The sequence below is a fragment of the Pseudomonas sp. GW821-FHT09E12 genome (genome assembly GCF_059416085.1).
Map to the genome: position 1 here is coordinate 1 of NZ_JBWKOM010000015.1, position 56,068 is coordinate 56,068.

Annotated in this window: 49 protein-coding genes and 3 pseudogenes (1 of these 52 cut by a window edge); 30 read left to right on the forward strand and 22 right to left on the reverse strand. The window is 65.2% G+C overall.

The annotated features are described in order from the left end of the window. Positions 1-162 precede the first annotated feature (162 nt). Together AC07PQ_RS30310 and AC07PQ_RS30315 are read right to left on the reverse strand one after the other, a co-directional pair. Complete coding sequence (locus tag AC07PQ_RS30310; RefSeq protein ID WP_493184269.1) at positions 163-1,167, reverse strand: zinc-binding dehydrogenase; 1,005 nt, start codon at positions 1,165-1,167, stop codon at positions 163-165. Continuing rightward, positions 1,157-2,089 carry a TIGR03571 family LLM class oxidoreductase gene (locus AC07PQ_RS30315; RefSeq protein ID WP_493184270.1) on the reverse strand — a complete coding sequence of 311 codons (933 nt, stop codon included), beginning with the start codon at positions 2,087-2,089 and terminating at the stop codon, positions 1,157-1,159. Before AC07PQ_RS30315 ends, AC07PQ_RS30310 begins: the two co-directional genes overlap by 11 nt. A 243-nt stretch (positions 2,090-2,332) precedes the next feature. Here AC07PQ_RS30315 and mrdA point away from each other — a divergent pair, with 243 nt between their 5' ends. After that, positions 2,333-4,225, forward strand: a complete 1,893-nt coding sequence (mrdA, locus tag AC07PQ_RS30320; RefSeq protein WP_007928203.1) for a penicillin-binding protein 2 — start codon at positions 2,333-2,335, stop codon at positions 4,223-4,225. Between the two features lies 1 nt (position 4,226). Here mrdA and AC07PQ_RS30325 read toward each other — a convergent pair whose 3' ends face one another. Beyond that, the gene (locus AC07PQ_RS30325; protein WP_009044872.1) at positions 4,227-5,213 is read right to left on the reverse strand and encodes a LysR family transcriptional regulator; all 987 of its coding nucleotides are present in this window, start codon (positions 5,211-5,213) and stop codon (positions 4,227-4,229) included. 155 nt (positions 5,214-5,368) lie between these two features. On the opposite strand from AC07PQ_RS30325, the gene AC07PQ_RS30330 reads away from it, so the two are divergent. From AC07PQ_RS30330 to AC07PQ_RS30340, 3 genes are read left to right on the forward strand one after another with little or no spacing between them, the layout of a single operon-like run. Then, positions 5,369-6,670 (forward strand): MFS transporter, encoded by a 1,302-nt coding sequence (locus AC07PQ_RS30330; RefSeq protein ID WP_493184271.1) that lies wholly within the window; start codon positions 5,369-5,371, stop codon positions 6,668-6,670. Beyond that, entirely contained in the window at positions 6,667-7,422 is a 756-nt protein-coding gene (locus AC07PQ_RS30335) for a class II aldolase/adducin family protein (RefSeq protein WP_007928209.1), read from the forward strand. Before AC07PQ_RS30330 ends, AC07PQ_RS30335 begins: the two co-directional genes overlap by 4 nt. Beyond that, positions 7,419-8,348 carry a 2-hydroxyacid dehydrogenase gene (locus tag AC07PQ_RS30340; RefSeq protein ID WP_493184272.1) on the forward strand — a complete coding sequence of 310 codons (930 nt, stop codon included), beginning with the start codon at positions 7,419-7,421 and terminating at the stop codon, positions 8,346-8,348. The genes AC07PQ_RS30335 and AC07PQ_RS30340 overlap by 4 nt, the downstream gene beginning before the upstream one ends. On the opposite strand, the gene AC07PQ_RS30345 is transcribed toward AC07PQ_RS30340, so the two are convergent. Next, entirely contained in the window at positions 8,342-9,277 is a 936-nt protein-coding gene (locus tag AC07PQ_RS30345) for a LysR family transcriptional regulator (protein WP_493184273.1), read from the reverse strand. The two genes, AC07PQ_RS30340 and AC07PQ_RS30345, sit on opposite strands and share 7 nt — an antisense overlap. A 182-nt stretch (positions 9,278-9,459) precedes the next feature. Here AC07PQ_RS30345 and AC07PQ_RS30350 point away from each other — a divergent pair, with 182 nt between their 5' ends. From AC07PQ_RS30350 to AC07PQ_RS30360, 3 genes are all read left to right on the forward strand, one after another. Then, positions 9,460-10,764 carry an MFS transporter gene (locus tag AC07PQ_RS30350; RefSeq protein ID WP_493184274.1) on the forward strand — a complete coding sequence of 435 codons (1,305 nt, stop codon included), beginning with the start codon at positions 9,460-9,462 and terminating at the stop codon, positions 10,762-10,764. A gap of 169 nt (positions 10,765-10,933) precedes the next feature. Beyond that, positions 10,934-12,163: a Zn-dependent hydrolase gene (locus AC07PQ_RS30355; protein ID WP_493184275.1), complete on the forward strand. Its 1,230-nt coding sequence runs from the start codon at positions 10,934-10,936 to the stop codon at positions 12,161-12,163. A 10-nt stretch (positions 12,164-12,173) separates the two neighbouring features. Next, entirely contained in the window at positions 12,174-13,199 is a 1,026-nt protein-coding gene (locus tag AC07PQ_RS30360; RefSeq protein ID WP_493184276.1) for a histone deacetylase family protein, read from the forward strand. A 199-nt stretch (positions 13,200-13,398) separates the two neighbouring features. Here AC07PQ_RS30360 and AC07PQ_RS30365 read toward each other — a convergent pair whose 3' ends face one another. Then, a complete protein-coding gene (locus AC07PQ_RS30365) occupies positions 13,399-13,677 on the reverse strand; it encodes a hypothetical protein (RefSeq protein WP_007928223.1) in 279 nt (92 codons plus the stop codon). 515 nt (positions 13,678-14,192) lie between these two features. On the opposite strand from AC07PQ_RS30365, the gene AC07PQ_RS30370 reads away from it, so the two are divergent. From AC07PQ_RS30370 to qhpG, 7 genes are all read left to right on the forward strand, one after another. Beyond that, positions 14,193-14,390, forward strand: coding sequence for a hypothetical protein (locus AC07PQ_RS30370; protein WP_177323800.1), 198 nt, complete (start codon positions 14,193-14,195; stop codon positions 14,388-14,390). Next, positions 14,387-14,773, forward strand: coding sequence for a hypothetical protein (locus AC07PQ_RS30375; RefSeq protein ID WP_007928225.1), 387 nt, complete (start codon positions 14,387-14,389; stop codon positions 14,771-14,773). The genes AC07PQ_RS30370 and AC07PQ_RS30375 overlap by 4 nt, the downstream gene beginning before the upstream one ends. Before the next feature lie 21 nt (positions 14,774-14,794). After that, positions 14,795-15,181, forward strand: coding sequence for a hypothetical protein (locus AC07PQ_RS30380; protein ID WP_150052409.1), 387 nt, complete (start codon positions 14,795-14,797; stop codon positions 15,179-15,181). Positions 15,182-15,639: 458 nt separating this feature from the next. Beyond that, positions 15,640-17,556 (forward strand): sigma-54-dependent Fis family transcriptional regulator, encoded by a 1,917-nt coding sequence (locus AC07PQ_RS30385; protein WP_493184277.1) that lies wholly within the window; start codon positions 15,640-15,642, stop codon positions 17,554-17,556. After that, complete coding sequence (locus AC07PQ_RS30390; RefSeq protein WP_493184278.1) at positions 17,556-19,274, forward strand: ABC transporter ATP-binding protein; 1,719 nt, start codon at positions 17,556-17,558, stop codon at positions 19,272-19,274. The genes AC07PQ_RS30385 and AC07PQ_RS30390 overlap by 1 nt, the downstream gene beginning before the upstream one ends. Continuing rightward, the gene (gene qhpE / locus AC07PQ_RS30395) at positions 19,264-19,941 is read left to right on the forward strand and encodes a subtilisin-like serine protease QhpE (RefSeq protein WP_493184279.1); all 678 of its coding nucleotides are present in this window, start codon (positions 19,264-19,266) and stop codon (positions 19,939-19,941) included. The genes AC07PQ_RS30390 and qhpE overlap by 11 nt, the downstream gene beginning before the upstream one ends. After that, on the forward strand, positions 19,938-21,245 hold the full coding sequence (gene qhpG / locus AC07PQ_RS30400; protein WP_493184280.1) for a flavin-dependent monooxygenase QhpG: 1,308 nt from the start codon (positions 19,938-19,940) through the stop codon (positions 21,243-21,245). Before qhpE ends, qhpG begins: the two co-directional genes overlap by 4 nt. A 223-nt stretch (positions 21,246-21,468) precedes the next feature. On the opposite strand, the gene AC07PQ_RS30405 is transcribed toward qhpG, so the two are convergent. Continuing rightward, the gene (locus AC07PQ_RS30405) at positions 21,469-23,370 is read right to left on the reverse strand and encodes an amidohydrolase (protein WP_493184281.1); all 1,902 of its coding nucleotides are present in this window, start codon (positions 23,368-23,370) and stop codon (positions 21,469-21,471) included. A 220-nt stretch (positions 23,371-23,590) separates the two neighbouring features. After that, positions 23,591-25,081 (reverse strand): aldehyde dehydrogenase family protein, encoded by a 1,491-nt coding sequence (locus AC07PQ_RS30410; protein WP_007921874.1) that lies wholly within the window; start codon positions 25,079-25,081, stop codon positions 23,591-23,593. 231 nt (positions 25,082-25,312) lie between these two features. Between AC07PQ_RS30410 and AC07PQ_RS30415 the strand changes: the two genes are divergently transcribed. After that, complete coding sequence (locus AC07PQ_RS30415; RefSeq protein WP_007921876.1) at positions 25,313-25,702, forward strand: MliC family protein; 390 nt, start codon at positions 25,313-25,315, stop codon at positions 25,700-25,702. Between the two features lie 211 nt (positions 25,703-25,913). Continuing rightward, entirely contained in the window at positions 25,914-26,357 is a 444-nt protein-coding gene (locus AC07PQ_RS30420; RefSeq protein WP_493184282.1) for a hemerythrin domain-containing protein, read from the forward strand. Between the two features lie 236 nt (positions 26,358-26,593). Here the strand turns inward: AC07PQ_RS30420 and AC07PQ_RS30425 are convergent. The 4 genes and pseudogenes from AC07PQ_RS30425 to AC07PQ_RS30440 all read right to left on the reverse strand — a co-directional run. Then, positions 26,594-27,538: pseudogene (locus AC07PQ_RS30425) on the reverse strand (methyl-accepting chemotaxis protein); the annotation flags it as partial. 354 nt (positions 27,539-27,892) lie between these two features. Then, positions 27,893-28,159: pseudogene (locus AC07PQ_RS30430) on the reverse strand (PAS domain-containing protein); the annotation flags it as partial. A gap of 235 nt (positions 28,160-28,394) precedes the next feature. Beyond that, the gene (locus AC07PQ_RS30435; protein ID WP_007921881.1) at positions 28,395-28,799 is read right to left on the reverse strand and encodes a DUF1090 family protein; all 405 of its coding nucleotides are present in this window, start codon (positions 28,797-28,799) and stop codon (positions 28,395-28,397) included. Positions 28,800-28,929: 130 nt separating this feature from the next. Continuing rightward, a complete protein-coding gene (locus AC07PQ_RS30440; protein ID WP_493184283.1) occupies positions 28,930-29,595 on the reverse strand; it encodes an HAD family hydrolase in 666 nt (221 codons plus the stop codon). A gap of 434 nt (positions 29,596-30,029) precedes the next feature. Between AC07PQ_RS30440 and peaA the strand changes: the two genes are divergently transcribed. From peaA to peaD, 4 genes are all read left to right on the forward strand, one after another. Further along, positions 30,030-31,610 carry a quinohemoprotein amine dehydrogenase subunit alpha gene (gene peaA / locus AC07PQ_RS30445; protein ID WP_493184846.1) on the forward strand — a complete coding sequence of 527 codons (1,581 nt, stop codon included), beginning with the start codon at positions 30,030-30,032 and terminating at the stop codon, positions 31,608-31,610. 79 nt (positions 31,611-31,689) lie between these two features. After that, positions 31,690-33,123 (forward strand): quinohemoprotein amine dehydrogenase maturation protein, encoded by a 1,434-nt coding sequence (gene peaB / locus AC07PQ_RS30450; protein ID WP_101338622.1) that lies wholly within the window; start codon positions 31,690-31,692, stop codon positions 33,121-33,123. Position 33,124: 1 nt separating this feature from the next. After that, entirely contained in the window at positions 33,125-33,448 is a 324-nt protein-coding gene (gene qhpC, locus AC07PQ_RS30455; RefSeq protein WP_007921889.1) for a quinohemoprotein amine dehydrogenase subunit gamma, read from the forward strand. Between the two features lie 23 nt (positions 33,449-33,471). Beyond that, the gene (gene peaD / locus AC07PQ_RS30460) at positions 33,472-34,596 is read left to right on the forward strand and encodes a quinohemoprotein amine dehydrogenase subunit beta (protein WP_493184284.1); all 1,125 of its coding nucleotides are present in this window, start codon (positions 33,472-33,474) and stop codon (positions 34,594-34,596) included. 87 nt (positions 34,597-34,683) lie between these two features. On the opposite strand, the gene AC07PQ_RS30465 is transcribed toward peaD, so the two are convergent. Further along, positions 34,684-35,085 (reverse strand): lysozyme inhibitor LprI family protein, encoded by a 402-nt coding sequence (locus AC07PQ_RS30465; protein ID WP_493184285.1) that lies wholly within the window; start codon positions 35,083-35,085, stop codon positions 34,684-34,686. Positions 35,086-35,277: 192 nt separating this feature from the next. Between AC07PQ_RS30465 and AC07PQ_RS30470 the strand changes: the two genes are divergently transcribed. From AC07PQ_RS30470 to AC07PQ_RS30480, 3 genes are read left to right on the forward strand one after another with little or no spacing between them, the layout of a single operon-like run. Beyond that, on the forward strand, positions 35,278-35,733 hold the full coding sequence (locus AC07PQ_RS30470) for an SRPBCC family protein (protein WP_007921895.1): 456 nt from the start codon (positions 35,278-35,280) through the stop codon (positions 35,731-35,733). Further along, entirely contained in the window at positions 35,723-36,082 is a 360-nt protein-coding gene (locus AC07PQ_RS30475; RefSeq protein ID WP_493184286.1) for an ArsR/SmtB family transcription factor, read from the forward strand. Before AC07PQ_RS30470 ends, AC07PQ_RS30475 begins: the two co-directional genes overlap by 11 nt. A 15-nt stretch (positions 36,083-36,097) precedes the next feature. Further along, entirely contained in the window at positions 36,098-36,904 is an 807-nt protein-coding gene (locus tag AC07PQ_RS30480) for an aminoglycoside phosphotransferase family protein (RefSeq protein ID WP_493184287.1), read from the forward strand. Positions 36,905-37,125: 221 nt separating this feature from the next. On the opposite strand, the gene AC07PQ_RS30485 is transcribed toward AC07PQ_RS30480, so the two are convergent. Further along, the gene (locus AC07PQ_RS30485; RefSeq protein WP_007921926.1) at positions 37,126-37,530 is read right to left on the reverse strand and encodes a GFA family protein; all 405 of its coding nucleotides are present in this window, start codon (positions 37,528-37,530) and stop codon (positions 37,126-37,128) included. Positions 37,531-38,038: 508 nt separating this feature from the next. On the opposite strand from AC07PQ_RS30485, the gene darA reads away from it, so the two are divergent. The 3 genes from darA to darC all read left to right on the forward strand — a co-directional run bounded on the left by darA (position 38,039) and on the right by darC (position 40,477). Continuing rightward, a complete protein-coding gene (darA, locus tag AC07PQ_RS30490) occupies positions 38,039-38,980 on the forward strand; it encodes a 2-hexyl, 5-propylresorcinol biosynthesis aromatase DarA (protein ID WP_007921927.1) in 942 nt (313 codons plus the stop codon). 7 nt (positions 38,981-38,987) lie between these two features. Next, a complete protein-coding gene (gene darB, locus AC07PQ_RS30495) occupies positions 38,988-40,139 on the forward strand; it encodes a beta-ketoacyl synthase DarB (protein WP_493184288.1) in 1,152 nt (383 codons plus the stop codon). A gap of 80 nt (positions 40,140-40,219) precedes the next feature. After that, positions 40,220-40,477, forward strand: coding sequence for a 2-hexyl-5-propylresorcinol biosynthesis acyl carrier protein DarC (gene darC, locus AC07PQ_RS30500; protein ID WP_146021800.1), 258 nt, complete (start codon positions 40,220-40,222; stop codon positions 40,475-40,477). 89 nt (positions 40,478-40,566) lie between these two features. Here darC and inhA read toward each other — a convergent pair whose 3' ends face one another. Further along, positions 40,567-41,253, reverse strand: a complete 687-nt coding sequence (gene inhA / locus AC07PQ_RS30505; RefSeq protein ID WP_007921933.1) for an isonitrile hydratase — start codon at positions 41,251-41,253, stop codon at positions 40,567-40,569. 114 nt (positions 41,254-41,367) lie between these two features. Here inhA and AC07PQ_RS30510 point away from each other — a divergent pair, with 114 nt between their 5' ends. Next, a complete protein-coding gene (locus AC07PQ_RS30510; protein WP_493184289.1) occupies positions 41,368-42,360 on the forward strand; it encodes a GlxA family transcriptional regulator in 993 nt (330 codons plus the stop codon). Here AC07PQ_RS30510 and AC07PQ_RS30515 read toward each other — a convergent pair. From AC07PQ_RS30515 to AC07PQ_RS30535, 5 genes are all read right to left on the reverse strand, one after another. After that, entirely contained in the window at positions 42,346-43,248 is a 903-nt protein-coding gene (locus tag AC07PQ_RS30515; protein ID WP_493184290.1) for an alpha/beta fold hydrolase, read from the reverse strand. The genes AC07PQ_RS30510 and AC07PQ_RS30515 overlap by 15 nt on opposite strands. Before the next feature lie 124 nt (positions 43,249-43,372). Continuing rightward, positions 43,373-43,843, reverse strand: coding sequence for an isochorismatase family protein (locus tag AC07PQ_RS30520; RefSeq protein WP_493184291.1), 471 nt, complete (start codon positions 43,841-43,843; stop codon positions 43,373-43,375). Positions 43,844-43,945: 102 nt separating this feature from the next. Beyond that, the gene (locus AC07PQ_RS30525) at positions 43,946-45,766 is read right to left on the reverse strand and encodes a glycoside hydrolase family 15 protein (RefSeq protein ID WP_493184292.1); all 1,821 of its coding nucleotides are present in this window, start codon (positions 45,764-45,766) and stop codon (positions 43,946-43,948) included. Beyond that, positions 45,759-46,559: a glucose 1-dehydrogenase gene (locus AC07PQ_RS30530; protein ID WP_053262027.1), complete on the reverse strand. Its 801-nt coding sequence runs from the start codon at positions 46,557-46,559 to the stop codon at positions 45,759-45,761. Before AC07PQ_RS30530 ends, AC07PQ_RS30525 begins: the two co-directional genes overlap by 8 nt. A 119-nt stretch (positions 46,560-46,678) precedes the next feature. Beyond that, positions 46,679-47,266 (reverse strand): TetR/AcrR family transcriptional regulator, encoded by a 588-nt coding sequence (locus AC07PQ_RS30535; RefSeq protein WP_493184293.1) that lies wholly within the window; start codon positions 47,264-47,266, stop codon positions 46,679-46,681. 132 nt (positions 47,267-47,398) lie between these two features. Between AC07PQ_RS30535 and AC07PQ_RS30540 the strand changes: the two genes are divergently transcribed. Then, positions 47,399-48,592, forward strand: coding sequence for an MFS transporter (locus AC07PQ_RS30540; RefSeq protein ID WP_493184294.1), 1,194 nt, complete (start codon positions 47,399-47,401; stop codon positions 48,590-48,592). 101 nt (positions 48,593-48,693) lie between these two features. On the opposite strand, the pseudogene AC07PQ_RS30545 reads toward AC07PQ_RS30540, so the two are convergent. Continuing rightward, a pseudogene (locus tag AC07PQ_RS30545) lies at positions 48,694-49,323 on the reverse strand (cupin-like domain-containing protein); the annotation flags it as partial. Between the two features lie 57 nt (positions 49,324-49,380). Next, positions 49,381-49,785: an SCP2 sterol-binding domain-containing protein gene (locus tag AC07PQ_RS30550; protein WP_493184847.1), complete on the reverse strand. Its 405-nt coding sequence runs from the start codon at positions 49,783-49,785 to the stop codon at positions 49,381-49,383. A 251-nt stretch (positions 49,786-50,036) separates the two neighbouring features. Here AC07PQ_RS30550 and AC07PQ_RS30555 point away from each other — a divergent pair, with 251 nt between their 5' ends. Next, a complete protein-coding gene (locus tag AC07PQ_RS30555; RefSeq protein ID WP_493184295.1) occupies positions 50,037-50,780 on the forward strand; it encodes a thioesterase II family protein in 744 nt (247 codons plus the stop codon). 172 nt (positions 50,781-50,952) lie between these two features. Here AC07PQ_RS30555 and AC07PQ_RS30560 read toward each other — a convergent pair whose 3' ends face one another. Then, positions 50,953-51,921: a siderophore-interacting protein gene (locus AC07PQ_RS30560; RefSeq protein ID WP_007930120.1), complete on the reverse strand. Its 969-nt coding sequence runs from the start codon at positions 51,919-51,921 to the stop codon at positions 50,953-50,955. Between the two features lie 211 nt (positions 51,922-52,132). Between AC07PQ_RS30560 and AC07PQ_RS30565 the strand changes: the two genes are divergently transcribed. After that, the coding region annotated (locus tag AC07PQ_RS30565) for an amino acid adenylation domain-containing protein (RefSeq protein WP_495072399.1) crosses the window boundary (this coding region is incomplete at its 3' end): on the forward strand, positions 52,133-56,068 show 3,936 of its 4,928 nt. 992 nt of the annotated region lie beyond the right edge of the window.

Here is a 56,068-nt window from a genome sequence, read left to right on the forward strand (position 1 = left end):
CCCCATGTGAGAGTAGGTCATCGTCAAGATTAAATTCCGAAACCCCAATTGCGAAAGCAATTGGGGTTTTGTTTTTGCGCGCGGAAAAACCTTTCCAGTCACCGGAGAGCAGTGCGCTTCGACTCAAGAACTACCTCAAGCCGAAGGCACCCTTGGCGGGCGTTAACGTCCCAGGCTGTTGTGGGTCAGCCGGGCTACCCACTTGCCATGCTGCTCACCATTCTTCAATGCCCGCAGTTTCTCCGGCAGTTGGTTGAAGTCGAACTCAATCAGCGGTGCAGGTTGCAGCAGACCCGATACAGTCCCGCTCATCAGTTGCTCGGCGTACTGACGTAGCTGTTGCCAGTCGGCTCGGCTGCCGTAAGCGTGAATACTGTTGAGGGCCACCTCGTGGAGTGAGATCGCGGTGCTGAACGCCGGCAATGGCGCTGCCTCCTGACGATCCTGAATACACACCAAGTGCCCGTTGTAACCCAGCAGTGCTGCCAGCCTGCGCGCCTGAGCCCCGCTGACGGTATCGAACAGCGCATGCAGGCAACGTTCGCCCAGTCGCGATTGCAGCTCGGTTTGCCAGGTGCCTGCCCGATAGTCGAAGACCCCGACCGCGCCTTGCGCCAGCAACCGCGCATGGTGCTGGGCAGACGCCGTCGCCCACACCCGCAAACCACGTTGCGCCGCCAACTGAACCAGCAGTGAACCCACTGCCCCGCCAGCTCCCACGATCAGCACATCACGTGCACCTACAACGGGGACTTTATCCAGCGCCTGCAAGGCGGTCAGGCCGGGGCAGGGCAGGCTGGCGGCAACTGCGTCATCCAGTGACTCAGGAACCGGCAGCGCCGCATCGGCATCGAGCAGGCAATACTCGGCGAAGCTGCCATCACGGCTCAGCGACTGGTGATAAGCCCCCCGCGTACCGATCTTCAGCGTCACCGCGGAACCTGCGGCCACCACCACACCAACGCCATCGACACCAGGCACGCGGCCGGTATGCCAATCGGCATGTCCCCACTCGATGATCTTCCAGTCCACCGGGTTGAGAGCGATCGCGGTATTGGCGATCAGCACTTCATTCGCTCCCGGTTGTGGCAATGTCTTGCGGATCAGTTGAAGGCCTTCCAGGCCGGCTCCTGCGGTCCAGCCCCAGGCGTTGTATTCAGTTGGCATGGTGAAACCTCGGCAGTACGAATTCGGCAATTTCCTCGATGGCCTCGGCCACCGGGCGTTCACTGCGGCGCAGATGCAGGCCGACATGCTGCACGCCTGCCTCTCGCAGGGCCTGCAGTTCCTCAATCAGTGCCTGGCGCCCACAGCGGCCACCAAAGCGCAGGCGCTGCATGGGTGCATGTGGGTCAGCGGCAAGGTCCAGGTGGACGAAGCTGATATAGGGTTTGTCGCCACCGACCTCACGCCAGAGCGCGACGCGTCGGCGATGTTCGTCCGGGATGCCCGGGTAGGCGAGCCAGCCGTCCATGTGTTCACCGATCCAGGCCGGCGATTGCTGGCCCAGCCCGGCCACCAGCAGCGGTGCGGCTTCAGGACGCTGTGGCAGCAGATGAGCGCCCTCGGGCAAGCGATCCTGTCCCTGGCTGTGCAACAGCTCGACAGCATCGCGAAAGAGTTCTCCGCGCTGGGCGTAATCGACACTGAACAGCGGATACTCCATCGGCCGGTCACCACTGGCGACCCCCAGCAGCAAGCGACCATCGCTCAACTCGTCGATGCTGTTGGCGGCCTTGAGGGTCAGCCACGGCTGACGCAACGGCAGGACCACCGCGGCGGTTCCGAGCATGATGTTCTGCGTGATGCCGGCCAGATAGCCGAGGTAGGAAAAGGTTTCGAAGACCTGAGCGGCATCGCCGAAATTCGGGTCGTACACTGGTACGTCACGTACCCATAGCGCGCGAAAGCCGGCCTGGTCCGCCAGGCGGGCGAGGGTTGCGTGCTGCTTGAGGTCCGGCATGCCGAAGGGGCGACCTTCGATCTGGCGCAGGCGTTGGCCATCGCTGGACCAGTCGTTATCGAGCGGCAGTTCCAGGCCGACGGAAAAGTTGTTCCTGCCAAGCAGGCGTTGAAAACGAGGGTGCATGAAGGGCTCCGGAGTCTCGCCCGTGGCAAGACGGTCATAGGGATCACAGCGCAGCAGTATCCCCAGGCCCGGCCCACGGAAAAATGCATGAATCGGAACAACAATCTTGAGCGGGCATCACGAATCGGCCGAATTCTTCATGAAAGCGCCGGGACGGTTTTTGGTATGGTGCAGCTCGTTTTTCAAGGGACCGACATTCACCCGCACGGATCAGCGTTCACTATTCCACGAGAAGCTGTAGCAATGCCTGAACCGATACCGATCAAGGACCACGAAAAAGAGACGCGTCTGGTCAACAAAAGGCTGTTGGCCTGCGCGCTCCTGGTGGTCGCCATCACCTGCACCCTGATCGGGCGCCTGTACTTCCTGCAGGTGGTCGAATTCGACTATCACTCGACCATCTCCGAAAACAATCGGGTGCACGTGCTGCCCATCACCCCGACTCGCGGCCTGATCTACGACCGCAACGGCGTGCTGCTGGCCGACAACCGCCCCAGCTTCAACCTGACCATCACCCGCGAGCGCACCACCGATCTGAAAGGCGAGCTGGACCAGGTGGTCAGCCTGCTGCACCTGCCCGCTGAAGACCGTGCGCTGTTCGACAAGGCGCTGAAGCAGTCACGCCACCCGTTCGTGCCGGTCACCCTGTTCTATGAGCTGACCGAAGAGCAGATCGCCGTGCTGGCGGTCAACGAGTACCGCTTGCCGGGGCTGGAGGTCGAGGCCCAGTTCGTGCGGCACTATCCGATGGGCGCGCACTTCGCCCATTCCATCGGCTATGTCGGGCGCATCAACGAGAAGGAAGCCAAGGTCCTGGACTCGGTGGAGTACCGCGGCACCCAGTCGATCGGCAAGACCGGGATCGAGCGCTTCTACGAGTCCGAACTGCATGGCCATGTCGGCTATGAAGAGGTGGAAACCAACGCCCAGGGCCGGGTCATGCGGGTGCTCAAGCACACCGATCCGATCCCTGGGAAAAACATCGTGCTCAGCCTCGACGTGAAGTTGCAGGAGGCGGCCGAGGCGGCCCTGGGCGACCGTCGCGGATCGGTGGTGGCCCTCGATCCGCAGACCGGCGAAGTGCTGGCCATGGTCAGCAAGCCGAGCTTCGACCCTAACCTGTTCGTCACCGGCATCAGCTTCAAGGAGTACAGCGCGTTACGCGACTCCATCGACCGGCCGCTGTTCAACCGGGTGCTGCGCGGCCTGTATGCGCCGGGTTCGACCATCAAGCCGGAGGTGGCGATCGCCGGGCTGGACTCCGGGGTGGTCAACGCCTCGACCCGAGTGTTCGATCCGGGTTACTACCAACTGCCGGACGTCGACCACAAATACCGGAACTGGAACCACAGCGGCGACGGCTGGGTGGACCTGGACGCGGCGATCATGCGTTCCAACGACACCTACTTCTACGACCTGGCGCACAAGCTCGGTATCGATCGCCTGCACGATTACCTGGCGATGTTCGGCCTGGGCGAGAAAGTCTCCCTGGACATGTTCGAGGAGGCGTCGGGACTGATGCCGTCCCAGGCCTGGAAGCGCGCCACCCGGCGTCAGCCGTGGTTCCCTGGCGAGACGGTAATTCTCGGCATTGGCCAAGGGTATATGCAGGTCACGCCGCTGCAGCTGGCCCAGGCGACGGCGCTGATCGCCAACAAGGGCGTGTGGAATCGCCCTCATCTGGCCAAGACCGTCGATGGCGTGGCGCCGGTGGACGAACACCCGATGCCGAACATCCGGCTCAAGGACCCGGTCGACTGGGACCTGGTCAGCCACGGCATGCAGATGGTGATGCACGCGCCCCGGGGCACCGCGCGCGACGCGGCGGCCGGCGCACAATACCGCATCGCCGGTAAGAGCGGTACGGCGCAGGTGGTGGCGATCAAACAGGGCGAGCGTTACGACCGTCTCAAGACCCGCGAGCGCCATCGTGACAATGCCTTGTTCGTCGGCTTCGCGCCGGCCGAGCACCCGCAGATCGTGGTAGCGGTGATGATCGAGAACGGCGAGGCCGGCGGTCGGGTCGCGGGCCCCGTGGTTCGTCAGGTCATGGATGCCTGGCTGCTCGATCAGCAAGGCCACCTGAAGCCGCAGTACGCCAGCCCTGGCAAGGGGCCGGACGTTCCCCACGCCTGAGTCATTTGAACATCAGGCTGTCCGGCACCTGCTCACGAATACTGAGCATGTGCTGGATGCTGTCCAGGAACAGGGTTTCGGCCTGGCTCATTTTCTGCTCCCGGTGCCACAGCAGCTGGATATCGAAATCCACCACGCCCTCGTCCGGCGGCAAACGCCAGAGCAGCCCTTGCTCGACATCCCGCCTGACCAGGTGGATCGGCAGGCAGCCGATCCCGAACCCTGCGCAGATCAGGCGATAGATCTCTTCAAAGCTGGTGGAGGAGGCAACGATCTTGCCGGTAAAGCCCTGCTGGTCGCGAAACAGCGTCAGCGGTGACAGGTTGCCCCCCAACTGGTCGCTGGTGAAGCTGACGAAGTTCTCGTTGGCCAGCTGTTGCAGGCTCAGGTCCTGCTGGCCGAACAGCCGGTGGCGCTGGCCGCAGAAGTAGGCATACCGCTCGCGAAACAACACCCGCTGTTCCAGCCTGGGTTGTGGCAGGCGGCACAGCCCGACCCCCAGGGTCGCGGTCTTTTGCAGCAGCGAACTGATGATGTCCGAGCTGCCCATCACCTCGACTTCCAGCTCGATTTTCGGGTGGGCCTCATGGAAATCGGCGAGGAACTCGTCGTAATGCGGCGCCTGCACACCGCTGACGGTGAGGATGCGGATCTTGCCCACCACGTCGTCGTTGCGGCTCTCCAGCACCGTGCCCAGGCGCGAGATATCGCCGTAGATATCGGTGGCGATACGCAGCACTTCCTCCCCGGTTTCCGTCAGCTCGAAGCGCCGTCCGCTGCGCGCGATCAACACGCAATCGAGCTGTTCCTCCAGGCGCTTGAGGGCCTGGCTGACCGCCGACTGGGTGATGTGCAGGCGTGCGGCGGCCCGGCTCATGCTGCCTTCCTGGCCGATTACCAGGTAGGTGCGCAGCAGGTTCCAGTCCAGGCGATCGTTGAGGAAACGCCGACCGACCCAGGGGTTGGAGGTGGAGAGCGGTGCGGGCATGGCGGCTCCATGTAGTAGCGGTGCTAATAGCAAAGATAAGGATTTGAAAATTGACTAATCCTGGCATGACGGCGATAAAGCCCACAAGCGCCAGAGAGCGCCGCGTGATCAGCCTTCCGCACCTGCCCAAAACTACAAATACACAGGGTCCTTGCATGCACAGCACTCCTCAGCCGCGCCGAGCCGCGGCGGCGGCCTTTATCGGCACGACCATCGAGTTCTACGACTTCTACATCTACGCCACGGCCGCGGCCCTGGTCCTCGGCCAGGTGTTCTTTCCCAGCAGCGACCCGGTGATGAGCACCCTGGCAGCCTTCGGCAGCTTCGCCGTGGGCTTCATCGCCCGGCCCATGGCCGGCATGGTGTTCGGCCACCTCGGCGATCGCCTCGGGCGCAAGAAAATGCTGCTGGTGACCATGGCGCTGATGGGCCTGGCCACCACCGGCATCGGCTTGCTGCCCAGCTACGCCAGCGTCGGCATCTGGGCGCCCATCAGCCTGATCGTGCTGCGCATCATCCAGGGCATTTCCGTGGGCGGCGAGTGGGGCGGGGCGGTGCTGATGGCCAGCGAACATGCCCCGGCCAAACGCAAGACCTTCTACGCCTCCTTCGCCCAGCTCGGCAGCCCGGCCGGCCTGCTGCTGGCGTTGATCGCCTTCCGCCTGGTGACCGGGCTGGACCAGCAGGACTTCCTCGACTGGGGCTGGCGCCTGCCGTTTCTCGCCAGCGGCGTGCTGATGATGTTCGGCCTGATGATCCGCTCCGGCGTGCACGAGTCGCCGGAGTTCGCCAAGGCCCGGGACAACAACGAAACCGCCAAGTACCCGGTGATGGAAGTGCTGCGCAGCTGCTGGAAGCAGATCCTGTTCGCCGCCGCCGCGGTGACCATCGGTTCGGCCGGCTTCTTCTTCACCAACACCTTCATGATCACCTACGTCACCCAGTACCAGGGCATTTCCCGGGCGACCATTCTCGATTGCCTGTTCCTGGTGACGATCATCCAGCTGCTGTCCCAGCCGGTCTCCGCGCTGCTGGCCGAGCGTATCGGCGAAGGGCGTTTCCTCAAGTGGGTGGCGTTGCTGTGCATGGCCACGCCGTACCCGATGTTCCTGTTAGTCGGCACCCAGAACATTGTGCTGATGACCCTTGGCATCGCCCTGGCGGTGGTGATTCTCTCGGCGCTGTACGCGGTGATCGCCGGCTACATGACCCAGGCCTTCCCGGTGCACCTGCGCTACTCGGGGATCTCCATCGCTTACCAACTGGCCTGCGCGGTCGCCGGTGGCAGCACGCCGCTGATCGGCACCCTGCTGGCCAGCCAGTTTTCCGGACAGTGGCTGCCGCTGGCGATGTTCTTCAGCCTGCTGTCGGCCCTGTCATTGATCGGCGTCTGCGGCCTGGCCCGGCTGCGCGCCAACCCGACTGTCCACCACGCTGCCAAAGAGGTGTATTCGTGAGCAAACCCGAACACATGAGCCCGATTGAATGGCAGGCCCGCTGCGAGCTGGCGGCCCTGTATCGACTGGTCGCGCACTTTCGCATGACCGACCTGATCGACACCCACATCACTCTGCGCATTCCAGGGCCCGAGCATCATTTTTTGATCAACCGCTACGGGGTGATCTTCGACCGCATGCGTGCCAGCGACCTGGTGCGCATCGACCAGGAGGGGCGCATCGTCGACCCGCACTACGCCGGGCACCGGGTCAACGCCGCCGGCTTCGTCATCCACTCGGCGATCCACATGGCGCGCCCGGACCTCAACTGCGTGATCCACACCCACACCGCCGCCGGCATCGCAGTGGCCGCGCAGAAACAGGGGCTGTTGCCCATCAGCCAGCACGCGCTGAAGTTCTACGGCAAGCTGGCGTACCACACCTATGAAGGCATCGCCCTGTCCCTGGACGAGCGCGAGCGCCTGATCGCCGACCTTGGCCCGCACAAGGCGATGATCCTGCGTAACCACGGCCTGCTGGTGGGCGGTGCCAGCGTCGCCCATGCGTTCCAGGAGATTCATTTTCTCGAGCGTGCCTGCCAGGCCCAGGTCCAGGCGCTGGCCGGCGGTTGCGAGCTGAACTACCCGTCGCCGCAGGTCTGCGCCCACACCGCCGAACAGTTCGAACGCGACGACGCCGACCACATCATCGAGCTGGCCTGGGAGGCCGCCCTGACCTTGATCGAGTCCCAGCGCGAGTCCTATCTGTCATGAGCCTCGTGGTGCTGCTGTCCCGTGACCGCCTGTTGCTCAAGCAATTGCAGGCTGCCTTCGCCCGTTGTGCGCCACAGGTGCAGGCGGTGCTGGCCGACGATCCGCGTGCCGCCCAGGCGCAGGTCGCCGCTTGCTGGTTTCCACCCGCCGGCAGCCTGGGGCGCTTGCCCAGCCTGCAAGTGATTCATTCGGTGGCGGCGGGCATCGACCACCTGGAACACGACCCTTCGTGCCCGGACCTGCCGGTGTGCCGGGTGGTGGACCCGGGCCACCGCCAGGGCATGACTGAGTACCTGCGCTGGGCGGTGATCCACTATCACCGCGGCTTCGACCGGGTGCTGGAGCAGCAGCGCGAACGGCACTGGGAGCGGCCGCTGCAACGGCCGGCGCGGCAGTTCAAGGTCGGGGTCATGGGCCTGGGTTCCCTGGGCAGCGCCATCGCCCTCGACCTGGCCGCCGCCGGCTACGACGTGCGCGGCTGGGCTCGCAGCGCCAAGTGCCTGGCGGGGGTACAAACCTTCGTCGGGCCGGGGCAACTGGAGCCCTTTCTCGACCAAGTGGAACTGCTGATCAACCTGCTGCCCCTGACCGCCGAGACCCGCGGCATTCTCGGGCGCGACAGCTTTGCCCGGCTGGCCCATGGCGCGGCGCTGGTCAATGTCGGGCGCGGCGGCCACCTCAACCTCGACAACTTGCGCCAAGCCCTGGCCAGCGGCCAACTGCGTGGCGCTTTGCTCGATGTGTTCGAACAGGAGCCGCTGCCGGCCGATCATCCGTTGTGGAGCACCCCCGGGGTCACTCTCACCCCGCACATGGCCTCGGCGGCCTCCCACGATTGCATCGCCGAGCAGGTGGCGGACAACCTGCGGCGCCTGCAAGCCGGCGAGCCGCTGTTGAACGAGGTGGACAGGGCCCAGGGTTACTGAGCGCCCAGGCCGGCCTGCAAGGCCTCGATAAAGACTGTCTCGGCGCGGCTCATGCGCTGTTCGCGGTTCCACAGCAGATGGATGTCGACGTCGGCGATGCCTTCGTCGGGAGGCAGGCGCCACAGCAGCCCGGCTTCGACATCGGCCGCCACCACATGCTCGGGCAGGCAGCCGATACCGTAGCCGGCGATCACCAGGCGCCGCACTTCTTCCAGGCTCGGCGACGAGGCGACGATGCGCCCGCTGAAACCCTGTTGGTCGCGAAAGATGGTCAGCGGCGAGAGCATGCCGCCGATCTGGTCGCTGGTGAAGCTGACGAAATTCTCCCGCTGCAAGTCGCCTTCGGACACGTCCTGCTGACCGAACAGCCCATGGTGCTTGCCACAGAAAAACGCATAGCGCTGGCGCAGGAACAGCCGCTGTTCCAGGCGCGGCTGGGGCCGGCGGTTGAGGCTCAGGCCGAGGGTCGCGGTTTTTTCCTGCAGGGCGCTGACGATGTCCGAGCTGCGCAGCACCTCGATCTCCAGGTTGACCCGCGGATGCTGGCGGTGGAAGTCGGCGAGGAAGTCATCGAAACGCGCGGAAAAGATCCGGCTGATCATCAGTAGGCGCACCTTGCCGATCACCTCATCGGCCGGCTGCTCCAGCACGCCGCTGACCTGGGACATCTGCCCGTAGATTTCGCCGGCCAGGTGGAAGATCTGCTCGCCGACTTCGGTCAGGGCAAAACGTGGCCCGCGCCGGGCGATCAACTGGCGGCCCAACTGTTCCTCCAGGCGCTTGAGGGCCTGGCTCACCGCCGGCTGGGTCAGGTGCAGGCGAGCGGCCGCGCGGCTGATGCTCAGCTCCTGGCCGATCACCCGAAAGGTGCGCAGCAGGTTCCAGTCCAGGCGGTCGTTGAGCAGGCGGTCGGGCAGGCGGTTGGACATGGCGCGGGGCTCTGGGTCGAAGGACAGGGCTGATAATAAGTAGAAGTAATAATCAGCATAATAAATAGAAAATTGACTAATTATAGGCCCGCGACGATAAATCCCTCCCAGACAGGCGCCGCCAGAGCGCCTCTGCGTTCCCGTTCTCTCCTGCCAGAAAAATAATCAAAGGAGCACGATCCATGAAGCCTTCAGCTTCGCCCCAGCCGCGCCGTGCGGCCGCCGCCGCCTTTATCGGCACCATGATCGAGTGGTACGACTTCTACATCTACGCCACCGCCGCGGCGCTGGTGTTCGGCGCCTTGTTCTTCCCCTCCGACGACAAACTGTTCAGCACCATGGCGGCCTTCGGCACCTTCGCCGTGGGCTTCTTCGCCCGACCATTGGGCGGCATCGTGTTCGGCCATATCGGCGACCGTATCGGGCGCAAGAAATCCCTGGTGATCACCCTGCTGATGATGGGCGTGGTCACGGTGTGCATCGGCCTGCTGCCGACTTATGCACAGATCGGCGCGGCGGCACCGGTGCTGCTGATCCTGCTGCGCATCGTCCAGGGCATCGCCGTCGGTGGCGAGTGGGGCGGGGCGGTGTTGATGGCTGGCGAGCATGCGCCCAAGGGCCGGCGCAACTTCTTTGCTTCCTTTGCGCAGTTGGGCAGCCCGGCGGGGTTGATCCTGTCGCTGCTGGCCTTCAGCGCGGTCACCCGCCTGCCCGAAGAAGACCTGATGAACTGGGGCTGGCGCCTGCCGTTCCTCGCCAGTGCGCTGTTGCTGGTGGTGGGCCTGGCGATTCGCCTGGGGGTCAATGAGTCGCCGGAATTCCTCGCCAGCCGCGAGCAGGCGCAGAAGAATCTGCGCAAGGAACAGGCGCCGGTGATGGAAGTGCTGCACAGCGCCTGGCGTCCGCTGCTGCTGTGCATCGGCGCCAACACCTTAGGCATCGCCGGGGTGTATTTCACCAACACCTTCATGATCGCCTACAGCACTCAGCAACTGGGCTTGCCGCGCTCGCTGATCCTGGAATGCCTGTTCGTGGTGGCGATCATCCAGTTCTGCATCCAGCCCCTGGCGGCCTGGACCGCCGAGAAGATCGGCGCCACGCGCTTCCTGTGCCTGGTGTCGTTGCTGGCCATGGCCTCGCCCTACCCGATGTTCGTGCTGGTGAGCAGCGGCCAGGCGCCGCTGATCATCCTCGGCATCGCCCTGGCGGTGGTGTGCATGGCGTCTTTCTATGCGGTGATCGCCGGCTACGTCAGCGGCATGTTCGAGACCCGCGTGCGCTACACCGCGATCTCCCTGGCCTATCAGATCTGCGGCGCCGTAGCCGGTGGCCTGACGCCGCTGATCGGCACCTGGCTGGCCCATCAATTCGCCGGCCAGTGGTGGCCGATGGCGCTGTTCTACAGCCTGATCGCGACCATTTCGCTGCTCTGCGTGCTGGCCCTGGCCCGTCGCCATGCAGCCGTCCACCGCCTGGAAATGGCTTGAGCCCCGGCTCTGTACGAAAAGTGGCTGCGCTCGGTCATGCTGCGTTAAAAACAGGCTCGGAATGCTCATTTAGGCCCCTAAACTCCGCTTCCTCGCCTGTTTTTGCCTTGCCTGACCTTCGCTCGCCGACTTTTCGTACAGACCCTAATCGAATCCGGAGAACCGAAGCATGTTGAAGATCAACGGTGAACGCCTGTGGGCGAGCCTGATGGCCATGGCCGAAATCGGCGCGACCGCCCGTGGCGGCAGCTGCCGCCTGGCCCTGAGCGAGGACGACAAGGCCGGGCGCGAGCTGTTTGCAAGCTGGTGCCGCGAGGCCGGCATGAGCCTGAGCGTCGACCCCATCGGCAACCTGTTTGCCCGCCGTCCGGGCAGTGACCCCGACGCCGCCCCGGTGATGATGGGCAGCCACCTCGACACCCAGCCCGAAGGCGGGCGCTTCGATGGCGTGTACGGCGTGCTCGCCGGCCTGGAGGTGGTGCGCCGCCTCAACGATCTGCAAATCCAGACCCGCAAGCCGCTGGAGGTGGCGGTGTGGACCAACGAGGAGGGCGCGCGTTTTACCCCGGCCATGTTCGGCTCGGCGGTGTTCACCGGGATCATGGACCTGGAGACCGCCCTGGCGGTGCGCGACGCCGACGGCATCAGCGTCGCCGAGGCCCTGCACGCCACCGGCTACGCCGGTACGCGGCCCCTGGGTGGGGCGGTGGATGCCTACTTCGAGGCGCATATCGAACAGGGGCCGATCCTCGAAGACAACACCAAGAGCATCGGCGTGGTCAGCGGCGGCCAGGCGATCCGCTGGCTCGACGTGCAGGTCGAAGGTATGGCGGCTCACGCCGGCACCACGCCGATGCCGCTGCGCAAGGATGCGCTCTACGGCGCCGCGCAGATGATCCTGGCGATCGAAACCCTGGCCACGGACTTTGCCCCCGAGGGCCTGACCACCGTCGGTGAGCTGAGCATCGCCAAGTCTTCGCGCAACACCATTCCCGGCCTGTTGCAGTTCACCGTCGATCTGCGGCACCACCGCGACAGCGCCATCGCCGCGATGGAGCAGGAGGTCCGCGCGCGGCTTGGCGCCATCGCCGGACAACGCCAGCTGAAGGTGACCATCAGCCCGCATTGGATCAGCCCGGCCACGCCCTTCGATGCCGACTGCGTGGCGGCCGTGCAACAGGCGGTGGACGGCCTGGGCTACGCTCAGCAATCGATCGTCAGTGGCGCTGGCCATGACGCGATTCACCTGGCGCGATTCTGCCCCACGGCCATGGTCTTCATCCCGTGCGTTGGCGGCCTGAGCCACAACGAAGCCGAAGACGTATTGCCCGAGGACGTGCGCCAGGGCACCGACGTATTGCTCAACGCCGTGCTGGCCCGCGCCGGCCAGGTCGAATAAGGAGAAGGTCATGCGCAGTTTTTTCCACCCCGAACAGTTGCTGCACCATCCGCGCAGCTATTACTCCCGCGGCCAGATGCGCACCCCGCAGGAAGTGCCCGAGCGCGCCCAGCGCCTGGTCCAGGCTGCGCACTCCCTGGGCTTTGAGGTGCTGCAACCGGAGGATGCCGGCCTGCAACCGCTGCTGGCGGTGCATGGCGCGGCGTACCTGCAATTTCTCAAGGAAGCCCACCAGCGCTGGAAGGAGATTCCCGAGGACTGGGGCGACGAGGTGATGTCGAACATCTTCGTCCGCGAGCCCAACGCTCTGCGCGGCATCCTCGCCCAGGCCGCGCGTTACCTGGCCGATGGCAGCTGCCCGGTGGGCGAACTGACCTGGCGTTCGGCCTACTGGTCGGCGCAAAGCGCGATTGCCGGCGCCCGCGCCTTGCTCGACGGCGAACCGGCGGCCTACGCCCTGTGCCGCCCGCCGGGCCATCACGCCCGGGCCGAAGCCGCCGGCGGTTTCTGCTACCTGAACAACGCGGCGATCGCCGCCCAGGTACTGCGCGAAAAATTCGCCCGGGTCGCGGTGCTGGACTCCGACATGCACCACGGCCAGGGCATCCAGGAAATCTTCTACGAACGCGACGACGTGCTGTACGTCTCGGTGCACGGCGACCCGACCAACTTCTACCCGGGCGTCGCCGGTTTCGCCGACGAGCGCGGCAGCGGCGCGGGGCAGGGCTACAACCTCAACCTGCCAATGGCCCACGGCGCCAGCGAAGCCGATTTCCTCGCCCAACTGGAAACCGCCCTGGCGGCGGTGAAAAGCTTCGACGCGCAAGTGCTGGTGCTGTCCCTGGGTTTCGACATCTACGAGCTCGACCCGCAAAGCAAAGTGGCGGTAACCCGCGCAGGTTTCGCCCGCCTCGGCGAACGCATCCGCAGCCTCGGCCTGCCGTGCCTGATCGTGCAGGAAGGCGGCTACCACCTGGAAAGCCTGGAAGACAACGCACGGGCGTTTTTTGCCGAAGCAGGGGCCTGGAAGCTCTGAGCGCGGTGGCTGTCAGATCGTTTCGCATTCCTACAGGACGGCGATGGCCATGGCTCTGCAGGAGCGAGGCTTGCCCTCGATAAACCTCAACGATAACGCGTTGCTTCTGTGTGTCCTCATACGAAAGCCCCTGAATCAAAAGATCCAGGGGCTTTTTAATGCCTGCAACAGACTGTCGCAGAGGACGTCGGGAAGGGGCTCAAGCGCTTAGAGACGGCCCTTGCATCGCCTTGCCCTGCGCCACATCCAGCAAGGCCACGCCATCGCTCAGCAGCAGCGAGGCGATATCGGCGATCTGGAACAAATCACTTTCATCCGCGGTACGCGCGGTCATGCAAGACAGGCTGTTCATCAGTTTGTGAATGGCGCGAACGCGCCGGTCGGCGCAGGCCAGCAAGTCCACCAGCGAGGCGCTGGAATCGATCAGCAGGACAGGATGCTCGGTGGCAGTGCTGTGAAGCGGGATATATCCGTTCATTGATGTAGCTCCGTGTGTTAGGTGGGCCACCACCAAACCCTCCTACAAGCTGGGTGGCAGCTGTACGCGGGGTAGGAGACCGGTCACACGACCCGGCCACGCCGAAGCGTGCCCGCGCACAGCCGCCATAAACACAGGGCAGCAAAAAGCACCCAGAAAAAGCTGGGCGCTCGTGCACGGTGTGATACTCGGGCTCCTACACCCGGTCGCTGATTTGGCAGCGACCGGCGCAGAGTAATGACGCGCCTTCATGAGCGCAAGCCCCGACTCAATGACCGAACGTAACAACAGAGTAGGCGACCAATACGCCATCTCAGACCTTGATCCGGCTCCAGCGTCAGACAAGTACAGGCACGCTTGTAGGACTCTCCTGAAATACACGTTTTTACCCTGTTCAAGTGTTCTATCCGCTTGAGCCGACAGATGACGGTCAGCACCATCCCCCCGCCTTATCAATAGCGCCAACACGCTCAACGGCTTGCTTGGACGCGTCGTTTATCAGGGAGGAGGGGGGTATGTGGCTGCGCCTTGAAGCCTTTTTAACGACGCCTATTGTCGGAACACTGTGCGTCGCACTGGGTGTTCCAACTGCTGGCTTAGCCTCGTTGGCTTGTGGTGTCGTGGTTGTAGGAAGTGCTTCTTTTACGGCTGGTGTCGTTGGTAACTCTGCCGGGGAAGCAATGGCCGAGAAAATTTATGAGGCGGTCAAATGAGCCTGAATACGGCAGACAAAATATTTCTGGTGGTCGGACTCGTCGATTTTGCAGGGATATTTATTGTGCTTGGTATCTGCTTGCACATGGCCTACACCAAGATGGACTTGATGTTGGATCATCTGAAAAACAGTGCTGTGCTCAGCACGCTGACCACGCTCAGGCACGGTGGCCCATGGGGGAAACTGATTCTGGTCGGGAGCATTTCCGGTTTTGTAACCTTCCCCCATTTTTACCTTAAGCGTGGCTGGGTCAGTGCCGAGGACTTGCTGGGTTTTCCTGCGGCGCTTAAGCGCAAGTTGGTCGTGCTGCAGTGGAGTGCGCTAGCGCTGATAGTGGTCATGACGGGCCTTGCGGCGGTGGTCAAGCTGGGTGTTGTTTGAGGTTATTTACGAGAGCCACAAATGAGTACCCCTGAGATTGCTTTCGGGTATCTGGGTGGCGTCGTGATTCTCGGCACACTTGTCTGGATTGGTGTCGCGTTGCACATGGCCTATACGAAAATGGATGAGCTCTTGGACCATCTGAAAAACTGTTCCGCCATCATGGCCCGCGCTCCGTTAAAACACGGCGGTCCCTGGGGGAAGCTGTTGCTGATTGGGGGGATCTCCGGGATCGTGACGTTTCCCGGTTTTTATCTCAAAAGGGGGGAGTTGAGTGCCGAGGATTTGAACAATTTTCCCCTGCCATTTAAACGAAAGCTGGCCGTGTTGCAGTGGAGCGTTATCGGGCTTCTGGGCTTTGCTGCTCTCCTATGGGTGATTGGCAAAGTTGTAGGTTGGCACCCATAAATCGTGTGTATTTCGGCCTGCCTGCCTGCCTGCAAAACAAAGTGGCAGTGGCCCGTACAAGTGCGCCTGTCTCGGCGAATGCATCTGTAGCCTCGGCCTGGCAGTGCTGATTGCTGTGGTTGTGAGATCGCTTTGCGGGCAAGCCTCGCTCCTACGGAAACAGCAGCATCCGTAGGGCGGCAGGGCGGTGCTCGATGGCCCGCGATGGGCGATAACGCGGGCGTCTTCTTTGCGCCATGCGGCTCTTGCCATCCGCTTTACGTTAACGTCAAGATGCTCTGGCGCGGTTTTTCCCGTGGCGCAGGTTTTGCTTCTGTGAATGGCAGGGCTGGCCGCGGGCCAAACTTCCCTTTACTGCCTTCTGAACCGGGTGTAGACATTGCCCATGGCTTGCGTGCCCCTCGCAACCCAAGGGAATGGACCGGGGAGGTGCCGGGCGGACCGATTCGGAGCGCTTGATGACTCTTATAAAAACAACAACCGGCGAGCTGCAGCACCAAGCCGGGCTGGCCCGCAGAAAACTCCATCTGGAAGGCGCAGTCCCCGATGGCGTATTGCGTGCGGAAATCGATGCGTCATGGCGGCGCAGCCTCAGCCATGGCGTGCACTTCAATGGCCAGCCGGAGCTGACCCTGGAGTCCGGCGCCAGCCTCGAGGTGCTGCTGGCGAGCAATCGCCTGCTGCTCGACGCGGCAATACCCGCCATCGACTACCTGGCCGAGCGCCAGGGCAAGGACGGCCTGATTATCCTGGCCAATGCCGACGCCACCATTCTTGCGGTCGAAGGCCGGGCCGACCGGCTCAAGGGCAGCGGCGTGCAGGACATCACCCTCGGCGCCTGCTGGAGCGAAGCCACCCGTGGCACCAATGCCCTGGGCACGGCGCTGGTGGAAGCGCGCACCACCCTGATCGACTGCGGCGAACATTACCTGGACCGCCTGAGCCCTTTTTCCTGCACCTCGGTGCCCATTCACTGCCCCCAGGGCGAGATCCTCGGCGTGCTCGACCTGACCCGCGAAGGCCCGCTGGGCCGTATCCACGACAGCACCGCGCTGCTGAGCATGGCGGTCAGCCAGATCGAGAGCCGGGTGTTCAACAACAGCTTTCCCGAGCAGATTGTCCTGGCGTTCCACAGTCGTCGGCAGTATCTCGAATCGCCGTGGCAAGGCTTGCTCGCGGTCAGTCTCGGCGGGCAGATCCTGGCGGTCAGCGCCCAGGCCTGCCAGTTGTTGCGCGCCGAGCGTTCGGCACTGGTGGGGCGACGTTGCGAAGAGTTTCTCGGCGTGGATGGCGTGCAACTGCTCGGCCGTTTGCAACAGGGCGGCATCGGCAGCCTGCAGACCGCCAAGGGCGAATTTTTCTACAAGACCCTGCGCGCCCCGCAACGCTCGATCAATGTCAGCAGCGTGCCGCGCGGCACGTCGAAAAGCGCCCCCAGCCAGGCGCAGCCCGACCCGCAACTCGACACCCTGGCCGGCAGCAACAGCCGTTATGCCCGGGCCTTGCGCATGGCCCGGCAGGGCCTGGCCAATGCCTTGCCGGTGTTGCTGCTGGGGGAAACCGGCACCGGCAAGGAGGTCATCGCCCGCGCTCTGCACATGGCGGGCAGTCGCGCCGACAAGCCCTTTATCGCGGTGAACTGCGCGGCGATCCCCGAGGGCCTGATCGAGTCGGAGCTGTTCGGTTATCGCGAGGGCGCCTTCACCGGTTCGCGCCGTGGCGGCATGATCGGCCGCCTGCAACAGGCCCATGGCGGCACGCTGTTCCTCGATGAAATCGGCGATATGCCGCTGGCCTTGCAGGCGCGCCTGTTGCGGGTGCTGCAGGACCGCAAGGTAGCGCCGCTGGGCGCCGGCGAAGAACAGGACATCGATGTGGCGCTGATCTGCGCCACCCACCGCGACCTCAAGCAGCAGGTGGCCGACAAGCAGTTTCGCGAGGACCTGTTCTACCGGGTCAACGGCATCAGCGTGATGCTCCCGGCGCTGCGCGAGCGCGAGGACTTCGACGCGTTGCTGGAGGTCCTGCTGGCCAAGCTCGGCAGCCCCGGCGCGGCCCTGGCCGAGGACCTGCGCCAGTTGCTGGCCGGCTATCACTGGCCGGGCAACATTCGCCAGTTGGAGATGGTCCTGCGCACCGCCCTGGCCATGCGCGAGGCGGGCGACGTGGTCCTGGGCCTGGAGCACCTGCCCGACAGCATGCTTGACGATCTCAACGCCAGCGAACGCCCGGCCAGCGGCAGCATCCGCGAGAACCAGCTGGAGCTGATCCGCCAGGCGCTGGACAGCCACCAGGGCAATGTCTCCGCCGCCGCCGATGCCCTGGGCATCAGTCGCGCGACCCTGTACCGCAAGCTCAAGCAGTTGCGCAGCTGATGGCGCGCCTGCTCAGCCGGCTGGTGGACAGCCCCGACCCCGCGGCCCTGCAAGCCGCCTTGCGCTGGCTGTACGGGTTTGTCCGCCCGCAGCGCCTGGCCATCGCCGGGTTGCTGGCGCTGTCGGTCTGCGCCTCGTTGCTGGTGCTGGTGCAGCCGTGGCTGACCAAGCTGCTGATCGACGATGGCCTGCTGGCGCGCAATTTCCCGAGGCTGGCGTGGATCGCCGGGCTGATGATTCTCGCCGGGCTGCTGGGCACCGCGCTGTCGGGCATCAACCGCTACCTGCACACGCGCCTGTCGGGGCGGATCCTGTTCGCCCTGCGCGACGACCTGTACCGGCATTTGCAGCGCCTGTCGCCGGGCTTCTACGGCCAGCGGCGGATCGGCGACCTGATGTCGCGGCTCGATGGCGACGTCGCGGAGATCCAGCGTTTTGCCGTCGATTCGCTGTTCTCCGCGGTGTCCAGCGTGATCGGCCTGGTGGTGGCCCTGGCGCTGCTGGTGACCCTGTCCTGGCAGCTGTCGCTGCTGGCGCTGCTGCTGATTCCGCTGGACGTGCTCTGGCTGCGCTGGATGCGGCGCAAGGTCGAGCGCGATGTGCGGCAATTGCGCGAGCGTTCGGCGGACATGTCGTCGTTCATGGTCGAGACCCTTCCGGTGATGAAGTTCATCCAGGGCGCCGGCCAGCAGCAGCGCGAAGCCCGGCGCCTGGAGCAGTTGGGGCAGGGCTACATGAGCCAGTTGCTGCGCCTGCAGGTCAGCGAGTTCTTCACCCAGGCGGTGCCCGGCACCCTGACTTCGCTGTCGCGGGCCTGTGCGTTCCTGATCGGCGGCTATTGGGTGGTGCAGGGCACCTGGCAGCTGGGCGCGCTGATTGCCTTTTCCACTTACCTGGGCATGGCCGTGGGGCCGGTGCAGAGCCTGCTGGGGCTGTACGTGGCGATCCAGCGCATGAGCGTCAGCCTGGGCCGGGTCATGGAGCTGCGCGGCGAGCAACCGAGCGTGACCACGCCGGCGCAACCGTTGCCGATGCCCAGCGGCGGCGAGCTGTATTTTCGTGATCTGCACTTCAGCCACCCGGGGCGGCCGAGCACCCTGCGCGGCATCGAGGCACGCATTCCCTATGGCCTGAAGGTGGCCCTGGGTGGCGGTTCCGGGGTCGGCAAATCGACCCTGATCGACCTGCTGCAACGCCACCACGACCCGCAGTCCGGGCAGGTGCTGCTGGACGGTATCGACCTGCGCCAGCTCGACCTGTTCGAGCTGCGCCGGCGCATCGCCGTGGTCAGCCAGGACATCGTGCTGTTCCGCGGCAGCCTGGCCGACAACCTGGCCTACAGCGTGCCCGACGCACCGCGCGCGGCGGTGGCCGAGGTGGCGCGGCTGGCGCAACTGGACAGCCTGATCGAATCGCTGCCCGAGGGCCTGGACAGCCCGTTGGGCGAGCGCGGCCAGCAGCTGTCCGGCGGGCAGAAACAACGGATCGCGATTGCCCGCGCGCTGCTCCAGGACCCGTTGATCCTGGTGCTGGACGAAGCCACCTCGGCGGTGGACGAAAGCACCGAGCGCGAAGTGATCGAGGCCATCGACCGGCTGTTCGCCGGGCGCACGCGGATCCTGATCAGCCATCGGCCGTCGACCCTGGCCGACGCCGACTTGCGTTTCGAGCTGGTGGACGGCGTGTTGCACTCCGTGAAGGTGCCCCATGAAGCCTGAGCTGCGGATCGGCGTGGTCGACAGCGGGCATACGGCCGTGCAACGCCCGCAGGTGGTGGCCGGGCGGCGCTTCTACCTGGTGGAAGACGGGGTCGGTGAGGGCGACTTGCGCGAAGACCCCCTCGGCCACGGCAGCGCGATCATCGAGGCGATCAGCGCGCGGGCGCCCCAGGCGCGTTTCTGTGTGGCCCAGGTGTTCGACCAGCGCGGGGTGACCAGTGCGCTGCAGATCGCCAGCGCCCTGGACTGGCTGGTGAGCCAGCAGGTGCGGCTGGTCAACCTCAGCCTGGGGCTGCGCCAGGACCGCCGCCTGTTGCGCGAAGCCTGCGCGGCCGCCCTGGCCCGTGGCGTGCTGTTGTGCGCCTCGACGCCGGCCCAGGGCGAGGGGGTGTACCCGGCCCGTTACCCGGGGGTGCTGCGGGTCACCGGCGATGCCCGTTGCACCCCCGGCGAATGGTCGTGGCTCGACAGCCAGCAGGCCGACTTCGCCGCCTGTGTGCAGGGCAGCCACCCCGGCCAGTCCGGCGCCAGCCTGGGCTGCGCGGCATTGAGCGGGCATATCGCCCGCTACCTCGGCGAACACCGCGACGCCGACAACCTGCAGGTGGTCCAGTGGCTGCGGACCCACGCCCGCTATCACGGCCCCGAACGGCGCGGCTGGACATGAGGCCGATCCTGGTGCTCGGCGCCGGCCCGGCGGGGGCTGCGGTGGCCCTGGGCTTGCGCCGCCTGGGCTATGAGGTGGCGCTGGTCAGCGAGTGGCGGCGTTTCCCGGCGCTCGAAGGGGTGTCGCTGCGAGTGCTCGAAGCCCTGCGTGGCGCCGGCCTTGGGCGTGGGCTGGAGGCGGCGTTGCAGGCGTCCCAGCGTCAGGTGGCGTGGAACGGCCAGAGCCATGGGCAGAACGTCGAATACCTGCTGGATCGCCCGCGTTTCGATCGCGGCCTGCGTGAGGATTTGCGCGAGGCCGGGGTCGAGCTGATCGAGGGCCGGGTGCTGGAGGTGCAGTCGACGGCGAGCGGGCATCGGCTGCGGATCGAGGGGCAGGCCGAGCGTTTCGCGGACTTTCTGGTGGAGGCCCGCGGGCGCCAGGCGCCTGCATTGAGTAAAGAACTGGGCAAAGGCCTGCGGGGCCCGGAGACGCTCAGCCTGCTCAACCGCTGGCAGGGCGCGCCGGGCAGCACCGCCAGCGCCGTGCACAGCCTGGAGGATGGCTGGGCCTGGATGGCGCGCCAGGCCGACGGCCAGTGTTACTGGCAACTGACGGTGGACGTGGCCAGCGCCGCGCTGCCGGGCAAGGCGCAGTTGCTGGATTACTGCCGCCAGCGACGCCAGGCTTCGGCCCTGGCGCGGGCGTTTTTCGCTGACGGGCCGCAGCACGATGTGCAGCTGCACGCACGCAGTAGCACGGCGATCCTCTGCCCGCAGGTGTGTGGCGCCAACTGGATTCGCGTGGGCGATGCGGCCATGGCCGTGGACCCGCTGTCGGGCAACGGGATCTTCCAGTCGCTGTCCTCGGCGTTGCAGGCGCCGGCGGTGATCAACACGCTGCTGCAACGGCCCGAACGGGCGGCGCTGGCGCAGCGCTTCCATGCCCAGCGGGTGGAGCAATTGTTCCTGCGTTTTGCCCGCATCGGCCGCGATTTCTACGCCGACGAGCAGCGCTGGGCCGAACAGCCGTTCTGGCAGGTGCGCCGGCAATGGCCGGACCGCGAGCCGGCGCATCGCGTCGCGGACTTTTCCGCCCTGCGCATCGAGCGCGCCCCGGTATTGCGCGACGGCCTGGTGGACGAAGCCGAGGTGGTGATCACCCCGGACCAGCCGCTGGGCATCTGGCATGTGCAAGGGGTGGAGCTGGCGCCGCTGTTGCGCCGCTTGCCCAACGAGCCGGCGCAACAGCTGCTGGCGGGTCTGAGCGCGGAGCAGGACAAGGCCGTGCGCGGCTGGTTGCTGGGGCAGGGATACCAGCCTTGAGGCGACGGTGGCGGCTTTTGTAGCCGCTGCCGCAGGCTGCGATCGGCGGCGCAGCCGCCGCAAAGGCACCCGCGATCGATCGTCGGATGTGTGGCGCCTGGGCGAATGATCGCGGGCAAGCCTCGCTCCTACAGGGGCTCTCATCTTCCGTAGGAGCGAGGCTTGCTCGCGATCCGCGCAGCGGCCATCCAAACCCCGCCGCCCGGCTTGCGACAGCTGACGATCAGCGATCGGGATTGACGTACACCCGGTGGCCGCCTTTCCAGGTTTCACAGACCTTGATGTCCCTGATGCTGGTGGCCGGCACTTTCTCGTCGAGGGGATCCTGCTCGAGAATCACCAGGTCCGCGAAATAACCGTCCTGCAGGGACCCGGTCCAGCCCTCGGCGTGGCACTGCCAGGCCGCGTCATAGGTGATGGCTTTCAAGGCCTGCTTGCGCGTCAGGCACTCGGCTTCATTGAGGATCGGTTGCAGCCTTGGGTCGTGGACGAACCGCCCCTGGGCATCGCGAATGCCTTCCATCTTGCGGGTCACCGCCTGCTCCATGGAACGCAGTGGCCCCAACGGCGTTACCGAACAGTCGCTGTGCAGGGTCATTCTCAGGTTGTGGTCCAGGGCCGACTGGCACAGGTCGAGCATCTGTTCGGCCTTGCCTTCGAAGATCGCCTGTTTGAAGGCGTAGCCCCAGTAGCCGACATGACCGATCAGGAAGCTTGGCGACAGGCCCAGGCGCTGCAGGGTCTGCAGGGTGCCCGCGGTCAGCAGCGAGCAGTGCTCGATGCGGTGGCGTTTTTCCAGGGCGCTGCCGCCCTGCAAGGCCGCCTCGTAGGCTTGCAGGGTGAACTCGATGGCCCGGTCGCCGTTGGCGTGGATCATCAGCGGCCAGCCGGTTTCGACGGCATTGCGCACCACGGTCTTGTAGGCATCGGGTGGGGTCACCGGGGTGTGGTCCTGGTCGCAGAAGTTGAAGTTGCCCACCGGCCGCGTCGCCTCGCAGCAGTAGCGCGTGGCCTGGTAGCCCGTCAGCCCCTGGTTGGAACCGTCCGACACCAGCTTGACCGAGCCCTGGTAGAAGCGCTTGGCCTGTTCCCGGCTGACCGGCTGGTAGCGCGGCAGCTTGCCGATGGCCTCGGGCGTGCCATCGCAGGCGGCGGCATAACCGATCCGCAGCTTCCTGGGGCGGGTCAGGAAGTAGGCGCCCAGTACCCGCTTCGACTGGGGGTCCATCATCGCGTCGTAGAGCAGGGTGATCCCGCGGCGCGACGCCTTGTCGAAGTAGTCTTCGAGGTGCTTGAAGATATTGAGTATTTCCAGCTGCTGCCTGAGGGGAATGCTCTTGATGGCGGCCAGCACCTGGGCTTCCTGCAGGACACCGTTGTCGGCCCTGACGCCGGTCTTCTTGAACACCGCATCGCTGGCCGCGGTGTTCAGGTAGGCGGTGTGCATGGACGCGCTGATCAGCAGCATCGGATGCTGCTTGTCGATGGTGTCCAGGTTGCCGATGTCGTCGCCGGGGCCGCAGTGGAAGGTGATGAGTCTGTTCAGGCCGTGGGGTACGACCTGGAAGGGCATCAGCGCCGGATCGACCTGATGGCCGAGGATCCAGGTCGAGTTGTCCTTGGGCAGGTTGGCCTGGATGGTGCTTTTCAACCAGAGCCAGTCATAGGTGGGCCGTAGCCGCTGGTTCTTGTGCTCATCGGGGTTGTCGGTATCGATGGCCCCCAGGTTCAGCCAGCCTTCCATGGCACAGCTCTGCACGATATGGGCGTGGGGTTCAATCAGGCCGGGCAACAGGGTCTTGCCGTTCAACGACTGCTTTTTGTAGGTGATGCCCAGGGTGTTCATGCGGGCTTCGACGGCGGCCAGGGTGCCGGATGCGACCACGTCGCCGGCGTGGATGCCCAGGGCCTCGACCCGTTCGTCCATGTTGCCGTCGCGCAAGGGGTAGATGGTGCCGTTGGTAAAGATGATGGACTCGCCGGCCGGTTCCTTGGCCAGCTCATTGGCGTCCTGTGGCTGGCTGGCGGTATGGCTGGCCGGGTCGAGTGTGTCCTTCAGAGCGTTCCAGATGGGGTTGTGGCATCCGCATTGGACCCCGTCGTGATCATATCCATTTGATCCCATGATGCTTCCCTCGGGTTTTCGGTGGTGATGAGGTGTGGGTTGAAGGTGGGTGAGCCAGGTTCGCAGGGCAACTGTCGAGCCGGCTCGGGCTGAGCGTAGCAGCCGTTCGGGGCGCAGGCTGGGCAGCGGGTCGGCGACCCTGAACCAGTCGTCGGGAGACGCCGGACAGACCCCGGCGCCGCCGTTGAGGAGCGCTTGCGCTATGGGCTATCGCGGGTCGTCAGAGCTTGATCAGCACCGATTTCAGCTCGGTGTAATGCTCGATCGCCGCGTAACCCATTTCCCGGCCCACGCCGGACATCTTGTAGCCACCGAACGGCAGCGCCGGGTCGAGGGCGCTGTGGCAGTTGACCCAGACCGAGCCGGACTTGATCCGCGGGATCATCCGGTGCACCGCCGCCAGGTCGTTGGACCAGATGCTCGCGCCCAGGCCGTAGGGGCTGTCGTTGGCCATGCGCAGGGCATCGGCCTCGTCGTCGAAAGGAATGGCCACCAGCACCGGGCCGAAGATCTCTTCCTGCACCAGCGAGTGCTGCTGGTCGACGTCGACGATTACCGTCGGCTTGACGAAATAGCCGGGGCCGAACCGCTCGCCGCCGCAGGCGATAGTGGCGCCGCTGTCCCGGCCCATCTCGATATAGCGCCAGACTCGCTCCTGCTGCCGGGCGGAGATCAGCGGGCCCATGTCGACGCTGGCGTCCAGGCCGCTGCCGAGTTTCATGGCGTTGGCAATGCCGGCGATATCGGCCACCACATTGTCGAAGTGCTTGCGCTGCACATACAGCCTGGAGCCGGCGCAGCAGACCTGGCCCTGGTTGAAGAAGATCGCGCTGGCGGCGCCGGCCGCGGCGCTGCCCAGGTCGGCATCGGCCATGACAATGGTCGGCGACTTGCCGCCCAGTTCCAGGGTGACCCGGGTCATGGAATCCATGGCGATCTTGCCGATTTCCTTGCCCACCGCGGTGGAGCCGGTGAAGGTCAGCTTGTCCACCCGTGGGTTGTGGGTCAGGGCGGCGCCCGCGGTGATGCCGGTGCCGGTGACCACGTTGAACACGCCGTCGGGGTAGCCGGCTTCCTGCACCAGCTCGGCGAGTTTCAACGCGGTCAGCGGGGTTTCGTCGGCCGGCTTGAGCACCACGGTGCAGCCGGTGGCCAGGGCCGGGCCGAGCTTCCAGCAGGCCAGCAGCAGCGGGAAGTTCCAGGCGACGATGGCGCCGACCACGCCCACCGCTTCGCGGCGGATGAAACTGTGGAACTGCTGGTCGGGCATCAGCGGTACGGAGACCTCGACGCTGCTGCCTTCGATCTTGGTCGCCCAGCCGGCCATGTAGCGCAAAAAATCGATGGCCAGTTGCACGTCCATGACCTGGGCCACCGCGGCGCTCTTGCCGTTGTTCAGGCACTCCAGTTGCGCCAGCAGCTCGGCGTCGCGCTGCATCAGGTCGGCGAGTTTCCACAGCAGGTTCTGCCGTTCCCGCGGGCGGGTGCGGCTCCAGGGCGAATCGTCGAAGGCCTGGCGCGCAGCCAGCACCGCGCGGTCGACATCGTCCACCGTGGCCCGCGGCACCACGCACAGTTGCTCGCCGGTGGCCGGGTTGTGCAGCGGCATGGTCTGGCCGTCGGCGGCCTCGACCCATTCGGCGCCGATCAGCATGCGCGGGGCGCGCTGGATAAAGGCGGTGGTGGCGGGGAGCAGGGTTGCAATAGCCATGACAGAACCTCTTGTTATGCGTGAGGCGAGGGCTTTCGCAACCGCTGTGCCAGTTTTTAATTTCGATTAACTATATGATTTTAATAGGGTTTATTTGATGTGACGGAAGGGCTGCGGATACAAGCTGTCGCAAATTGCGAATGCCTTGAGACACCCCGGCCTGAACTTATGGGGGCCTGCTTCGTCGTAAAGGGGCCTGTCATGAAAGTGCACTGAACAAGGAGCTGTACATTGAAGATTGCAACGATTCTGGGAACCACCTTGCTGCTGGCGCCGTTGTTCGCCCAGGCCGCGACGACCCCGGCCGAGCCGGAACTGCCGGCGTACCAGAGCAGCCTGGCCAGCTACCGCTGCGAGGGTGGGGTAGAGGTGCAGGCGGCGTACCTGAACATCGATAACGGCGCCTCGTTCGCCACCCTGTATTACAAGGGCCAGCTGATACCGATGCATATCGCCCGTGCAGCCTCCGGCGCGCTGTATGTCGCCGACGACGAGCAGAACAGCTACCGCTGGCACACCCAGGGCGACAGCGGCCTGTTGAGCTTCCTGGAAGCCGACCACACCGCCAAGGAACAGCAACTGCTCAAGGACTGCCAGGAGCAGAAGACCGAGGAGCAGTAACGCCTGGCCCCCATCCGCCTGTAGGAGCCAGCTTGCTGGCGAGAGGTCGGCACGGACCCTCTGGTTTTCGCGTCGAACGCCAGTCCGTCATCGCGAGCAATCGAGCGTCGACCGGCTGCTCCTACAGAGGGGGGACGGCCATTATCTGCGGTTGAACTGCCGTCGAACGGCCAGTGTCTAGTCAAGACAAGCCTGCCGTGGAGATGTGCCCGTGAACATATTCGAAGCCCTGCGTGAGAGCCATGAACGCCAGCGCGGCTACGCTGCCGAACTGATGCGCACCTCGGGGGACAGCCCCGAACGCAGCGCGGCCTACGCCCAGCTCAAGGCCGAAGTACAGGCCCACGAGACGGCGGAGGAACGCTTCTTCTACCTGCCGTTGATGGAGCACGACAACGGCGTCGACCTGAGCCGGCACGCGATTGCCGAGCACCACGCGATGGACGAGCTGATGGAGGCATTGGACGACACCGAGATGTCCAGCCCGGCCTGGCTGGCCACGGCGAAGAGGCTGGTGGACAACGTGCATCACCACCTGGAGGAAGAAGAACAGAAGTTCTTCCAGATGGCCGGCAAGATCCTCGACGACAAACAGAAGGACCAGTTGGCCAACGGTTACGTGAAGGAGTACCGGCAGCAGTTGGCGGCCGACTGAGACGGCCCACGAAGAATAAAAAAGCCCGCGCATTGGCGTAATGCCGATCAGTTAAGGCCTTTTGTAAGCGCGAGCTTGTCTCCGGGCGGCGTTCCGACGAAGAGCTCCAGCACACCGCGTTAAACCGGGCAATACGCGTTATCGTTGACGTTTTTCGCGAGCAAGCTCGCTCCTACAGGGTTTGCGCATTACTTGTAGGAGCGAGCTTGCTCGCGATAAACCCGTACACCCCGAACCTAGCGGTTGAAACGCTCCACCAGCGAGTACTGGGTGGTGGCGGTGCGGGTCAGTTCCTTGCTCAGTTCGGCCGAGTGATGGGCCTGCTCCGAGGTCTGGTCGGCCAGTTGCGCGATGGTGCTGATATTGCGGCTGATTTCCTCGGCGACCGCGCTCTGCTCCTCGGTGGCCGCGGCGATCTGGGTGGTCATCTCGGTGATGTTGGCCACCGCCTCGCTGATGCCCAGCAGCGCCTGGTCCGCCTCCAGTACCCGGGCCACGCCTTCCTCGGCCTGGCGCTGGCCGCTTTCCATGCTCTGCACGGCGTTTTGCGAGGAACTCTGCAACTGGGTGATCAGTTCATGGATCTGCTGGGTGGATTGTGCGGTGCGCTGGGCCAGCTGGCGCACCTCGTCGGCCACCACCGCGAAACCGCGGCCCATGTCACCGGCGCGGGCTGCTTCGATGGCGGCGTTGAGCGCCAGCAGGTTGGTCTGGTCGGCGATGCTTTTGATCACATCGACCACGGTGCCGATCTCGTCGCTGTCCCTGGCCAGTTGCGCCACGTTCTGCCCGGTTTCGCCGACCACCTGCGACAGGCGTTCGATGGCTTCACGGGTATCGCGGGCCACTTCGCGCCCACGCCCGGTCAACTGGTTGGCTTCCTGGGTGGCGTCGGCGGTGCGCTGCACATGGCTGGCCACTTCCTGGGTGGTGGCGGCCATCTGGTTGACCGCGGCGGACACCTGCTCGGTTTCCACCCGCTGGCGGTCCAGGCCACGGGAGCTGTCGCTGGCCAGGGTATCGGAGCGGCTGGCCAGGGCATTGAGCTGTTCGGCGCTGTCCTGCAGGCGGGTAAGGCAGGTTTGCAGCCGCGCGTCCTGGCTGACGAAGGCGGTTTCCAGGCATGCCTGGGGGCCGTGGGCGTCGCTGTACATCTGCGCGATCAAGGGGTCGCAGGTGGACGAGTCGGCCAGTTGCAGCAGGCGCCGGGCGGCATTGCCCTGGCGCTGCATCGCCAGCAGCGCCAGGGGCACGGAGAGCCCGGCGGCCACCGCCAGCGCCAAAGGCGGCGCCAGCCAGAGTCCGCTCAGGCCACCGGCCAGGCCCGTGGCCAGGAACGGCGTCCAGCCCAGCAGGGCCGGTTGCCAGCGATGCCGACGGGGGATGGCCGGCTGCTTGCGGTTGAGACGCTGGTAGAGGCCTTGCGCGCGGCGGATCTGTTCGGTGCTGGGTTTGACCCGGACCGATTCGTAGCCGACGATCCGGCTGCCCTCGAAAATCGGCGTGACGTAGGCGTTGACCCAGTAATGGTCGCCATTTCTCGAGCGGTTCTTGACGATGCCCATCCACGGCTGGCCCTGTTTCAGCGCCGCCCACATATGGGCAAATACCGCGGGGGGGACATCGGGGTGACGGACAATGTTCTGTGGAGCGCCGATCAGGTCGTCGCGGTCGAAACCGCTGATGTCGACGAAGGCATCGTTGCAGTAGCTGATGACGCCATGGGCATCGGTGGTGGAGATGAGTTTCTGGTTTGACCCTAAAGCCACTTCACGTTGTGTAACGGGCTGATTGTTTCTCATTTCCAGATTGCTCCCTGTGTCCTACAAAATCCATCGGCACGAGTCAGAACAATCTTAGCTAAATATTAGAAAATTCCTTGCATAACAATTGGTTGCATTCCCATTCACGAGGAATTCTGAATACTCCCGAACGGATTTCGCAGGTCGTTGAATCTGTTGGGAAAGTCTGGCGCTGAAGGAGGCCCGGGCTCGCCGAAGCGAGCCGGTGATGAAGCTTATCGGGCAAGAAACCGCTTCAGTTGCCGTGGGCGCCAAGGGCGTATTGCAGGACTTGCAGGGCGTGGGTCAGCCGGGCCTTGCGTTTGTCGATGATGCGCGGGTCGCCATAACGCTGCGCGGCGTCGAGTTCCATCTGGCGCAATATCACCTGGTATTCGGCCTGGCGCAGGGGCGGGTTGTGCTCGAAGTGCAGGCCGTCGCAATAGTCGCTGAGCGGTTCCAGCGCCCGTTGCAGGCCGGCCAGTTGGCGCTGCTCAGGGTCGGGCAGGAGTTTTTCCAGGCTGCTCTTGATGGCTTCGCCCCGGGTCAGGCAACTGCTGGTGGCTTCCGGCGGGGCCGGTTCGAGGTCTTCCTGGGCGTGGCCCGTGCTGGCTGCAAGGCCCAGCAGGGCCAGCAGGGAAAGGGAGGTGAGGGCGTTCATGAAGGTCCTTGATACGACAGGCGTGCGGGGCGCTATCTTCAAGAGCCAACGCGCGCCGGACCATCAGACACAACTGAAAAAGCCTAGGGATATTTCTGGGTTTGCCGATCGGACCGGGCAGTGCCCGGTCTCAGCGTGGGCCGAGCATCCGCTCGATCACCGCCCACAATCGCGGGTCGTTGAAATCCTCGACCACCAGATGCGCGCCAGCGGCCAGCAACGCCTCGGGGCTCTGGCTGGTGGCCAGGCCGACGGTGAAGACCCCGGCCCCGACCGCGGCGGTCAGGCCGGGGATCGAGTCCTCGAAGGCTATCCCGGCCTCGGCGCTGGCGCCCAGGCATTCCAGGCCGGTGAGATAGGGCAGCGGGTCGGGCTTGGCCCGCGGCAATTCCTCGGCCACCAGCACGCTGTCGAAGCGATCGCCCAGCCCCAGCACGTCGAGCATGTGCTCGGCATTGGCCCGTGGCGCATTGGTCACCACGCAGACGCCGATGCCGCGTTCCCGGGCGAAATCCAACAGGCGCAGCAGGCCCGGCATCGGCGTCAGTCGTGGCGACAGCTGGCGAAAGCGCACTTCCTTGCGGTCGGCGAAAGCCTCGTGCTCGGCCACCGAGCGCTGCGGGAACAGGTAGCGGCACATGTTGGCGTTGGCCTGGCCACTGACATGGGCCTCGAACTCTTGATGGGTGAACACCCGGCCCTCTTCCTCCAGCAACAACTGCTGCAACGCCAGCAGGTGCAATTGGTCGGTGTCGGTCAGGGTGCCGTCGAGATCGAAAAGCAGGGCATTGAGCATGGCGCGATTCCTGTCAGGGCCGGGGGCTGAAGCGGTTAAGCCAGGCATCGTAGCAGCTGCCGAGGAGGGCGCCACAGCCATTTCTCGGGGTGATTCAGAATGCTGTCCCGCCGCCAGCCATCTCTCCCTTCCTGTGCTTAGCTCTCAAGACTCCTCTGCTTTTGCGGGTGTAGGCGGGTCTCGTCTCAGAGTGGAACAGTTGTCGCGAAATTAAACGCGGTCGGCCGGCGGTTGCCTGGGAGATGTGTCCTTGAACTTCAGCAACTCATTGATAAAACACATCATTTGTAAGCTGGCACGCTCCGTGTATTGCTCAACCCAGCCGTTTCTCTTGCCTCCGTGCCCAGCGCCACCGGGCATGGCAGAAACCATAAAAACGACGCACAACAATAATAAAGCTCGCTAATAAAAAGCTCCGTGGAGGTCCGACCTTGATCAAGAGAACACTCCGAGCAGGCACGTCCAGCGGCCTGCTGGCGCTGGCGGTCTGCGCCGCCTTGCACTCCCCTCCCAGCCTTGCGGCGCGTGATGCCCAGGCCATCCTCAAAGAAACCTGCCAGGGCTGCCATACCCCGGAAACGGCGGGCGGCCTGAGCCGCATCAGCCACCAGCGCAAGACCCCGGAAGGCTGGTTGATGAGCATCGCCCGCATGCAGGTCATGCATGGCCTGCAGATCAGCGACGACGATCGCCGCACCCTGGTCAAATACCTGGCCGACACCCAGGGCCTGGCGCCGAGCGAAACCGACGGCGTGCGTTACGCCCTGGAGCGGCGCCTGAACACGGTGGAGAAGTTCGACGAACCAACCAGCCAGATGTGCGGCCGCTGCCACTCCGGCGCGCGGGTCGCCCTGCAACGGCGTCCGGCCCAGGAGTGGGAACGCCTGGTGAACTTCCACCTCGGCCAATGGCCGTCCCTGGAATACCAGGCACTGTCCCGCGACCGCGACTGGTTCGACCTGGCGCGCAAGGAGATGGTGCCGCTGCTGGCCAAGCGTTATCCGCTGGACAACCCGGCCTGGGCCCAATGGCTGGCTAGCGCGCCCAAGGCCGAGACCCTGGTGGGCGACTGGAGCTTCAGCGGTCACCTGCCGGGCAAGGGCGAACTGGCCGGGGTGATGAGCGTCGCTGTCGATGGCAACGACAGCTTCAAGGTCAGCATCAAGGGCCAGTACGCCGACGGCAGCCCGTTCAACGGCGAGGGCAGTGCGATCCTCTACAGCGGCTACGAATGGCGCGGCAATGTCAGCATCGACGGCGTGAGCATGCGCCAGGTGTTCGCTGCCAAAGGCAATGCATTGCAGGGCCGGATGTTCGAGGCCGAGCACGACGAGCGCGGCCTGGACTTCGTCGCTGCCAGACAGGGCAGCAGCCGTTTGCTGGCGGTGCAGCCGGGTTATCTGAAGGCCGGTGCTGAAGCTGAAGTCACCCTGATCGGCAGCGGCCTCACCGGCAAGCCGGGCTTTGGCAAAGGCGTGGAAGTGGTCGAGGTCATCGAGCAGAGCGCGGAGCGGATCAAGGTCAGGCTCAAGGCGGCCGCCAATGCTCAACCGGGCCTGCGCAACGTCACCGTCGGCACGCTGAAAGGCCCGACGCTGTCGGTCTACAGCAGCATCTCTGAAGTCAAGGTGGTGCCGGAGTTCTCGGTGGCGCGGATTGGCGAGGGTGGCGGTTCGACGCCGAAAGTCCAGGGCCGTTTCGATGCCGAAGCCTGGGGCAAGGGCGCCGATGGCAAGCCGTATCGCATCGGCGTGTTCCCGGCGCAGTGGAAGGTCGAGGCCTTCGACGAGCGCGCCAGGGAAGACGAGGACGTCAAGTTCGCAGGCCAGATGCAGGCCGACAGCGGCGTGTTCATTCCAGGCGATGCCGGGCCGAACCCGCAGCGCAAGATGTCCACCAACAACGCCGGCAACCTCAAGGTGATCGCCGCCGTCGACGACGCTGGGAAATCCCTGACCGGCGCAGGCCACCTGATCGTCACCGTGCAACGCTGGAACAATCCACCCATCCCCTAAGGCGCGGTCCGTGATTGACGACACCCTTTCGGAATGACCGCGGGCCCCCGCCAAAAGGGGCCGGCACAGGAGGTTTGCAATGGGCGCTATCTTGAATTTGGTCGAACGCAACCTGCACGAAGTGCAGGTCGATGCCGACCGCATGCTGTTCCATATCCCCAGCAGTTCGCTGTTCGCCAGCGATGCCTTGACCGGCAGCATCATCGATGCCCTGCGCGGGCCGGGCTGCTCTTCCACTGAGCTGATCCAGCGGCTGGCCAGCCAGTACGACGGCGAGGAAATCAACGAGACCCTGCGCGAGCTGATCGCCCTGGAGCTGGTCAGCGACGGCTCGCCACTGACTGAGGAATGGACCGTCAAGCGGGTCGAGCGCACGGCGATCAACACCGTGGTGCTCAACGTCAACACCGGCTGCAACCTGAGTTGCACCTACTGCTACAAGGAAGACCTGGACAAGCCCTCGGCGGGCAAGAAGATGGACGTCGAGACGGCCATCGCCTCGGTGGAAATGCTGCTCAGGGAATCCCCCGACGAGGAGCGTTTCACCGTGGTGTTTTTTGGTGGCGAGCCGCTGAGCAACCGCAAGCTGATCGAGTATATGGTCGACTACTGCGAGAAGCGTTTTCGCGAGGCGGGCAAGTTCGTCGAGTTCGTCATGACCACCAACGCCACGCTGCTCACCGAGGAAACGGTGGACTACCTGAATGCCCACCGCTTTGGCTTGTCGGTGAGCATCGACGGGCCGAAGACCGTGCACGACCGCAACCGCATCACCGTGGGCGGGCAGGGCACCTATGACGTGGTGCGGCGCAAGGCGCAGATGCTGCTGGCGCGCTACGACAGCCGCCCGGTCGGCGCGCGGGTGACCCTGACCACCGGGGTCACCGATGTGGAAACCATCTGGGATCACCTGTTCAACGAACTGGGTTTCGCCGAAGTCGGGTTTGCCCCGGTGACCTCGGGCGATATCAGCAGCTTCAACCTCACAGGCGAGGAACTGGTCGAAGTCTTCGCCAGCATGAAGCGCCTGGGCCGGCGTTACCTGGAGGCGGCCCTGGAGCATCGCAATATCGGTTTCTCCAACCTGCACCAGCTGATCACCGATATCCATGAAGGCCACAAGAAGGCGCTGCCCTGTGGCGCCGGCCTGAAGATGCTGGCGGTGGACCACAAGGGCGAGCTGAACCTGTGCCACCGCTTTACCGGCTCATCGCTGCCAACCTTCGGCAACGTGCGCGAGGGCGGGGTGAAGCAGATGGAGCTCAACGACTTCCTGTCCCAGCGCCTGGACCGCAGCAACACCGGCTGCGACAGCTGTCGCATCCGCAACCTGTGCTCCGGCGGCTGCTACCACGAGAGCTACGCCCGCTACGGCGACCCGGCGCACCCGACCTATCACTATTGCGAACTGATGCGTGACTGGGTGGATTTCGGCATCGAGGTCTACAGCCGGATCATGGCCCGCAACCCTGCGTTCATCAGCAGTTACATCACTCCGCGCAAGGCCCACTGACATGAAACATCTCAAGCCGATCAATAACAAAGCCCAGAAACTGGAACAGGCCGCCGACGAGAACCGTATCGAAGAGGTGGTCGCCATGAGTTCGGTGGCCGGTTGTGCCTCGACCACCGACCCGGGCTGGGAAATCGATGCCTTCGGTGGCGTGTCGTCCTTGTGCCAGCCGATGGAGGCCGACCTCTACGGTTGCTCCGACCCTTGCTGGTGGCCGGCCCAGGTGCCGGACATGATGAGCACCTACCCCGACTGGAACAAGGACGCCCAGGCCTCCAACGAGAACTGGCGCAACCTCGGCACCGTGTTCCCTAAAGACAAGTAATCGGTCAGTAGAAGGATTCCAGCATGCGCTTGATCAATGCCTGCGGCCTGGCCGCTTCCGCCGTCCTGGGGGCCTGTTCCCTCAGCGTCCTGGCCGATGACAACAGTGACAAGGCCCTCAACGCCGGCCATGAATACATGGTCACCACCAACTATCCGAATAACCTGCACGTGATCGACCTGGCCAGCGACACGCTGTACAAGACCTGCAAGATGCCCGACGCCTTCGGCCCCGGCACCGTGCAGCTGGCGCCGGACCGCAAGGTCGCCTACGTGCTGAACAACCACTACGCCGATGTCTACGGGGTCGAGCTGGACAGCTGCAAGCAGGTGTTCCACGCCAGCATCACCCAGCAGCCGGGGGAGAAGGCGCGCTCGATGTTCGCCTTCACCGTCAGCCACGATGGCAAGGAGCTGTACACCGTGGCCAACCCGACCCAGATGCTCAACGACCGCTATGAGGTCAAGCAGCCGCGGCTGGACGTCTACGCCACCGACGCCGGGCTCAAGGCCAAGCCGGTGCGCAGCTTCCCGGCGCCACGGCAGCTGACCATCATGCAGAGCGGCGACGACGGCTCGCTCTATGTGGCCGGGGCGGATGTGTACAAGGTCGACGCCAAGACCGGCAAGTTCGATGTACTGATCCCCAGCCGCCACTGGAAACGCCCGAACTACAGCGCGCCGGACGTGCTCTACGTGTGGAACCAGCAGACCTGGCGCCATGATTTCTCGCTGCTCTACACCGCCGCCAAGTTCAAGGACCAGCAACAGGACCCGGCCAGCGCCGAGTACCTGTACGGCCTGTTCAGCATCGACTTGAAAACCGGCAAGAGCGAAACCACCGACTTCGGCCCGCTGACGGAAATCTACTTCAGTGGGATGCGCTCGCCGAAGGACCCGAACCTGATGTTCGGCGTGCTCAACCGCCTGGCCAAGTACGACATCAAGCAGAAAAAACTGCTCCAGGCCGCCACCCTGGAGCATTCCTACTACTGCATTTCCTTCAACAAGGCGGGCAGCAAGATCTACCTGGCCGGGACCTTCAACGACGTGGCGATCTTCGATGCCGACAGCCTGAAGCAGATCGGCAGCATCAAGCTGCCGGGCGGGGACATGGCGATCACCACGGCCCAGGTGTTCGAGCGCTAGCCATCGCGAGCAAGCTCGCTCCTACAGGAACGGCGACGCCCTGTAGGAGCGAGCTTGCTCGCGAAAAATCTAAAGATCGCCGCCGATTCAATTCCCCGGCACCGGGCAGCCGAGGTCGCCTTCCTGGCACTTGAGGTAGGTCTTGAACGCCTCGACCCGGGCCTTGGTCAGGTCGGTGGTGCAGTTGCTGTAGATCAACGGGTAGACGCTGCCACCGGCCACCCCGGAGGCGGCGAACCCGCATTCCGCATCCCGAAAAGCCACCCAGGCGCGCTGGGCGCCGACCAGCAGCTTTTTGCCGTCCGGGTTGTCCTTCAGGCGCTGGGTGATGCGCTGGTAGAGCGTATTCAGTTCCTTGTCCGCCGCCTGGTGCAGCTCGGCGGCGCACTGGTTCATGGCGGTCTGGGTGCTGGCATTGGCACAGTCGGCGGCCTGGGCCAGCGGGGTCAGCAGCAGCGGCGCCAGGGCCAGGAAAATACGTGGGTTCATGCTGATTCTCGCGATGGACGATCAAGGGGGCATCAAGGACGTTTTGCGGGCCGCCCGGTTCTGGTTGGCGACAGCTCTTTGGCCTGCATCCTAGCTCTGACGACGACCGCGTGTCCGTCTTTGCGAAAAAATGCAACTTAAAGGTTGCTCTTCTGCCAGGGCGAGCTAGGGTGTGATCACTGGAGGTGACCCATGAACTCATCAGATCGCATCGAAAGAAAGATCCTGCTCAAGGCAACCCGTTCTCGTGTCTGGGCCGCGCTGGCGGATGCCGAGGCGTTCGGCAGCTGGTTCGGCGTGGCGCTCGCGGGCCAGCGTTTTGTCGTCGGGCAACGCACCCGGGGGCAGATTACCTATCCCGGGTATGAACACCTGGTCTGGGATGTGCTGGTGGAGCAGTTGGAGCCCGAACACCTGTTCGCCTTCAGCTGGCACCCGTACGCGGTGGAGCCTGGAGTCGACTATTGCGCCGAGCCCAGCACCCTGGTGCAATTCGAGCTCGAAGACCTGGATGGCGGCACCTTGCTGCGGGTGGTCGAGTCGGGGTTCGATGGCATTCCACCCGAGCGGCGGCTCAAGGCGTTTCGCATGAACAGCCGCGGCTGGGACGAGCAGATGAACAATATCGAGACCTACCTTGGCCCCTGATACCCCTTCCACATCCCTGCTGCCAGTGGCGGCATCGCTGGACGGCTCGGCCATGATCTTCGCGGCACTGGGCGACGAGACCCGCCTGCGGCTCGTCGCCATTCTGTGTGGCGGCGGCGCCCTGTCGATCAGCCAGTTGACCCTCGGCACCGACATCAGCCGCCAGGCGGTGACCAAGCATCTGCGGGTGCTGGCGCAGGCCGGGCTGGTGCGCGACGCCAAGCTGGGGCGCGAGCGCCTGTGGGCATTCGAACCGGACCGGCTGGCCGAGGCCCGGCGCTCGCTGGAGGTGATCAGCCAGCAATGGGATCATGCCCTGGGTCAATTGCAGGCCTTTGTCGAGTCATAACGGAAAGAGTCACGGATGTTCGAGTTTTACCTGAAACGCTGGAACCTGCAGGTCGATGGCGCGCCCATCGTCACCCCTGGCAGCCACGTGTTGCCGGTGCGCCTGGACGATGCGCCGGCGATGCTGAAGATCGCCCTCGACGACGAGGAAAAATACGGTAACCGCCTGATGGTCTGGTGGGCCGGGGAGGGCGCCGCCCGGGTCTACGCGCACCATGGCGATGGCTTGTTGATGGAGCGGGCCATGGGCCGGCGTTCGCTGATGCAGATGGCCCTGGCCGGCGAAGACGACGAGGTCAGCCGGATCGTCTGCGCCAACCTGGCACGCCTGCATGCGCCACGCGCGACGCCCTTGCCGCCGCTGTTGAGCCTGCAGGAATGGTTCAAGGCCCTGCGCCCGGCCGCCCGGCGCGAGGGTGGGGTTTTCCTGCGCTGCCTGGCCACGGCCGATGAACTGCTGGCTACCCCTCGGGAACAGGTGGTGCTGCACGGCGATATCCATCACGACAATGTGCTGGACTTCGAGGAACGCGGCTGGCTGGTGATCGATCCCAAGCGGGTCATGGGCGAGCGCGGTTTTGATTTCGCCAACCTGATCTGCAACCCGGACCTGGCGACCAGCAGCGATCCGCGGCGCTTCACCCGCCAGGTCGAGGTCATCGCCCAGGCCGCCGGGCTGGAGCGCAAGCGCCTGCGGCAATGGGTGCTGGCCTATACCGGGCTGTCCGCCGCCTGGTTCCTGGAGGACGGCGACATACCCAGCGCGGAACACCAACTGCAAGTGGCGGAATTGGCCATCCATGCTCTGGAAGACGCGGCCTAGGGGTTTTGGCAGGTCGATCTATGGCGAAAGGCTTACATGCGCTGGCTGCTATCTCGCCTGTTGCCGATTGGGCGACAGGCTTAATCTTCACCCACCAACTGCAGCGCAGGACGCGCTCAGGGTCATGGATGACCGACCATGTGCAAGGATGCAGCGACAGGATGTCGTAATGGTCTTGAAAAACCCCGCTTCGGCGGGGTTTTTTTTCGCCTGTGGAAAAGCTAGAGGTGGCGGGTTTCCTCCGGCACGTTGCCCCAGTTGTCATGGCGCCCATCGGCGTAATGCACCGGGGCCGCAAGCAGCTCCTGCAGGTCGATGTCATCCAGGGTCATCACTTGCACCGCGACATAGTCGCCGCCGATCTCCTGCACATGACCGCGCCCGAAGGGGCGTACGCCGCAATGCTTGCAGAACAGATGATGGGTATTGCCGGTGTTGAACCGATAGTCGCTCAGCGCCTGTTCGCCACTGAGCAGGCGAAAGGCCTTGGGGGCGATGATCGCGTTCCAGTTGCGGGTCTTGCTGCAGATCGAGCAATTGCACTTGTGGGTGCCCTGGCTCAAGTCGATCTCGGCTTCATAGCGCACTGCACCGCAATGACAACTGCCGGTGTAAGTCTTGTGCATGGCAAGGCTCCTGAGGGAAGGCTGGGCCAGAGTGTAGAAGCTGCCCGGACATTAGCGGGAAAACTTTTTGATTAAGGCCAGTAGCCAGTATTGAATGTGCCCTGCTTAGATTAAAAAAGTTCCGATAAGAGCATGTAAGTTCGTCCGTTGGGTAGCGCGAAGGGCCTACCAGAGTTGGTAGGTTTACAAGCGTCCGATTGCAGATAGAGTTTCAACCAGAAGACGGGTTCTGTCCCACTACAGGTTCTTTCTGTCAAAAACAGGCAGAAAGTATTTGTCATGCGGGGTGGGCGATTTCCGGGTTCAGTTCGTCACCAGGCCGCTGCTCCGGGTGCTGCTGTTTTTGTCGTGCAGCATGTTTTGTTTTTTAAGTTCGACCAGCCACGAATACAGTGCGCGTCTTTCTCGTCGTGCCCAACTTATAAAAACTGCCTTTTATGCTGAAGTTCACATTCAAGTGAATCTCTGGCGTGTCTGTGTGGTTGAAAAGCCAAAGGTCCCCGCACTTATGAAACATGTTCTTGTGGTTCGTTATTCGCAAAGCGGTCAGTTGAACGACGTAGTCGAAAGCCTGATCTCGCCCCTGCGTTCGACGCGGGAGGTCAAGGTGCATGAGATGGTGCTCAAGCCCCGGGTCGCCTATCCGTTTCCCTGGCCGGTGGGCCGGTTTTTCGACGTGTTTCCCGAGACCGTACAGCTCAGCCCGCCAGCCATCGAACCGCTGCATACCGATCATCCCGGGCCCTTCGACCTGGTGATCCTGGCGTATCAGGTCTGGTACCTGTCGCCGTCGCCGCTGATCACCGCGTTTCTCCAGAGCGCGCAAGGCAAGCGCCTGCTGGCCGGGCGCCCGGTGGTCACGGTGATCGCCTGCCGCAACATGTGGCTGATGGCCCAGGAGGCGGTCAAGCGCCTGCTGCACGAGGCCGGCGCGCGGTTGCTCGACAACGTGGTGCTGACCGACCGGGCCAACACCTTCGCCACCCTGATTACCACGCCGCGCTGGATGTTCACCGGCAGCCGCGAGTCATTCCTCGGCCTGCCCAAGGCCGGGATCAGCGCCGAGGATATCCAGGGCGCCGCACGTTTCGGGCGGGCATTGAATGCCGCCCTGCAGGCCAATAAAGAGCAAGCCGACGGGCCGATGCTGGCAGGGCTGGGGGCGGCGACCGTCAACCCCGGGCTGATACTCAGCGAGCGGGCGGCCTATAGAGGCTTCAAGTTCTGGTCGGGAATAATTTGCCGTTTCGGCAAGTATGGGCAATGGCTACGGCGACTCTTGCTGTGCCTGTTCATCGTTTATCTATTGTTGGTCATCTTGACTGTCCTGCCTGTTTCACTGGTGTTACGCCGTTTGCTTCATCCCTTTATCCGGACGCGGCTCGATCAGTTACAGCGTTATTACGAACAGCCGTCCGGTTCGCAACTAAATCTTGAATCCGAAGGGTGAAATCATCATGAGTGAATTGTTTGTCTATATCACGAAAACATCCACTTATATGCCGGGAGAGGCAGTGGATAACGATACGATGGAGAGCATTCTCGGGTATGTAGGCGGGCGACCTTCACGGTCTCGGCAAGTAGTGCTGCGTAATAACGGAATCAAGCAGCGCTATTATGTGCTGGACCCGCAGACCGGTATTCCCCGTTTCACTAACGCGCAAATAACCGCCGAGGCGATCAAGGGCCTGGTGGGTGACGGCTTTACCCTGGACGCCATGGAATGCCTGTCCACCGGCACCACCATGCCGGACCAGTTGATGCCCAACCATGGCGTGATGGTGCATGGCGAACTGGGCAACAAGCCTTGTGAGGTGGTGTCCACCGCCGGCATCTGCCTGGCGGGCCTCACCGCGCTGAAATATGCCTACCTGTCGGTGCTTGCGGGGGCCAGCCGCAATGCCGTGGCCACCGCCTCGGAGGTGCCCTCGCCGGTGCTGCATGCGCGCAATTTCGATGCGGAAAACGAGGCGCTGGTGGCGCAGATGGTAGCCCGCCCGGAAATCGCCTTCGATAAGGATTTCCTGCGCTGGATGCTGTCCGACGGGGCCGGGGCCTTCCTGCTCGAGAACCAGCCACGGGCCGGCGGCCTGTCGCTGCGCATCGACTGGATCGACATCTTTTCCTACGCCAACGAATTGCCGACCTGCATGTACGCCGGCGCGGAAAAGGCCGAGGACGACAGCCTGATCGGCTGGAAGCTGTTGACCCCGGAGGAGTGGGCCTCGCGCTCAATCTTCGCGATCAAGCAGGACGTGCGGCTGCTGAACGAGAACGTGGTGAAGTACACCCTCGGCAAGCCGCTCAAGGAGGTGATGATCAAGCGCAACCTGTCGCCCGAGGCCATCGACTGGTTCCTGCCGCACATGTCATCGGAATACTTTCGCAAGCCGATTGCCGAGTGCCTGGAAAACACCGAACTGGCGATTCCCCAGGAGCGCTGGTTCACCAACCTGTCCGAGCGCGGCAACACCGGCTCGGCGTCGATCTACATCATGATCCACGAGCTGCTGGAGTCCGGACGCCTGCACAAGGGGCAGCGCGTGCTGTGTTTCGTCCCGGAAAGCGGGCGCTTCTCCGGCGGCTTCATGCACCTGACGGTGGTCTGAGGCGCCTCGCCAAGGCGCAAGAACCCGGTGGCCGGCGCGGGTCGGCCACTGTTTCGTGGTACGCATCCAACTGCAAGGGAATGAATATGGAAACCCTCGAACAACGCGTGAAAAGAGTGGTGGCGAGCGAACTGGCCGTCGACCTGGCGCAGATCGGCAACCAGGACTCGTTCGTCGAGAACCTGGGAGCAGACTCGTTGGCCCGGGTGGAACTGGTGTCGGCCCTGGAGGCCGAGTTCGACCTCACGATCCCGGACGACGCAGCCGATGGCCTGCAGACCGTGCAGCAGGCGATCGACTACCTCCGACAGGCCAGTGAGCAAGCAGTCCCGGCCTGACGCCGGTTCGTCGAAGATGCGGCCAGGGCTCAGCTGGCCGATAAGGTTGCCCTGGTCCGCATCTTTCTTCAGCTTCTGTAAGCGCCGTCTCAGGCCTGCTGCCACTGCGCCACGACCCTGTCGACGATCTCGCCGCGCTGCTGGATGGAGTTCGCCGCGAGCCGCTGGGCTTGTTCCACCACCGCTTTGGGCGCTGTCTCTGGGCTACCGGCCGCGAACGGCGGAGCCGGGGCGTATTCCAGTTGCAGCTGGACCCGCTGCGCCGTTGCATCGCCGAACAGTTCGCCGGCAAGGGTCAGGGCGAAATCGATCCCGGCGGTAATCCCGCCACCGCTCAACAGGTTGCCATCGCGCACCACGCGTTCCTGTACCGCGATCGCCCCCAGCGCCTCCAGCAAATGGTGGTAGGCCCAATGGGTGGTGGCGCGCCTGCCCCGCAGCAGCCCGGCGGCGCCAAGCACCAGGGAGCCGGTGCAGACCGAGGTGACATAACGCGCCTGCTCCGCCTGCTGGCGGATGAAGTCGAGGGTCTGCGGGTCTTCCATCAACGGCCCGACACCGGCGCCACCGGGGATGCAGATCACGTCCAGCGGCGGGCAATCGGCGAAGCTGGTGGTCGCCTGCAGCACCAGGCCGGTGCTGGCGGTGACCGGCCCGCGCGCCTTCCAGACCAGATGCACCTGCACGTCCGGCAGCGACGCGAGCACATCGTAGGGGCCGGTCAGGTCGAGTTGCTGGACGTTGGGGAACAACAGGAAACCGATCTGCAGCGTCATGGGGTATCTCCCTGGAGAAGTTCGAAGGTGTCCGCTCTTATGTGGCTGGACGGTTCGACTCTAGCGCCCTAGGCTTTGGCGAATACGCCAACCTGCCCACGATTTACGCCAATCATGTCCCAGACCGCCAGAACCGTTCATGTACTGACTTTCGCCAACGCCCAGGTACTCGACGTCACGGGCCCGCTGCAGGTGTTTGCTTCGGCCAACGACCTGGCGCGGCACAAAGGCCTGCCGCTGCCCTACGCGGTGAATGTGATCGCCGCGGGCGACGGGCCGGTGACCACTTCGGCCGGGCTGACGCTGCTGGCCGAGCCCTTGCCGGCGCCGGGCACGCCTTGCGACACCCTGGTCATCGCCGGCGGCTGGGGTGTGTACGCCGCGGCGGAAGATCCGGCGCTGGTGGCCTGGGTCCGCCAGCAGGCGGCGCAGGCGCGGCGGGTGGCGTCGGTGTGCACCGGGGCGTTCCTGCTGGCCGCCAGCGGCTGGCTCGACGGGCGCCGGGTGGTCACCCACTGGACCCGCTGCGAGCAACTGGCGCGGCAATATCCGCAACTGCGGGTGGAAGCCAACCCGATCTTCATCAACGAGGGGCCGGTGTGGACCTCGGCCGGCGTCACCGCCGGTATCGACCTGGCCCTGGCGCTGGTGGAGGCGGACCTGGGGCATGCCATGGCGCTGGACGTGGCCCGGCAACTGGTGGTGTTCCTCAAGCGCCCGGGCGGCCAGTCGCAGTTCAGCGCGACACTGGCCCTGCAAAAACAGGGCAGCCGCTTCGACGACCTGCACGCCTGGATCGCCGAAAACCTCGGTCGCGACCTGAACATCCCGGCCCTGGCCGAGCGGGCCGGCATGAGCGAACGCAGCTTTGTCCGCCACTACCGCGCCGACACCGGCCAGACCCCGGCCCGGGCCATCGAGCAGATCCGCGTGGAAAGCGCCCGGCGCCTGCTCGGCGACAGCGGCGTGGCGATCAAGCGCATCGCCGTGCAGTGTGGCTTCGGCAGCGAAGAAACCCTGCGCCGCAGCTTCCTGCGGGTCGTCGGCGTGACGCCGCAGGCCTATCGGGAGCGCTTTTCGCTGGAGGGGGAGTCAGGCTTCCAGTAGTTCCAGCAATGCCTGCAAGGTGGCGTGCGGCGCTTCCTGCGGCACGTTGTGGCCGACCCCGGGCAAGACCCGGCGCTGGTAAGGGCCGGTGAACAGGCCGATGTCTTCGTCCTCTTCGCTCGCCGGGCCGACCCCGTCATCGCCGCCGCACAACGAGAGGGTCGGCACGCGGATCGGCGGCTGCTGCGCCAGGGCCTGCTCGATGTGTTCCAGGCTCGGGTCGCCCGGCGCATACATGAAGCGATGCCGGTAGGAGTGGATTACCACCTCGACGAAGTCCGGGTTGTCGAACGACGGCGCGCTCCGGCCATAGAGTTCCTGGCCGCGATCCCAGGTCGGCGACCACAGTCGCCACAACAGTGCGCACAGTTCGCGACGGTTGGCGGTCAGGCCGTCGACCCCGCGTTGGGTGTGGAAATAATACTGATACCAGAGCCGGTGCTCGGTCTCGGGCGGTCGCGGCTGGGTCGAGCGGGCAATGTCCTGGATGTTGTAGCCGTCGGCGCTCACCAGGCAGCGCACCCGCTCCGGCCACAGGGCCGCGACGATGCAGGCGGCGCGACCGCCCCAGTCGAAACCGGCGAGGGCGGCCCGGGGGATCTCCAGGGCGTCCATCAGGTCCAGCAGGTCCTGGGCCAGCGCCGCCTGTTGCCCGGAGCGCAGGATGTCCGGGCCGGCGAAACGGGTCGGGCCGTAGCCGCGCAGGTACGGCACTATCACCCGATAGCCGCGCACCGCCAGCTCGGGGGCGATCTCGTCGTAGCTGCGCGGGTCGTAGGGAAAACCATGCAACAGAATCACCGGCTCGCCGTCGGCGGGGCCGTGGTGTTCGTAGGCGATGCGCAGGGACGGGGTCTGGATGTACTGGACAGAGAGCGAGCTGTTCATGACGGATCCGGCGACAGGGAAAACAGCAACCTTAGCTCAAACTGCATGCCTGGCCAGTGTCGCGCCAGGACCTCGTCCGTGGGCTTTGCCCTGGCTGACGAATGCTTCAGACATCAGTCAGCGGCTACAGGAAGGCGAGCTCGGCGCTGGTCGTGAGGTGCTTGAAATGGTGCTGCCACAACCGCACGCCCAACTGCCCGCTGCGGTCCAGTGACGAGCCTACGGTCAGGTCGGTGATCAGCGTCGGTTGCAGGCCGGCGTCGAACAGGGCGAAGCCGGCGGCGAGCACGCAGGTGTCGGTCTGGATGCCGCAGACCAGCACGCGGTCCGGGGCCAGGCTGCGCAGGTAGGCAATGGTGTCCGGCGTGGGGGCGTAGCCGTGCTTGATGAAGATGCGGTCGGCGGCGACCAGGCTGTGGTCATCGGCGGCGGGGCACCAGCCGAGCTGGCGGACGAAGGGCGTGCGACTTTCGTCATGGCGCTCGACGGTGGCCACCGAGGGCAACTGGCCGAGCAGGGCGTTGATGCCGTTCACCAGCCAGTCCGGCGGGTTGAACGAGGGTTGCACGTCGATGATCAGCAGCACCTGGCGCATGGGAATCCTTGAGGGAACTGGGCGGCCTATTCTGCCCGCAAACCGCCGTTGCCGCGAACGGCTTGTCTTCCGTAGGCGTGAGGCGATGGGGCGTATTGCGGGTTAAGGCTGCCAGAGGATCTTCTCGCCACTGAGCCGGCGATCGAGAAAACTCGCGGCGCTGATCAAGGCCAGGTGGGTCAGTGCCTGGGGGGTGTTGCCCAGGTGCCGGGCATGGCTGTCGAACTCTTCGGCGTACAGCCCCAGCGGGTTGGCGTAGCGCAACAGTTGCTCGAATTCCAGGTGGGCCTGCTCCAGCCGGCCGGCGCGGGCCAGGCATTCGACGTACCAGAACGAGCAGGCGGCGAATGCGCCTTCGGTGCCGGCCAGGCCGTCGATCTGGCTGTCTTCATTGCGGTAGCGGTAGACCATGCCGTCGCGCACCAGGGTCCTCTCGATGGCTTCCAGGGTCGCCAGCCAGCGCGGGTCGCGGGCGCCGACGAAGCGCACCAGCGGCATCAGCAGCATCGAGCCGTCCAGGGCGGTGCCGCCCCGGTACTGGACGAAATGCCCGCGTTCCGCGTTCCAGAAGTTGCTCCAGATATCGTCGTAGATTGCCTGGCGGGTCTGGTCCCAGCGGGCGAACGGCGCCGGCAGCGAGCGCTTCGAGGCGAGGCGGATGGCCCGGTCCAGGGCGACCCAGCACATCAGCCGCGAATGCAGGAAGTGATGCTGCTCGCCGCGCATTTCCCAGATGCCCACATCCTCGCCGTCCCAGCTGCTGCAGACCTGATCCACCACGTCCACCACGTGTTTCCAGCCTTCGTGGGAAATCGCCTCGCCGTATTTGTTGACCAGGTACACCGCGTCCAGCAGCTCGCCGAAGATGTCCAGTTGGACCTGTTCATAGGCCTGGTTGCCGATACGCACCGGCGTCGCGCCGCCATGCCCGGACAGGTGCGGCAACCGGGTTTCCGGCAGCTGCTGGCGACCGTCGATGGCGTACAGGATATTCAGCTTGGCCGGCTGGCCGCGGCAGTCGCTGACCCGCCCGCGCAGCCAGCGCATATAGGCGTTGGCCTCCGCGACGAAGCCCAGGCGCATGAAGGCGTAGACGGTGAACGACGCGTCGCGGATCCAGGTGTAGCGGTAATCCCAGTTGCGTTCGCCGCCCGGGGTTTCCGGCAGGCCGAAGGTGGCGGCGGCGAGGATCGCCCCGTGCTTGCGCGAGGTCAGCAGCTTCAGCGCCAGGGCCGAGCGGTTGACCATCTCGCGCCAGCGGCCGCGGTAGTTGGACTGGCCGATCCAGTCGCGCCAGAACTTCAATGTGCGTTCCAGGCACAGGCCGCTGCCACCGGTGGCCAGCCGCGGATCGTCGATGCCGCCAAGCATGAATTCGGCGCTCTGCCCCTGTTCCAGCTCGAACTCGGCCACCGCCGCCTGCCGGTCGATGCGCAGGGGCTGGCTGGCGATTAGGCGCAGGCCCGGCTGCCGCTCGGCCTCGAAGTACACGGCGTCGCCGTCCAGCCGCGCGCGGGTGGTGGCGCGGGCATAGTCATGGCGCACCGCGCAGCGCAGGCGCAGGGTGGCGCGGCCGCTGACCACCCGCACCCGGCGGATCAACAGTGGCAGGTCATCCTCGCTGTCGCCGATCGGCAGCAAATCGGTGACTTCGACCACGGCCCGTTCGCTCAGCCAGCGGGTCTGCAGCACGTTGCTGTCCGGCAGGTAGATCTGTTCGCGGCGGGCGTCGGGCAGGTCCGGCGCCAGCTGGAAGATGCCGGCGTCCGGGGTGTCGAGCAGCGAGCAGAAGATCGACGGGCTGTCGAACTCCGGCCAGCAGAAAAAATCCACGCTGCCCTTGTCGTTGACCAGCGCGGCGCTGCGCAGGTCGCCGATGATGCCGTGGGCGTCGATCGGCGCCTGTCGTTCAGTGTCAGCCATGGTCGCGAAACTCCGGGTACAGGCTCATGCCGCCATCGATCACCAGGGTGCTGCCGAGCACGTAGTCGGAGGCATCGCTGGCCAGCCAGACCACGGCGTTGGCCACGTCCTTGACGTCGCCGATGCGCCCGTAGGGAATCAGCTCGAGCAGCTTGCGCTCGGCCGCGCCCTCGGTGGCCTTGCGATTGAGCGGCGTGGCGATCGCGCCCGGGGCAATGGCATTGACGCGGATGCGCTGGTGGCTGACCTCCTGGGCCAGGCTGCGCATCAGCATGTCCACGCCGCCCTTGGACGCCGCGTAGTTGACGTGCCCGGCCCAGGGAATCCGCTGATGCACCGAGCTCATGTGAATGATCTTGCCGGCGGCCCGCGACACACCGGTGCGGATGCCCTGGCGATTGAAAATGCGCAGGGCGGCGCGGGCGCAGAGGAACTGGCCGGTGAGGTTGACGCTGATCACCTGGTTCCAGTCCTCCAGGGTCATGTCCACCGTGGCGGCGTCTTTTTGCAGGCCCGAGTTGGCCACCAGGATGTCGAGGAAACCGAAGGCTTCCAGGGCCCTGTCGAACAGGTGCTGGACCTGGTCTTCCTGGGAGATGTCGGCGCCCACGGCAATGGCCCGGCCGCCGCAGGCGTTGATGTCGGCGGCGAGCTTTTCCGCGGGCGCCGCCTGCCGATGGTAATTGAGCACCACCGAGGCCCCGGCCGCGGCCAGGGCGGTGGCCGCCGCGGCGCCGATGCCGGAACTGGCGCCGGTGACCAGGGCGACTTGTTGGTTCAGGGAGATGTTCATGAGCACGCACCTTAACCGGAGAGCCTGTTCAGCTGACTGGCAAGAGCGGGCAGGAGTTCACCGGGGTTACGAAATCCCGGAGGAGGGCGGGGCCGATGCCAAGCATCCGGCGCCGGGGCTCAGCGCACCCGCAAGCCCTGCAGCAGTGCCTCCAGCCCGGCCAGTGCATGCTGCAATCGTTGCCCCGGATGCTCATCCCGGGCGATCCACAGCGAAGCGTCGAGCAGGCTGCCGTTGATCAGGCGCGCCAGGGCTTCGCTGGGGGCGTTGACCACCAGGCCGGCCTGCATCAGCTCATCCAGCAGCGCGCTCAAGGACGCCACGCACTGCTCCTCGCTGGCCTCGGTCAGGTCGCCGAGTACTGCGCGCGCATCCTGCAGGACGATGCGCTGGATCTCCGCTTCCTGGGCCATTTCCAGGTAAGTGCGGCAGCGCTGGACGAAGGCGGCCCAGAGATCGTCGGTGCCGCGCGAGATTGCCTCCAGGCGCTGGTCCATCTCGGCGTCGAGCTGTTCCACCACCGCCGCCAGCAGGCCTTTCTTGTCGCCGAAATGGTGATACAAGGCCCCCCGGGTCAGGCCCGCCTCGGCCGTCAGCTCGTCCATCGAGGTGTTGGCATAACCCAGGCTGCCAAAGGCCTGGCGGGCACTGGCGATGAGTTTGCTGCGGGTTTCTTCGATCATCTCGACGCGTTGACGCGGGCTCATGGCGGGCACTCACACAACTGACAGGTGGATTGACATACGGCGCGTATGTTCTCATGCTTTCTCACATACGCGCCGTATGTATTTTTGCCTTGCGGTGCATTTCTGGCAAGCCTCAAACAAGGTGTGATGACGATGGCAAACCCTTACCGCGAACTGTTCAAGGCCCCCGGCAGTCGCGCTTTCGTGGTGGCGGGGATGATTGCGCGGATGCCGATGTCGATGACCGGCATCGGCCTGATCACCATGTTGGCCCAGCTCAAGGGCGGCTACGCGCTGGCCGGTGCGGTGGCGGCGACCTTCGCCCTGGCCACGGCCTTCTGCGCGCCCCAGGTGTCGCGCCTGGTCGACCGCTTCGGCCAGGGCCGGGTGCTGCCGATCGCCGCCGGTGTGGGCGGCGGGGCACTGCTGGCGTTGCTGTTGTGCACCCGCTTGCAGACGCCACACTGGACGCTGTTCCTGTTCGCCGCCCTGGCCGGCTGCATGCCGAGCATGCCGGCCATGGTCCGCGCCCGCTGGACCGAGCTGTATCGCGGCCAGCCACAGTTGCAGACCGCCTATGCCCTGGAGTCGGTGCTCGATGAGGTGTGCTTTATCGTCGGCCCGCCGTTGTCGGTGGGGCTGTGCGTGGCGGCCTTCCCCGAGGCCGGGCCGCTGGCGGCGCTGCTGATGCTGGCGATCGGCGTCACCGCGCTGGTGGCGCAACGGGCGACCGAGCCGCCGGTGCATCCCCATGAGGCCCGGCACGACGTGTCGATCATCCGCTCGCTGGAGTTGCAGCTGCTGGTGCTGCTGATGATCGCCATGGGCATGATCGTCGGCGTGGTGGATGTGGTCAGCGTGGCGTTCGCCCAGCAGCAGGGGCAACCCGCGGCGGCGAGCATCGTGCTGTCGGTGTACGCCATCGGTTCCTGCCTGGCGGGCATCGCCTTCGGCGCGCTGAAACTGAATATCCCGCTGCCGCGGCTGTTCATGTACGGCGGTATCGCCACCGCCGTGACCACCCTGCCATTGCTGCTGGCGAGCAATATCTTCGGCCTGTCCCTGGCGGTGTTTGTCTCCGGCCTGTTCTTCGCCCCGACCCTGATCGTCGCCATGGCCCTGGTGGAAAACATCGTGCCGCCGGCCAAGCTCACCGAAGGCCTGACCTGGCTGGTCACCGGGGTCAGCATCGGCGTGGCCATCGGCGCCGCCAGTTCCGGCTGGCTGGTGGATGCCTTTGGCGCGCGCAGCGGCTTCTGGGTGGCGCAGGCGGCGGGGGTGGTGGTGCTGGGAGCGGCGGTGCAGAGCTGTCGCCGGCTGACCCGCAGCCAGCCGGCGGTCGCCTGAGCCTTACCAGCCGCGCCCGGAGTTGACCCAGAAATCACCGAGAGCGAGGTGGACACCGACTGCACCTGATGGAACCAGCCCTCGGGCAGCAACAGCAGGTCGCCGGCTTCCAGGATGATCCGCAGGAAGGTCACGTCCCGCGAGGCCGGAAAACGCTGGTAGTCCGGTGCGTCCGGGTTGACCTCGCAACCGTCGAGCCCGCCCTGGGGCGCGGTCGACCAGGTGCCCAGCGCCTCACGGTGATGGGGCGCGGCGAGGATGAAGGATTTCTGGCCCCAGACCTGGGCGAACAGGTTATCGGTGTCGTCGCGGTGCAGCGGGGTCAGGGTGCCCTTGGGGCCGATCCAGATCCGCGGCGGGATGAGCAGCGAGCGGTCGAAATAGGGCGGGTACTGGATCTGCTCCAGCAACTGCGCCGACAGGATGTTGTTGCCCATGTAGGCGGGCGGTTCGCCGTCGGCGTTTTTCGGCGCCGGGTTGTCCAGCGAGGCGATGAACTCGGCCATGGAGGTGGAGCGGAAATCGCGCTCGGTGGAAAAGGTCTTTTTCACGTAGTCGCCGTGGCGGGTGATGCCTTGCAGTTCGGCGAAGTGCACCAGCGATTCTTCGCGGCTGAGCTGGAACAGCGGCCAGTCCTGCAGGGCATCGCTGATCACCACGGGAATGCCCTGGGGCAGGTAACGCGTCCTGAACTCCTCCACCGACAGCCCGCTGCGCGGACGCCGTTCCACCGTGCACTGGGTCGGCAGGCCGGCCGAGACTGTCTCGCTGTAGCGCGGCGGGGTAGGTTAGCGGGTGTTCATCTCGACTTTCTTTTCCAGCGCGCCACCGCCATGCCGGGCATGGTCGATGATCTGCGGCAGCAGCGTGGCCAGGCCCATGTTGCCGCCGATCTTCAGGCGGCCGCTGGCGGACAGTTCCTCGACGTTGGCGCTGCCGCCCATGATCCCGAGAAAGTCGGCCTGGCCGACCTCGATGGTGACGTCGGGCGCCGGCCGGCTTCGGTGCGGCTGTGCGCCTGGACCTGTGATCAGAATGCCAGCTGTGGACCGAACACGAACTGACAGGTGCCTTCGATTCCCACGGCACCGGCATTGGCGAACAGCTTTGACAGAAGGGGCTGCAAGTCCACGGCGATCTCTCTTGTTGGTTGGTCTGATCTGCAGCAGGGAACGAAGGCTGTATCGGGAAATTTATGGGGACGACTGACTCAATGACGACCGGTCAAACGAAGGAGATCTAATGTAGGAGCGAAGCTTGCTCGCGATGAACCTGAGAACACCGCGTTTACCCAATGCAAGACGCGGTATCGTTAACGACCATCGCGAGCAATCGAGTGTCGACCGGCTGCTCCTACAGATGGGCGTCAGGCCGGCTGCCGCACTAATTTGCCGGCCAGGTGGCACGTCCAGTCTTTACCATCATTTTTTTCAAGGGGAACACCGTGACCCAGCTGACGTTGCTGTGCCTGCCGTATTCCGGAGCCAGCGCCATGGTCTACAGCCGCTGGCGGCGCAAGCTGCCCGAATGGCTGAAATTGCAGCCGGTGGAACTGCCGGGGCGGGGCGCCCGTTATGCCGAGCCGCTGGCCACCGACATGCGCGAGCTGGCGCGGCAACTGGCGGTGGAAGTTCGCGCGGGCCTGCGTGCGCCCTATGCCTTGTTCGGCCATAGCCTGGGGGCGCTGCTGGCCTGCGAGCTGGCCCACGCCCTGCGGGCCCTGGGTTGTCCGGAACCGGTGGCGCTGTTCGCTTCGGGGACCGCGGCGCCGACCCTGCGCACCGACTACGACCGGGGTTTTGCCGACCCCAAGACGGACGAACAACTGATCGAACAGTTGCGCACCCTCAATGGCACCAGCGAAGAGGTATTGGCCAACCAGGAATTGATGAACCTGACCCTGCCGATCCTGCGCGCCGACTTTCTCCTGTGTGGCCGTTTTCGCCCGCTGCAGCGACCGTTGCTGAACTGCCCGGTGCATGTCCTGGGAGGCAAGGCCGACCGGGCCACCACCGAACAGTTGATTGGCTGGAGGAAGGAGACCCAGGGCAGCTTCTCCGTGGACATGCTGGCGGGCGGGCACTTCTTCATCCACGAACACGAAGCCAGGGTCCTGAGCCTGATCAAGGGCCACCTTGAGGTGCATCGTCGGCGTCACCTGCAACCGGAAACCGCGGCGGCCCTGTAGCCGCTGCCGCAGGCTGCGATCGGCCGGCACGGCCGCGGCGTTCTCGGTGGCCCCATCCGCAAGATCGTCAAGCAAGGCCCTGCGGGCCTTATCGCAGCCTCGCGGGCTCGGCAGCGGCTACAGGAGTGGGTGTAGCCGCTGCCGCGGCGTTCTCAAGGTCCAGGCAGATGTATCAGCCCAACGACGTGCCCAGGCGCCAGTAGCCCATCAGGGTCAGGTTGCGGCGTTCCTGGCCGCGTTCGTTGATCAGGTGGCGGCGGATGCTCATCACCGTGGCGGACTCGCCGGCCACCCAGGCGTAGAAGCTGTTGTCGGCCGGCGTGGCGGTTTCCCAGGGGCGTTGTTCCTCGTCGCCCTCGCGGACCTTGACCGGCCGGTGCGCGGTGTGGGGCGGCGGCAGCTCGGCCAGCTCCCGGGCGGCATGGATCAGGGTTTCGCCGTGCTGGGCGCCCAACAGGTCCCGCGGCAGCCAGTTGAGCCGGGTCTGGGGGTTGCAGCGCAAGTCGATGCAGTCGCTTTCGTGGGGCACTTCGATAAACGCCTGCACATCCGGGTAATCCGGATACTCCTGCAGCTCCTCGAGAATCCCGGCAATGGCCGGCAGGGCGGTTTCATCGCCCATCAGCAGCACTTTGCGGATATCTGCCGGCGGCATCCATTCATAACCGCCGGGATCGCCGCTGTAGGCCTTGTTCGGTACCACCATCTGCAGGCGGTCGCCGGGCCGGGCGTGGGTGGCCCAGCCGGACGCGGGGCCGTTGACCCCGTGCAGCACGAAGTCCACATCCAGCTCCGCCGGCAGCAGGCGCAGGGCGCGGATGGTGTAGGTGCGCATCGGCGGCTGCTGCTCGGCCGGCAGCTTGCGCCGGGCGGCGTGCCAGTCACCTTCCACCGGCAGTTGCGGGACGCTGCCGTCGGCGCCGGGGAACAGCAGCTTGATGCGCTGGTCCGGGGCCAGGGTGCGGGCCTGGGCGATGTCCTCGCCGGCGAACACCAGGCGCACCAGGGACGGGCTGAGGACGATGCGCCGCTTGAGCTCGACGTTGATCACCCGGTAGCCCTTGGGTCTGGGCCGGTCGATGCCCGTCAGTTTGCGCAAGCCTTGGGTGAGGATGTCGGTCAGCGATTGAGCGGAGGACATGGGCGGGTACCTGTTGCAAGGGGGGATAAGCAAGGAACGAAGGGGGGCGGGTCCGATTTACCGTCGGGGCCGCTGGCCGGCCTGTCCTGCGCGGCCCTGGGGTTGGCGGCCGGCGTGGCGCGCGGGGTTAATTTTCCCGGGCCTTCATCCGTTCCGTAGGGATGACCGAGCCAATGCTCGATACCCCACACGCAAGTACGGATGACCCCCGATGAATGCCGAAGACTCCTTGAAGCTCGCCCGTAGATTCATTGAACTGCCGCTGGAAAAGCGCCGGCTGTTCTTGAAGGCTCTGGACAAGGAAGGCGTCGACTTCTCTCTGCTGCCTATTCCCGCGGGGGTCGCAGTGCCTGACCGCCAGGCGTTGTCCTACGCGCAGCAGCGCATGTGGTTTCTCTGGCAACTGGACCCGCAGAGCGCGGCCTACAACCTGCCCAACGCGGTACGCCTGAGCGGGCCGCTGGATCGGGCGGTGCTGGCCCGGGCCTTCGACTGGCTGCTGGAGCGCCATGAAAGCCTGCGCACGGTGTTCCGCCTGGAGCAGGACGAGCCGCGGCAGGTCATCCTGACGACCCAGGTGAGCATCGATTACCAGGACCTGAGCGACCTTGACCCTGCGCTGCGCGAAGCCAGCGTGCGGCAGCGGGCTGACGCCGAGGCGCGCCGGCCCTTCGATCTGCAGCAGGGGCCGCTGTTGCGGGTCTGTGTGCTGGGATTGGGGGAGCAGGAGCACGTCATGCTGCTGACCTTGCACCATATCGTCGCCGACGGCTGGTCCATGGGCGTGCTGATCGAGGAGTTCCTGCAAGCCTACGACGCGCTGCTCCAGGGCGCGGCGCCGAGTGCGCCGGCCCTGCCGATCCAATACCGCGACTACGCCCTGTGGCAGCGCAGCTGGCTGGAGGCGGGGGAGCAGGAGCGGCAGCTGGCGTACTGGCGGGCCAAGCTCGGGGACGAGCATCCGGTGCTCAGGTTGCCCACCGATCATCCGCGCCAGGCCCATTCCAGCCGCCAGGGGCGGCGCCTGGACTTCGAGCTGGCGCCGGACCTGGCCCAGCAACTGGGTGCCCTGGCGCGACAGCAGGGGGTGACCCTGTTCGCTGTGCTGCTGGCCGGTTTCAAGCTGCTGCTGGCGCGCTACAGCGGCCAGCAGGATATCCGCGTGGGCGTGCCTATCGCCAACCGCACGCGCCAGGAAGCCGAAGGGCTGATCGGCTTCTTCGTCAACACCCAGGTGCTGCGCAGCGAGTTGAGCCCGCACTTGACGGTGGAGCAACTGCTGGCGGATATCCGCGAGACCACCCTGGGCGCGCAGGCCCATCAGGAGCTGCCTTTCGAGCGGCTGGTGGAGGCCCTGCAACTCGAGCGCAGCCTGAGCCACAGCCCGCTGTTCCAGGTGCTCTACAACCACCAGCCGCAGGTCACCGAGCTGACCACCCTGCGCAGCCGCTCCGGTCTTGAGGTGCAGGCCCTGGCGCGCAACGAGCGCACGGTGCAGTTCGACCTGACCCTGGACACCTTCGAGCGCGGTGGCCGGCTGCAGGCCGCCTTCACCTACGACTGCCAGTTGTTCGAGGAGCAGACCGTCGAGCGCATGGCCGGCCACTGGCAGAACCTGCTGTGGGCGATGGTGCGTGAGCCGCGGTCGGCGATCGCCGAGCTGCCGCTGCTCAGCCCCGAGCAACGCCAGGCCACCCTGGCCCAGGGCGTCGGTGCGCATGAGGCGTTTGCCGCTGTTTCGGTGCTCGAGCTGTTCGCCGAGCAGGTGCGCGTACGGCCCGAGGCCCCGGCCCTGGTGTTCGGCGAGCAGTGCCTGAGTTACCGCCAGCTGGATCAGCGCGCTGCGCGCCTGGCTGCGGCCCTGGTACTGCGTGGCGTGGGCCCCGAGGGGCTGGTGGGGGTCGCCGTGGAGCGCTCCCTGGAGATGGTGGTGGGCTTGCTGGCGGTGCTCAAGGCCGGCGGTGCCTATGTGCCGCTGGATGCCCAGTACCCCGAGCAACGCTTGCGCTACATGCTGCAAGACAGCGGCGTTACCCTGCTGCTGAGCGAGACCGCGGTGCAGGCGCGGCTGCCGCTGGCGGCCCAGGTCAGCGTGCTGTTGCTGGACCAGCCGGACAGCTGGGCGCCGGCCACCGGCCCGCAGGCGCCACTGCCGCGGGTCGAGGCCGGGCACCTGGCCTATTCGATCTACACCTCCGGTTCCACCGGGGCCGCCAAGGGCGTCACCATCACCCACGCAGCCCTGGCCAACTACGTGCAGGCGATCCTGGCGCGCCTGCCGCTGGGGGGCGCGCGCAACATGGCGGTGGTCTCCACCATTGCCGCCGACCTGGGGCATACCACGCTGTTTGGCGCCCTGTGCTCCGGCAGTTGCCTGCATGTGATCGACCTGGATACCGGCCTGGATGCCGAGGCCTTTTCGGCCTACCTGGACGCCCGGCAAATCGATGTGCTGAAGATCGTCCCTTCGCATTTGCAGGCGCTGATGAGCGGCGCGGAGCCGGCCCGTTCCCTGCCAAGGCAGTGCCTGGTGCTGGGTGGCGAAGCCTGCCCGGCGGCGCTGGTCAGAAAGATCGCGGCGCTGGCGCCGCAGTGCGCGGTGTTCAACCACTACGGCCCGACGGAAACCACGGTCGGCGCCCTGACCCTGGCCGCCGCCGCCGTGGATCAGGCCCTGGCGGTGGTGCCCCTGGGCCAGCCGCTGGCCAACGTTCGCGCCCGGGTGCTGGATGCCTCGTTGCAGCCCGTGGCGCCCGGCACCCCGGCCGAGCTGTACCTGGGGGGCGCCGGCCTGGCGCGGGGCTACCACCGCCGGCCGGCCTTGACCGCCGAGCGTTTCGTTCCCGACCCCTTCAGCGCCGACGGGCAGCGGCTGTACCGCACCGGTGACCTGGCGCGCTACCTCGATGGCGGGGTCATCGATTACCTGGGGCGCATCGATCACCAGGTGAAGATTCGCGGCTACCGCATCGAACTGGGGGAAATCACCGCGGCGCTCAAGCAGTTGCCGCAGGTCGAGGATGCCGTGGCCCAGGTGGTCAGCGTGGCGGATGAGCCGCAAGTGGCGGCTTATGTGGTGCTGGCCAAGGCCAGTGTCCAGGGGCCGGAAGCGGCCTGGCAGGAGATTCGCCGGCAGCTGGCGGTGGCGTTGCCCGACTACATGCTGCCGATGCATTTCGTGGCCCTGGAAGGCATGCCGTTGACCGCCAACGGCAAGCTCGACCTGCGGGCCTTGCCTCCGTTGCAGCAGCAGGCGCCGGTGGCGGCGTATGTCGCGCCGGTCAGCGAGCTGCAGCGGGGCATCGCGGCGATCTGGCAGGACGTGCTCAAGGTCGAGCGGGTGGGCCTGAGCGACAACTTCTTCGCCCTGGGCGGGCATTCGTTGCTGGCCACCCAGATCATTTCCCGGGTCCGCCGGCTGCTGGCGGCGGAGGTGCCGCTGCGGGTGCTGTTCGAGACCGCGCGCCTGGATGAGTTTGTCGAGCAGGTGCAGGCTTGCGCCGGCACGGGTTCGCTGTCGCTGATCGAGGCGCTAGGGCGCGACGAGCCATTGCCGGCTTCCCATGCCCAGCAGCGGCAGTGGCTGTTCTGGCAGATGCATCCCCAGAGCACCGCCTACCACACGCCGATCGTGGTCCGGCTCCAGGGGGCGCTGGACCGGCAGGCGCTGCAGCACAGCTTCGACGCCCTGGCCCGACGCCATGAAGCCTTCCGCACCACCTTTGCCCAGCACCGGGACAGTCTGTGCCAGGTAGTGCACCCCCAGGGTGAAATTACCCTGGCCTGGGAGCGCCTGGCCCCGGACCTGTCCCGCGAGGCGGTCGAGGCCAGGGCCCTGGAAGAAACCCAGGTGCTGTTCGACCTGGAGCACGGCCCCCTGTGCCGGGCCCGGGTGCTGCAGATCGCCGAGCAGGACTGCCTGCTGGTGGTGACCCTGCACCACATCATTTCCGATGGCGCCTCCATGAGTGTGCTGGCCCGGGAATTCGTCGCCCTCTACCGGGGGTTCATCCAGGGGCAGGCGCCGCGGTTCGATGAGCTGAGCGTGCAGTACGCCGACTACGCCAGCTGGCACCGGGCCTGGCTCGAGCAGGGCGAGCAGCAGCGGCAACTGGATTACTGGCGCGAGCAGCTGGGGCTGGAGCAC

Bases quoted from the DNA above. Each gene is read 5' to 3' on its own strand.
- AC07PQ_RS30470 (WP_007921895.1), top strand. From the start codon at position 35,278: ATGAACTCATCAGATCGCATCGAAAGAAAGATCCTGCTCAAGGCAACC.
- AC07PQ_RS30435 (WP_007921881.1), bottom strand. From the start codon at position 28,799: ATGAACGCCCTCACCTCCCTTTCCCTGCTGGCCCTGCTGGGCCTTGCA.
- AC07PQ_RS30525 (WP_493184292.1), bottom strand. From the start codon at position 45,766: ATGGCTGACACTGAACGACAGGCGCCGATCGACGCCCACGGCATCATC.
- AC07PQ_RS30385 (WP_493184277.1), top strand. From the start codon at position 15,640: ATGACTCTTATAAAAACAACAACCGGCGAGCTGCAGCACCAAGCCGGG.
- AC07PQ_RS30540 (WP_493184294.1), top strand. From the start codon at position 47,399: ATGGCAAACCCTTACCGCGAACTGTTCAAGGCCCCCGGCAGTCGCGCT.
- AC07PQ_RS30375 (WP_007928225.1), top strand. From the start codon at position 14,387: ATGAGCCTGAATACGGCAGACAAAATATTTCTGGTGGTCGGACTCGTC.
- AC07PQ_RS30560 (WP_007930120.1), bottom strand. From the start codon at position 51,921: ATGTCCTCCGCTCAATCGCTGACCGACATCCTCACCCAAGGCTTGCGC.
- AC07PQ_RS30515 (WP_493184290.1), bottom strand. From the start codon at position 43,248: ATGAACAGCTCGCTCTCTGTCCAGTACATCCAGACCCCGTCCCTGCGC.
- AC07PQ_RS30360 (WP_493184276.1), top strand. From the start codon at position 12,174: ATGCGCAGTTTTTTCCACCCCGAACAGTTGCTGCACCATCCGCGCAGC.
- AC07PQ_RS30310 (WP_493184269.1), bottom strand. From the start codon at position 1,167: ATGCCAACTGAATACAACGCCTGGGGCTGGACCGCAGGAGCCGGCCTG.
- AC07PQ_RS30440 (WP_493184283.1), bottom strand. From the start codon at position 29,595: ATGCTCAATGCCCTGCTTTTCGATCTCGACGGCACCCTGACCGACACC.
- AC07PQ_RS30380 (WP_150052409.1), top strand. From the start codon at position 14,795: ATGAGTACCCCTGAGATTGCTTTCGGGTATCTGGGTGGCGTCGTGATT.
- AC07PQ_RS30315 (WP_493184270.1), bottom strand. From the start codon at position 2,089: ATGCACCCTCGTTTTCAACGCCTGCTTGGCAGGAACAACTTTTCCGTC.
- AC07PQ_RS30345 (WP_493184273.1), bottom strand. From the start codon at position 9,277: ATGTCCAACCGCCTGCCCGACCGCCTGCTCAACGACCGCCTGGACTGG.
- qhpC (WP_007921889.1), top strand. From the start codon at position 33,125: ATGAAACATCTCAAGCCGATCAATAACAAAGCCCAGAAACTGGAACAG.
- AC07PQ_RS30480 (WP_493184287.1), top strand. From the start codon at position 36,098: ATGTTCGAGTTTTACCTGAAACGCTGGAACCTGCAGGTCGATGGCGCG.
- mrdA (WP_007928203.1), top strand. From the start codon at position 2,333: ATGCCTGAACCGATACCGATCAAGGACCACGAAAAAGAGACGCGTCTG.
- darB (WP_493184288.1), top strand. From the start codon at position 38,988: ATGAGTGAATTGTTTGTCTATATCACGAAAACATCCACTTATATGCCG.
- peaD (WP_493184284.1), top strand. From the start codon at position 33,472: ATGCGCTTGATCAATGCCTGCGGCCTGGCCGCTTCCGCCGTCCTGGGG.
- AC07PQ_RS30365 (WP_007928223.1), bottom strand. From the start codon at position 13,677: ATGAACGGATATATCCCGCTTCACAGCACTGCCACCGAGCATCCTGTC.
- AC07PQ_RS30355 (WP_493184275.1), top strand. From the start codon at position 10,934: ATGTTGAAGATCAACGGTGAACGCCTGTGGGCGAGCCTGATGGCCATG.
- AC07PQ_RS30370 (WP_177323800.1), top strand. From the start codon at position 14,193: ATGTGGCTGCGCCTTGAAGCCTTTTTAACGACGCCTATTGTCGGAACA.
- AC07PQ_RS30510 (WP_493184289.1), top strand. From the start codon at position 41,368: ATGTCCCAGACCGCCAGAACCGTTCATGTACTGACTTTCGCCAACGCC.
- qhpE (WP_493184279.1), top strand. From the start codon at position 19,264: ATGAAGCCTGAGCTGCGGATCGGCGTGGTCGACAGCGGGCATACGGCC.
- AC07PQ_RS30405 (WP_493184281.1), bottom strand. From the start codon at position 23,370: ATGGGATCAAATGGATATGATCACGACGGGGTCCAATGCGGATGCCAC.
- AC07PQ_RS30330 (WP_493184271.1), top strand. From the start codon at position 5,369: ATGCACAGCACTCCTCAGCCGCGCCGAGCCGCGGCGGCGGCCTTTATC.
- AC07PQ_RS30325 (WP_009044872.1), bottom strand. From the start codon at position 5,213: ATGCCCGCACCGCTCTCCACCTCCAACCCCTGGGTCGGTCGGCGTTTC.
- inhA (WP_007921933.1), bottom strand. From the start codon at position 41,253: ATGACGCTGCAGATCGGTTTCCTGTTGTTCCCCAACGTCCAGCAACTC.
- peaB (WP_101338622.1), top strand. From the start codon at position 31,690: ATGGGCGCTATCTTGAATTTGGTCGAACGCAACCTGCACGAAGTGCAG.
- darA (WP_007921927.1), top strand. From the start codon at position 38,039: ATGAAACATGTTCTTGTGGTTCGTTATTCGCAAAGCGGTCAGTTGAAC.
- AC07PQ_RS30530 (WP_053262027.1), bottom strand. From the start codon at position 46,559: ATGAACATCTCCCTGAACCAACAAGTCGCCCTGGTCACCGGCGCCAGT.
- AC07PQ_RS30390 (WP_493184278.1), top strand. From the start codon at position 17,556: ATGGCGCGCCTGCTCAGCCGGCTGGTGGACAGCCCCGACCCCGCGGCC.
- AC07PQ_RS30485 (WP_007921926.1), bottom strand. From the start codon at position 37,530: ATGCACAAGACTTACACCGGCAGTTGTCATTGCGGTGCAGTGCGCTAT.
- darC (WP_146021800.1), top strand. From the start codon at position 40,220: ATGAATATGGAAACCCTCGAACAACGCGTGAAAAGAGTGGTGGCGAGC.
- AC07PQ_RS30340 (WP_493184272.1), top strand. From the start codon at position 7,419: ATGAGCCTCGTGGTGCTGCTGTCCCGTGACCGCCTGTTGCTCAAGCAA.
- AC07PQ_RS30350 (WP_493184274.1), top strand. From the start codon at position 9,460: ATGAAGCCTTCAGCTTCGCCCCAGCCGCGCCGTGCGGCCGCCGCCGCC.
- AC07PQ_RS30535 (WP_493184293.1), bottom strand. From the start codon at position 47,266: ATGAGCCCGCGTCAACGCGTCGAGATGATCGAAGAAACCCGCAGCAAA.
- AC07PQ_RS30520 (WP_493184291.1), bottom strand. From the start codon at position 43,843: ATGCGCCAGGTGCTGCTGATCATCGACGTGCAACCCTCGTTCAACCCG.
- AC07PQ_RS30410 (WP_007921874.1), bottom strand. From the start codon at position 25,081: ATGGCTATTGCAACCCTGCTCCCCGCCACCACCGCCTTTATCCAGCGC.
- qhpG (WP_493184280.1), top strand. From the start codon at position 19,938: ATGAGGCCGATCCTGGTGCTCGGCGCCGGCCCGGCGGGGGCTGCGGTG.
- AC07PQ_RS30465 (WP_493184285.1), bottom strand. From the start codon at position 35,085: ATGAACCCACGTATTTTCCTGGCCCTGGCGCCGCTGCTGCTGACCCCG.